Here is a 57,671-nt window from a genome sequence, read left to right on the forward strand (position 1 = left end):
GACTGGATCGCGGAGTTGATGCCGATCACGTTGCCGGAGGCGTCCATGAGCGGCCCGCCGGAGTTGCCGGGGTTTATCGACGCGTCCGTCTGCAGCGCGGACATGTACGAGGCGTTCGTGCCGCCGCCGTCGCTGGACGCGACCGGGCGGTCCTTGGCGCTGATGATGCCGGTGGTGACCGTGCCGGACAGGCCGTACGGGGCACCGATGGCGATGGTCGCGTCGCCGACGGCCACGTTCGCCGACTTGCCCAGCGGGAGCGGGGTGAGCTTGGCGTCGGAGGCGTTCTTGAGCTTTATGACGGCGACGTCGTAACCCTGAGCCCGGCCCACGACCTCGGCGTCGTACTTCTTGCCGTTGGAGAACGTCACGGTCAGCTTGCCGCCGTCCGCCGCGCTCGCCACGACGTGGTTGTTGGTGAGGATGTGGCCCTGCTTGTCGTACACGAAGCCGGTACCCGTGCCGCCCTCGCCACCCGCGCCCTGCGCCTCTATGGTCACGACGCTGGGCAGCGCGCGCTGGGCGATCCCGGAGACCGAGGTCGGCTTGCGGTTCAGGGCCTGAGGATCACCCGAGGCGGAGACGGTCGTGGAGGACGTGTCGTTCTGGCCCGCGGCCCAGTAACCGATGCCGCCGCCGACGCCACCTGCCACCAGCGCGGCGACCAGTACGGCGGCGATCAGGCCGCCGCGGCGCCGCGGCTTGTCGGCGGGCGGGCCGGGAGGGGCTCCCCAGCCGCCGCCGTACGGGGGCGGTGGTGGGCCACCCCAGCCGCCGGCACCGCCACCGTGGGGAGCGCCGCCGCCGTACGGAGCTCCGCCCTGCGGGTTGCCGCCGTGGGGCGGGACGGCGGAGAAGGCCGCGGTGTGCTGCGGGTCCTGCGACCATCCGGAGTCGGAGGAGGGGCTGTGCGATCCCGGGTGATCGGGACCGGCGGCTCCCTGTACCCCCTGTGCTCCCTGTGTCCCCTGTGCTCCCGGAACTCCCGGAACTCCCGGGGCTCCCTGAGAGGCCGCGGGACGCTGCGCCTCAGGGGCGGCCATCTGCTGCGTCTCAGGGGCGGGCGATCGCTGTGCCTCGGGGGTGGACATCGGCTGCGCCTCGGGGGTGGACATCGGCTGCGCCTCGGGGGGCGCGGAAGGCTGTGTCCCGGGGGCGGGCATCGGCTGCGCCTCGGGGGCCGCGGGGGTGTGGCCTGTCTGAGGCTCGGCGGCGGTCGGGGGCTGCTGCGAGCCGCTCGTGGCGCCCACTGAGGGGGCGAAGGACGGGCGGGGCGGCGCGGGTTCGGAGGTCGTCGGAGCCTGCGCGCCGGACGCGGGCGCGGCCGACCCCTGGGCCCCGGCGGGTGCCTGCGGCTCCGCCTCCGGCGGGACGGCGGCGCCCTCGTTCTCGGTGCTCACAGCTCTCTCCTCAGCTTCCTGACCATGTCGGCCCGATGACGGGGCCGGCATGTTCGAGCGATGTGTGGCGTATCGGCTTGACGGTGACATGTCGGCGTGACGTTATACGGGAGTGTCCGGTTCAAGCCTTTCCCACGGGCCGTCAGAGCACCGTAAGCCGAGGCTGTGACCTTGCCTTCATCCTTTATCCCGGACATTTGCGGCGCATCCCCTGGTAATGCTTCAGGTATCGAGACCAGGTACCAAGACCTGGCTCTTGCTGAATGCCGGCCGCCGGCCGCCGGTCGTCGACCCGTGGGCCGTCGGCCGTCGGTCGTCGGTCGTCGGTCGTCAATGGTCCCGTACGCCTACGGCACAAGAGGTATCAGGAGGGGTGAGGATGAACGAGAGGCCGCCCACCGGATCGCTCGCCACCGCGCGGCAGGCCGCTGATCACCGAATCAGGGGCCGTCCGTCACCGCGCGATGGCACGATGACTCGGTGACCACTGCGCGCCCGGCACCAGGTTTCCGACCCGAACCACCCGCCATTTCCGTCGTAGCGCACCGCGGGGCCTCCGAGGACGCCCCCGAGCACACTCTGGCCGCGTACCGGAAGGCCATCGAGGACGGCGCGGACGCCTTGGAGTGCGACGTTCGGCTGACCGCCGACGGCCACCTCGTGTGCGTGCACGACCGCCGGATCAATCGGACCTCCAACGGGCGCGGCGCCGTCTCCAACCTGGAGCTGTCGGATCTGGCCACGCTGGACTTCGGCTCATGGAAGGACGATGCGGCCGGCGAGGCGCCCGACGGCCGCCACCCCGAGCTGGGCAGCGTCCACGAGACGGCGGCCGACACCGAACGTACGTCCGTACTGACCCTGGAACGGCTGCTGGAGCTGGTCGCGGACGCGGACCGCCGGGTGGAACTGGCCATCGAGACCAAGCACCCGACCCGGTGGGCGGGGCAGGTCGAGCAGCGCCTGGTGGAGCTGCTGGAACGCTTCGGCCACACCAAGCCGCCGCCCGGCAAGCCGTCCGCCGTACGCGTCATGAGCTTCTCGGCCCGCTCGCTGCAGCGCGTACGGGCCGCGGCGCCGACCGTGCCCGCCGTGTACCTCATGCAGTTCATCACCCCGCGGCACCGGGAAGGGCGCCTGCCGCGGGGCGTACGGATCGCCGGGCCGAGCGTCCGGATACTGCGCGCGCATCCGGACTACGTGGCCAAGGCGCACCATGCGGGGCACGAGGTCCACGTGTGGACCGTGAACGAAGAGGCGGACGTGGAGCTCTGTCGCGAGCTGGGCGTGGACGCAATCATCACGAATCGCCCTAAGCAGGTAAGGAACCAGCTCAAGCTCACTTAGAACCCGTAAAGCCGCAGAGCGCAGGCGAAAAGCAGCCGGATGACCACAGCGGACCCCATTTCCTCACGGGGAGTGCACCGGCGCATTCAGCCCGTATCTGATCGATCCGAGTGCGTCACCGTATACGGATTGGCCGGTTTCCGGTCCATCGCAATGGGGCATTCATCCCGTGGCGTGGGGCAAAGGAGGTCTCGGGGGTGGCGTTGGTGGTGGCACAGGAGGTGCCGACGTCGTCGACCATGGCCGTACCCCATGGTCCTGCGGGCGTGGGTTCAGCCAGGCGGCGAATGCGCGATGAGCTGCTGACAAGTGGAGTTCAGGACACGGTCGTCGATGACGCCGTACTCATTCTTTCCGAATTGCTCAGCAATTCCTGCAGACACGCACGTCCGTTGTGCGCGGAGGGGCCGACGGACGGCGACGCCGAATCGGTACGGGCCGCCTGGCGCATTGACGCGCGTGGGCAGCTGACCGTTTCGGTCACCGACGGCGGGGGTCCGACCCGACCACTTCCAGCCACTCCATCGGTCACCGCACGCGGCGGCCGGGGACTGGCCATCATCCGCTCGCTCGCCAAGGACTGGGGCGTACGGGACGGGCACGGCGAGGTCACGGTCTGGGCGACGCTCTCGCTGCACGAAGCGTTCGCCACCCGCATGGAGCTGGCGTCCGGCCTCCCGGCCGAGCTGAGGGAGGCCCTGGCGGACCTGGACGAACCGGCGTAGCCGACACGACCAGGCGTGGCCGACACGAGCAGGCCTGACCGAAGGGGCGGAGCGCCGAACGGCCGGAGAGTCGAGGAGTCGGAGAGGCGAGGGGTCGGAGAGGCGAAGAGCTGGAAGGCCGAGGGGCGGAGAGCCGAAGGCCTCGTCGTCGATTGCCGCTGGTTCGGCGTCGATTGCTGCTGACTCGGCGTCGGTTCCACCGGTTCGGCGTCGGTTCTCCGGCGATTCTCCGGTGGTTCTCCGGTGGTTCTCCGGCTCGCCGCCGGTTCCGGCTCACCGGCAACTCCTCGGAGCCGCTGCCGGAGTACCGCTCTCGCGCCCGGTACGGCTCCAGCTACTGAAAGGGCGGCCACAAAGGGCGGCCGCGCCCGGCCCGCTCCAGCCGGCGGCGTAGCGCCCGCTCCCGGCCCGGCTCCGGCCACCGGAGGAGCCGTCACGCCCGGTGCGCCTCCGACCGCCGGAAAGGCGCTCACACCCGGCACGGTTGCGGAGGCGGGGCGTTGGTGCGGCACATGCCCTAGGCTCGCGCCGACACGCGTCGGAACGACTCGGAACGACCAGGAGAACCCCTCGCATGGGCAAGAAGCGCCGTCCTCAGACCAAGGCCGTCACCCCGCAGATCACGGACGGCGAGGTGCCGGTCGTCGGCGCCCGCGAGCCCTGCCCGTGCGGGTCGGGCCGCCGTTACAAGGCCTGTCACGGGCGAGCCGCGGCGCACGCCGTGACCGAGCTGGTGCAGCGGCCCTTCGAGGGCCTGCCGGGCGAGTGCGACTGGGTGGCGCTGCGCGAGCTGGTGCCCGCCGCCACCGCCGAGCTGTCCCTCAAGGGCGGCCTGCCCGAGGGCGTGCCCTCGGTGACGCTGGCGACCGTCCTGCCGATGGCCTGGCCGGCGCTGCGCCGCGACGACGGTTCGATCCTGCTCGGCCTGCAGAACGACACCGCCTCCGGCGACCTCAGCCGCGACCTCGCCGACACCCTGCAGCGTGCGTTGGTCGCCGACCCGGGCGCCCCGGTCGCCGCGGGCCGGGCGCCCGCCGACGGTCCGCGCCTGCAGGATCTGCTGGATCCGACCGCGTCCTTCGAGCCCACGGTGCACAGCGGCTTCGAGTTCTGGATCGAGGACGCCGAGAACGCCACCGGCGAGGTCGCCGCCTCTCTGGAGCGGGCCAACGCGGCCGCCATCCCGACCGCCCGCCTGGCCGGCCTCTCCGGCGCGTACTGGTGCGACGCGGGTGAGAAGAACCACCTCCGCTGGGTGATGGACCACCCCGAGGAAAAGCTGCTGGACGCGCTCGCCCGACTGCACGCCGCCGACGCCTCCTCGCTCGGCGAGGGCACCCGGTTGGTCGGGTCGTTCCGGGCGCACGGCCTGGTCGTACCGGTCTGGGACCTGCCGACGGATCTGACGGCCGAGGAGATCACCAAGCCGGCCACGGAGTTCGGCGAGCGGCTGGCGGAGGCGCTCGCCTCGGACGAGCCGCTCACGCCGGCGGAGCGCCGGGCGCGCGGCGGGCTCACCAACCGTCAGGTGACGCTGAGCTGACAGTAACCGCCGCGGAAACGTTTGCCGTGACTCCCGTCACACCGGGTGTACCCACCGGTAAATAAGCGTCCGGAATTCCGCGATCGAATTTGCGAACGGCCGATCTCTTGTTACCGTTCTAGGAGCCCGGTCGCTGGTGCATCCCCCGTCGCCAGCGACCGGGCGCTTCCATGCCCGGACGCGCTCAGCGGTCCGAAACTGCCCCGGGCGGCGCGGAGTTGCTCCCCGCCCTCAGCAGCAGCCGGTCATCCCGTACGTCCGCGATCTCCGCGACCGCCGAGTACGGCACGCCTCCCCGTACGGTCGGCCCGGACGGCGTCCCGCAGCTCCCCGGCTCGCCCGTCGCCGGCAGCGTGCAGTGCGTCTGTACGGTCCGGCCGTCGGGTCGCATCAGGGTCAGCACGGCGCGCAACGGGGCGCCCGAGGTGTTGCGGTAGTACAGGACGGCTTTGGTGCGCTCCTCAGCGCGTCCGCCGACGCCCTCCCCGGCGACGCCATCGCCACCGACACCATCACCACCGGTGCCCTCACCGCCGGCGCCCTTCGTGTGGCCCGTGGCAGTCCTCTTCGTGTAGCCGTTGGCGGCGCCCTTCGTGTGCCCCTTGGCGGCGCTCTTCGTGTGGTCCTTGTCGTCGCCTCCCTCGGACAGGACGCACGTCTGTGCCTTGATGCCGTGCGGCGAGCTCACCACGGGCCCGCAGAAGGCCGTACGGCCGCCGCCGTGGTCCACTCCCTCGCCGAGGCCGAGGCCCGCGAGCAGGTCGCCGGGGCGACCACCGCCCGGAGTACCGGACCGACCGCCGTCCCCGGCCCTGTCCCCGTCCCGTACGCCGAAGCTTCCGGGAGAACCGGGGTGGCCGGGCAGCGGGGCGTCCTGGGCGGAGCCGCGCGGGGTGCCGGGCGGCCGGTCGCCTTTCTCGGTGGCGGTGGCCCGCTCGGCGGCGTTGCCGCGAGGCTGCGGCGACACGGACGGTTTCGCGGCGGGCGCCGGGTCGCCGGGGCCGGACGGGCCGGCGATGGCGGCGGCCAGCGGCAGGGTGAGGGCGAGCGCGATGGTGCTCGCGAGCGCGATCATGCGGACGTTCGACTCGCGAACCATGAGGACCACCTGCGGTTGAGAGTCCGTGGCGGTCGCCGCGACCGGCGTGCGAGGCCCCGGGAAGGGGGCCGGGGTACGAGGGCCGGGTGCGGTCCGCTCACGGGCTCTGGCTAGGCCTTCGGGGTGCCCGGTGGGCCTCCGCCACGAGTGCGGAGAGCCGCCGGGCACCCCGAACGGCTGGACGGTGGGCCGAACATATCGGGGAAAAGGCGCCCTCTTCGGGGGCTGCGCACCCGTTTCCCATGGATGGACGCTTGCCTCACACCCGTACGAGTGAATCTCCGCCGCGCCGTGTCACTGGTGGGGGGTAACCGAGACGCAGCCGTCGCGGTGCCTGTCGGGCGGAATCCGCAGGGTCGCGGTGCCTGTTCGGTCGACGGACAACGGGTCGATGGAGAGGTCAACGGACGACAGAGCGGAGGGACAGGCCAACGGGCGACAGGTCGACGGGCGACAGGTCGACGGGCGTCAGGTCGGACAGACAGGTCGACGGAGGTGGACGGACAGGGCGGTGGTCGGGCGTACTGGGTGGGTGGTGCGCGCAGTTCGGGGAGCCGAGGAGGTCAGTACGCGAGTCGGCTGCCGCCGCCCGGAGCGCCGGCGCTCGCTTCGACGAGCGCATCCACCAGCGTGGCGACGTCCGGAAGCCAGGGCGCGCCGGAGCGCTTCGCGGAGGCGCGCGTGGCCGGCGGGCGCTCCCAGCGCACCTTGCCCGCGCCGGTCTCCGACGGCGGCAGTACGACGTAACCGCCCTCGCCGTGGAACCGCAGCGAGCTGGGCACCAGGTCCTGCGCGTACAGCAATTCGCCCAGCTCGGGCAGGGAGTACGGCGCGACCAGCAGCGTCCAGCGGGTGGGGGTGGCCACGACCGGGCCGACCGCCACGCCCGCGCGGTCCAGCTCGGCGAGCGCCCGGGCACCCGCCACGGCCGGCAGGCTCACCGCGCACGGCGCCTTGCCGCCCGTGGCCAGCACGACCGGCGCGTCCGGGCGCTTCGTCCACCACCAGCGCACCATCCGGGCGTCGGTCGTGGCGGCCAGCAGGCCGGGGTCGAAGGGGTGCGCACCGGGTACCGCGCAGTCCGGGTCGGGGCAGCCGCAGGGCCGCGTCCGCTGCGCCCCCCTGGCGGCGGGCTGTGCTCCCTTGGCGGTCCTGCCGCCCGAGCGGAGGCCGACGCCGGGGAGGACGGGCCAGCGCCACTCGGTGGCGCACTGGAGCGCCGCGCCGAGCAGTGCCGACCTTCCACCGCGCCGGAGCTGGAACTTGCGTCGCCTTCCGAGGATCTCGCGCATGAGCGCTCGTTCCTTTCCGTAAACGCCGAGGGCCATGTCCATCGCACTACATGCCGGTTCATGTCGCTGTGCGGTGCGTGCCGCCGCGCCGGGCGCGGATCACACCACGTGGATCATTCGTCACTGCGCGTACAAGGCAGCGCATCACGCCGTACGCCGAGCGTGGAACATGGCGGGGGGTGGCGCGCGCATGGCGCTTGCTGTCCTGTGGTGCAATCCCGCCACGTGGGGGTGCGGCCCGGTCGTCAACGCGTAAGACGCCCGCGCCCTTCGGAGAGTTCCGGTACGGCCCCAACTGGCCCCGCACCTATCCGAGTACGTACCCCCATGGTGGAGATGACGCGCTGTTGATCGCGGTCAGTCGACCGCAAATTGACCTTCAAGGGGCTATTTTTCAGCCAATCTCTTGGCCACACTGACACCATAATCCTCACCAGGACAGTGCTGGACACGCAACATCGCTGCGTGTACATGTGGACCCATTGATAGCGGAGCAGCATGACATGGGGGTTTGCGATGCTATTGAGTGCAACCAACTGGCGGGCAAATACGACACACGCCCGCATTCCACTACCGCGAACTCCCCTGGCCGACGGCCTCGCCTGGGATGACGCCCAGGCCGACGTAAGCCGCAGGTCATGACAGCCCCCCACGTCCCGAAAGTGGCTGGAATCGAGCCCACGTTTACCGGACCGGCGCACACTGCGGCCCCTGCCGCCCCGGAAACTCCTCCCGCCACTCAACCTGCCGCTGGTCACGACCGCCTGGCCGCCTGGCTCTCCGACCTCACCACCCTTCACTGCCTCACCGAGCGGCTGGCCCGTACGGACACCCTCGACGGTGCGCTCGATGAACTCCTCCGGGCCGGCGCCTTCCTCGTCGGCGCGCGCCGGGGCCTGATCACCCTCGAACCCCCCGACGGCCTCGGACCCGACACCACCGTCGGCCTGGGTCTCGGCCCCGCGGACCTCGGACACCTGGAGACGGTCCCGCGCCGGGCCACACCGGTGGGCCGCCTCCTCGACGGCCTCTATGCGGTGACTCCGGGGGCCGGGGCGAAGACCGGAGCGGGAGCCGGAGTGGGCGCCGGGACCGGAGCGGAGGCCGGAGTGGGTGCCGGGACCGGAACGGGGGCCGGGAGCGGGGTAGGGGCCGGGAGCGGGGTGGGGATCGGGAACGGGGTGGGTGCCCGGAGCGCGGAGTCGGTCGCAGCGACTTCCCCTGAGGCGAGACCGACCGGGGCGACCGCCCACGGAACGGGAACGGCCGGGGAGGGCGCCCCCGGAGGAACGGTGGCCGCCCCCCACACCCTCGGGCCGCCCGGCTCCTCGGCGGAAGCCCGCACGGACCGCTCCTCGTCGGATGCCCGCACGGACTCCTCCTCGACCGGCGCCCGTACGGACTCGGCGGGCTCGCGCATGGATACGGCCCATGGGGCGTCCGACGGCCCTTCTCTCGGCCCCTCTCTCGGCCCTTCCCTTGGCTCTCCCACGCCCCTCCCCTTCGAGCTCTACGAGCTCTCGCAGCCCGACATCGTCGCCGAGCCCGGCCTCGACCCCCGACTGGGGGAGGTCGCCGCCCGCCTCGGTTACGCGGCGAGCTACGCCGTACCTCTGATCGCCGCACCGCCCTCCGAGGAGGGCCCGACAGGCGCTCCCCCCGTAGGCACCTCCGACCGCGGCACCTCCGACCGCCTCCCCGGAAGCCCTCCGGACGGCGGCTCTTCGAAGTCCGGCGGAGCGCACCCCTTCGACACCGGCGAACCGCAGTCCCCCCAAGTGCGCGGAACGCAGTCCCCCGGAGTGCGCGGAACGCAGTCCTTCGAAACGGGCGGGACGCAGGACTACGAAGCCAGCGCAACGCGGCCCTACGGGGTGGGGCCTGACAGGGCGGCGGCTCGCGGAGCCCCCTCCGGAGTCGATGCTCCGCACGTCCGTCCTCTGGGCGTCGCCGTCTGGCTCTACGACGAGCCCGCCGAGCCCACCGAACGCGGCCGCCGCCTCCTCTCCCTGTACCGCGCGTACGCCGCCGCGCACCTCTCCCACCTGATCGAGCTGGACCGCCGACGGCGTTCGGAGCGGGCCCTGCGTGCCGAATTGCTGCCCGCCCGGCTCCCCCGAGTGCCCGGCGTACGGCTCGCCGTACGGCACGCGACGGGCCCGAAGGGTGGCGGCTCCTGGTACGACGCCCTGCCGCTCCCGGACAGCGCGCTGAGCCTCTCCATCGGCTCCGTCACCGGCTCCGGGACGGGCGCCGTGGGTGCCATGGGGCGCATGCGGGCCGCCCTGCGCGCGTACGCCGTCATGGAGGGCGAGGATCCTGTCGCGGTCCTCTCCGACCTCGAACTCCTGCTACGGCTGACCGAGCCGGCGCGCAGCGCGACCGCACTGTTCGTGTTCGCCGAGCCGCCGGTGACCGATCCGCTCGGCGGGCCGCCGGCCCGGAAGATCGTGCTGGCCGGCGCCGGCCACTGCCCGCCGCTGATCGTCGGCGAGCACCGTACGGAGTTCGTGGAGACCACGCTGTCCGCGCCACTGGGCATGCTGTCGTGCTGGGAGGCGCCGAGCGTGGAGCTGGAGCCGGCGCCCGGAGAGACCCTTCTCCTCTACAGCGACGGTCTGCTGCACCGCTCCGGCGAGCCCGTGGACCGGGCCTTCGCGCGGCTGCACGCCGCGGCGGCCGGCCTGCCCCGTTCCGTACGGGAGGACCCGGAAGCGCTCGTCGACCACATCGTGCGCGCGATGCTGCCCCAGGGCCTCGCGGACGAGACCTCACCCGAGGACGTCGTCCTGCTGGCAGCCCGCTTCGAATGCTGACCTGTCTCCGCGATCGCCCCCAGCACGATCGAACAGCTCACTGTCGAGAAGCCACAAGCCACCAGGACCAACCCAAACCGATCCACCGGTCCAGGCCGTTCCAGGCCGTTCCAGACCGGTCCAGGCCGTTCCAGACCGGGCCGGGCCGGTCCATGCCGACCTGAGCTGACCCGAGCCGACCTGAGCCGACCCGAGCCGACCTGAGCCGACGTGGGCCGACCTGGGCCGAAGGTCATCCGTCCCAAGGGCAGAGTGCCTGACAAGTCACAGCTTCCTCCCCCTGGACCGCTTTCCTTCCGCACATACGATGGAAAGCGTCCAATATCGACGAGGAGGCACCGTGGCCGACGAGCTCACTCCGGAGACCCCGGACGAGGCAGAGCAGCCGATCAAGCAGCGCAAGAACGGCCTGTACCCGGGCGTTTCCGACGAGCTCGCCGACAGCATGAAGTCCGGCTGGGCCGACACGGAACTGCGCGACCTCCAGCCCGTTGAGCAGGCCCCGAACGCCGCCGAACGGCGCGCCGCGCTGTCCCGCCGGTTCCCCGGCGAGCGCCTGGTGATTCCCGCGGGCAACCTCAAGACCCGCTCCAACGACACCGAGTACTCCTTCCGCGCCGCGACCGAGTACGTCTACCTCACCGGCGACCAGACCGACGACAGCGTCCTGGTCCTGGAGCCGCGCGGCGGTGGTGCCGAGGGGGCCGAGGGCCACGACGCGACGCTGTACCGCCTGCCCCGCTCCGACCGCGAGAACGGCGAGTTCTGGCTGGACGGCATGGGCGAGCTGTGGGTCGGCCGCCGGCACAGCCTCACCGAGGCCGAGGTGCTGTACGGCCTGCCCTGCAAGGACGTGCGGGAGCTGGCCGACGCGCTGAAGGAGGCCACCGGGCCGGTCCGCGTCGTACGCGGCCACGACGCCGGCATCGAGGCGGCGCTGACCGACAAGGTCACCGCCGAGCGCGACGAAGAGCTGCGCGTGTACCTCTCCGAGGCCCGCCTGGTGAAGGACGCCTTCGAGGTCGCCGAGCTGCAGAAGGCCGTCGACTCGACGGTGCGCGGCTTCGAGGACGTGGTGAAGGTCCTGGACAAGGCCGAGGCGACGTCCGAGCGCTACATCGAAGGAACGTTCTTCCTCCGGGCCCGCGTCGAGGGCAACGACGTCGGCTACGGCTCGATCTGCGCCGCCGGACCGCACGCCTGCACGCTGCACTGGGTCCGCAACAACGGCGAGGTCCGCTCCGGCGACCTGCTCCTGCTGGACGCGGGCGTGGAGACGAACTCCCTCTACACCGCGGACGTCACCCGTACGCTGCCGATCAACGGCCGGTACTCCGACCTCCAGCGCAAGATCTACGACGCGGTGTACGCGGCGCAGGAGGCGGGCATCGCGGCGGTGAAGCCGGGCGCCGGCTTCCGCGACTTCCACGACGCGGCGCAGCGCGTGCTCACCGAGCACCTGGTGGAGTGGGGCCTGGTCGAGGGGCCGGTCGAGCGCGTACTGGAGCTGGGCCTGCAGCGCCGCTGGACGCTGCACGGCACGGGCCACATGCTCGGCTTGGACGTCCACGACTGCGCGGCCGCGCGTACCGAGTCGTACGTGAACGGCACGCTGGAGCCGGGCATGGTCCTCACCGTCGAGCCGGGCCTGTACTTCCAGGCCGACGACCTGACGGTGCCGGAGGAGTACCGGGGCATCGGCGTCCGCATCGAGGACGACATCCTCGTCACGTCCGACGGCAACCGGAACCTTTCGGCGGGCCTGCCGCGCCGGTCCGACGAGGTCGAGGAGTGGATGGCCCGCCTGAAGGGCTGACCCCGCTGCCCCTCCGGCAGTCACGATGCGCGAACGCTCATCCGGCAACGGCCGGCGCCCCCTCTTGGCGGGGCGCCGGCCGTCCGGTTTCTCATGAACACGACGCTCGGAACGGCCGGCCGCGCTCACCGCCAACCCCTCAGCCGTCCCCCGAGATCTCCGTCCCTCCCGAGATCTGGGTCCCTGCCGAGATCTGGGTCCCTCCTGGGGCCTCCGTCCCCCCTGAGGTCTCCGTCCACCTCGAGGCGTCCGAGACCGCCGGGTGGGCCACCGGCACGTCGCGCAGTCCCTCCGCGCGGACGTACGCGCCCGCCTTGGCCGCCGTGTACGTGGCGATCGTGGCGGACTCCACGAGCTCCAGATCCACCGGGCGGCGCACCACCAGCATCCGGTAGTAGAACGGTGCGCCCAGGGCGCCGACCACCGCCTGCGCATCCGTGCCCGGAGGCAGCTCGCCGCGGTCGATCGCCAGCCGTACCAGTTTGCCCGCCACGCCCAGCCGGTCCTCGAAGAACTCGCGCAGCACCTCTTCGGCGCGCGGATCGCGGGCGGCCGCCGACACGACGGCTTCGATCATCGCCCGGTTGCGCCGGTCCTCGTAGAACGCGCCGATGGCGCGGGCCAGCGCGCGCAGGTCGCCGCAGAGCGAGCCGGAGTCGGGGATGGGGATGACGTCGGCGCTGCGCTGGGTCAGCAGTCCGCACACCAGGCCCTCCACGGTGCGCCAGCGGCGGTAGATCGTCGCCTGGTGCACGCCCGACCGCTGCGCGACCCGCTCCATGGACAGCCCGGCGAACCCCACCTCACCGAGCTCGTCGAAGACGGCGGCGAACACCGCGTCCCGCGTACGGGCGGTACGGCCACCGGGGCGGGTTCTGCCCGGGGGGTGCTGCGTGGTGCTCATGAAGGCACTCCGGATTGCCAGCGATCGATCACACGAAGTATTGTCCAATCCGCTAACGCGAGTCACTTCGCGTTAGCGCGTTGCGCCCTGGGGCGCACCCACCGGGGGACGCCGAGCACGGGGGACTCGGCATGGGGGTGCGTCTCGGGGCGAGTAACGCTATTCGTCCCTGAGCCGGGCCAGTCGCTCTGCCGACTCCAGTGTCCAGGGGTGCTGCGATCCGAGCGACTGCTCCTGTCCCGCGACCACTGCCTCGGCCTGTTCCCTCGCCTCCGCCCGCTCACCGAGTGCGGCCAGGACCCGGCTCAGCAGCGTCCGCGCCGACAGGGTGATCTGGTACGTGGGTTCGAACGCGCTGTCGTAGGCAGCGAAGATCTCGCGGGCGAGCGGGAGAGCTTCGGCCGGCCTTCCCGCGTAGAACAGCACGAGGGCGTAGGCCTGCTTGGCGAACAACGAGACCTGGTGACTTCGCCCGAGGGCACGGTCGCAGTCCTCGATGAGGATCGCTCCGGAGGCGAGGTCTTCTTCCAACCGTGTGTCGAGATGGACCTCGATCAGGTCCGTCCGTGCCCTCAAGGTCAGCGGATGTGTCGGGCCCAGCACCTCCGTACGCCCCTCCACGGCCCGCTGGACCAGCACCTCGCCTTCTGCCAGCTTCCCCTGTGGCCAGAGCACCCGAGCCAGCCCCAGACAGCTTTCCCACGTGTCCAGAGAGAGCTCTCGGCGCTCGCAGTCGGCCAAGGCCGCCCGATGCACCTCTTCGGCCTCTTCGAAGCGGCCGAGGCGGTACAGGGCTCGCCCCATCCGCTGGCGCAGCCGCAGAACCGCCGGGTCGTCCGTGCCCAGTCGCTGTCCTGCCAGCTCCACCGACTTCGCCGCCACGGCCAGCGCCGGGGCGTAGTCGCCGGCCCGGTGCAGGGCGATCACCAGCCGCAGCAGCGACCCGGCGACCCCTTCCACGGCTGCTCGCCCCACGTCCGCCCTGTCGACCACCCGGCGCAGCAGCCTGACCGCATGGGGGACGAGCAGGCTCGTAAGGGGGTCCACCGCACCGCGCTGCGGCGCCTCCGGCAGCACGGCCATCAGCTGCCGAACCGCTACGGTGACCAGTTCTTCGCACAGCTCCGCCGGAATGCGCCGCCAGACGCTGTCCAGCACCACGGAGTGGGTGCGCAGGCTCCGTACCCCTCCTGCGACCACTTCCGTCAGGGACTGGTCGAGCAGTCCGCGCAGAGCAGCCTCGACGCGGCGAGCGGGCAGCCCGGCGCCCACCTCGGCCCCCGTCAGCAAGGACAGCGGCAGGGGGTCGCCGGCCCAACAGGACAGCAGCCGCAACAGCGTGACCGACTCGGGCAGCCCTTGGGACGTCAGCGCGTTCAAGGAGAACTGCCACGTACTGCTCACCAGGTGCCGGGAATCGCCGCCGCCGGCGGCGAGCGCTCCCTGGTCCAGGAGGTCTATCGGATCCACGCCCTCCCCGCCGTCCAGGTTGGCGCCGTACTGGGCCATCGTCCAGGGGTCGATGACCTGGTGGGCGAGGAAGCCGCCGGCGAGGGTGAGGGCCAGGGGGAGGCGGCCCAGGCGTTCGGCGACGGCCTCGGCCTCTTCGAGGGTGCCGGCCTCGGGGGCGAGGTCGCAGAGGACGCGGGCGGCGTCGGCCTTCGGGAGGACGCCGAGCTGGAGGAGCTCCGCGCCGGGCCACCAGTGGCGGGCCGCCTGGCGGGTCGTCACCAGGACCGTGCCGCGGGGACTGGTGCGGAGCCAGCCGCCGTCCCTCAGCACCGCGGGGTCGTCGGCGTTGTCCAGGACCAGGAGCCAGGGGTGGTCGGAGCGGTCGAGGTGGTCCCAGACCAGGTCGGCGGCGGCGCGGAGGCCACTGCGGGCGGCGGTCAGTTCGCCGTCGCCCGCGCCGCGGTCGGCGGCCACGGCGAGCATGCCCGTACGGAGGGACGCGGTGTCCGAGGCGTTCACCCACAGGCCGACGCGGCCCGCCTGGGACGTCGCGTGCTGGAAGAGGGTGTACGCGACGGCCGTCTTGCCGCAGCCCCCGAGGCCGTGCAGGACGTACACCTGGCCTGCGGCACCCGGCGCGACCCCGGCGCGGAGGCGTTCCATCAGCTCGGTGCGGTCGCGCAGGACCGTGGGCGCGCGGCCCACTGAAGGCCAGCGGACGGAGTCCAGGCCGGACCACCCGCCGTCGGCGCCGCCGTCGGCCGGTCCGCCCCCGGGGCCGTGGTGATGGTGCTCGATGATGTGCTGGTCGCCGGATGCCTGGTAGACCCGGCCCTGGCCCATGGCCCGGGCGTCGTTGCCACCGGCACCGGGTTCGCCGCCGTTCAACCCGTTCCCCCTCCCGCCGTGCACAGCACGGGAGTTCAGCGTAGATCACGGTGGCGTGGCTGGTCAGGGCATTGGGGAAGGAAGTACGGGGGCCGCCTGACCTGGTGACGGCGGCCCGAAGAAACGTCACGGCATATGGAGCAGAGCGCCCTCGCGCCACTTCAGGACCTTGTCGAAGCTGACCACCGCGCCCCGGCGGCCGGTCCGGTTGCGGTAGCGGACCTGGTCGGTGAGGGCCTCGATCAAGAAGAGCCCCCGTCCGTGCTCGGCCTGAGCGGGGGCGGGGGCGTGCCGGCGGGGCGGTGCGGGTTCCGTGCGCGGGGAACGGTCGTGGGGCCCGGGTCCGCCGGCCCGGTCGTGGAACCCCGGCCCGGAGTCCGTGACCTCGATACGGCACGTGTCACCGTCGATGAACGCGGTGACGCGGTACTCCTCGGCCGTGCCGTCCCCGTGCTCGACGGCGTTCGCGCAAGCCTCGGTGAGGGCGAGCGAGAGGTCGTAACAGACGTCCGGGTCGACGCCCGCGGTCTCCATCGTCCCCAGCAGCAGCCGGCGCGCGAGCGGCACGCTCGCTGCCTCCCGCCGAAGATGGAGGGACCACCAGATGCTCATCGCTCCAGCCTCCTGGCCGCGGCTCGACATATCGATACGTATTGCCGCGCTCCATGGTCGGTAAGCGTGGGTTTGACGTGACTCCGCCCATTCGGTGGACGCGGCCATTGAGCGTACCGGTGTAAAAGGCCCACGGGCGCGCCCCTTCGTGCGCCCCTGCAATTGCGGTAGCGGTACTCCGGCCGATCTTCCGTGGATCTGCCGGGGCTCCGGGGTGGGTACGGATGGTCGGCGCTGGTCATGACGTGGGCGAGGCCCAGGTCGAGTGACCATTTGAAACCGCTTACTGTCCGTCTACGACCGTTTGCATCTTTCTACTGATTGTCGAAGTGCGAACGGTTGCGCATGTACGGATGAGAAGGGCGACGACTTCGGCCGTCTGCATATCTCTGGCCACCCTCGGAGCGCTCCTGGGCGGCCCGCCGGAATGTCCGGAATCGGCTACGGCCTCTGGACGGCGTCCCGCGCCTCCTCTGCCCGCGGCCTCTACCCGCCGCCTCTTTTCCCCTACCCACCTCCCCCTGTCCGGGACCGTTGTCCACAACCGTCCGCCCTGCCGTATGCGTCCGGTACGCGCAGTGGGATGATGGCGGCCGCCATGACTTCCCCCGACGGGCGCGCCGCGGCCGATCTGCGGTTGCTGAGGGCCGCGGTGTTCACCGCGGCCTGCGTCGTGCTGGCCGCCGCGGGGCACATGATCGGCTCCTGCGCCACCGTTCCGCTGTGGACGCTGGGCGCGGGATGCCTCGGCGTACTGGCCGTCACCGTTCCCCTCGCGGGCCGCGAACGCTCGCTGCCCGGGATCGCCGTGGCGCTCGCCTTCGGGCAACTCGTCCTGCACGCCCTCTTCATGCTGGGTCAGCGCGGCCTGGCGGTACGGCTGCCCGCCGGCGGCGTGAACGGGTTGAGCGATCGCGCGGCGATCGGGCTCGCCCGCCAGGTGACCTGCGGGTTCGGGTCCGGACGGATCACCGGCGCGCAGGCCAGGGACATGCTCACGGCGGCCGGCATCGACCCCGCGGGAGGCCTCACGGGCGGAGCCACCGGAGGCACCACGGGCGGGGCCGCAGGCGCCCACGCCGCGCAGGACGCGATGGCGCAGGGCACGATGGTGCACGCCTCCATGGCGCACGGCGCCGCCGGGCAGGGCATGGCCGTACACGACATGGCCGCGCACGGTGCGGCCGGTACCGGCGGCTCCGGGCTGTCCGGGACGGCCCAGCACCTCGGCCTCGATCTGCCGGCCGGGCTGCTGCCGTCGCTGCCCATGCTGCTCGGGCACCTGCTCGCGGCGCTGATCGCGGGCTGGCTGCTGCGCCGCGGCGAGGCCGCGCTGTGGCGGCTGGTGCGGCTGTCCGCGCCTGCCGCGCGGGAGGCCACGGCCGCCGCGTCCATGGGCGCGCTGCGTACCGCACTGCGCCTCGTGCACGCGCTGTGCGCCGGGCTGCTGGGCGCTGCGGACCCTACTCCGCACGCCCCCGTTTCGTACGAGCATGACAAAGCCGGGCCCGAAGAGCTCGCGCTCCAGCACAGTGTCGTCAGGCGGGGACCGCCCCACTTCGCCCTCGCGGCCTGACGCACACGCAGCTCACGCACGCCCGCAGGACGGGTCCCCGGACACGGTCCGGAAGGGCTGACGTGCCGTCGCCGCACGCGCGCCACCATCAGCCTTCCTTCTCTCCTGTCTGAGGAGTGTTCCGTCATGTCGGACACCACGCTGTCGAGCACCGCCCCGGTCGCCACCCCGGCCACCACTCCCTCGCGCCGCCGTAAGGCGCTGCGCCGCGCACCCCTGGTCGGCGGTGCCGCCGCGGGCGCCGTGCTGCTGGTCGCCGGTCCCGCCTTCGCGCACGTCACCGTGCAGCCGGGGCAGGCCGCCAAGGGCGACTACGCGACCGTCGACTTCAAGGTCCCCAATGAGCGGGACGACGCTTCGACCGTGAAGCTGGAGGTCGACCTGCCCGCCGACCACCCGCTGGCGTCCGCGATGCCGCAGCCGGTGCCCGGCTGGGACGTGAAGATCACCAAGGAGAAGCTGGACAAGCCGATCGAGTCGCACGGCGAGAAGCTCACCGAGGCGGTCACGAAGATCACCTGGTCCGGCGGCAAGATCGAGCCCGGCCAGTTCCAGCAGTTCCCCGTCTCGATCGGCGCCCTCCCCGAGAACACCGACCAGCTGGTCTTCAAGGCGCTGCAGACGTACGACAACAAGGAGGTCGTGCGCTGGATCGAGCCGGCCAAGGAAGGCGCGCCGGAGCCGGACAACCCCGCGCCGGTCCTGAAGCTCGTCGATGCCGAGGACGCGGAGCAGGGCGCCGGTACGGACACCGCGGGCGCCCAGGACGGCAAGGGCGGCGCGGACGCCGGCAAGAGCACGACGGCCGCGGCCGACGGCGCCACCGACAACACCGCCCGCATCCTGGGCGTGATCGGCATCGTGGTCGGCGTGGTCGGCGTCGGCTTCGGCGTCCTCGCCGGACGCCGCCGCACCAGCTGAACCGGACGCCGCACCACCGGGGCGGCCGGTCCACGATCCGTCCCCCGGCACACCACCGGTCCGGCCCACCCGGCCGGCCGGTGGTGCACCCGGTCGGCACCACCAACGGACATACGGGATATCACTCAGTAATGCGCAGAACACCCAAGCTCGCGGCCGCCGCCCTCGTGGCCGCCGCGGCCCTCACCCTCACGGCCTGCGGCAGCGACAGCGGGGGCGGCGACGCCCCCGCGGCCAGCGTCTCCGGCACCCAGTCCAAGCCGGTCGTCACGCTCGACCAGCCGATGGAGAAGCCGGACCTGGTCCTCACGGACAGCGACGGCAAGAAGTACGACCTGATCAAGGAGACCAAGGGGCGGCCGACGCTGATCTACTTCGGCTACACCCACTGCCCCGACGCCTGCCCGGCCGTGATGGGCAACATCGACGTGGCCCGCAAGCAGCTGCCGAAGGCGGAGCAGAAGAAGCTGCGGATCGTCTTCGTCACGACCGACCCGGAGCGGGACACCCCGAAGCGGCTGAAGTCCTGGCTGAACGGTTTCGGCGCCGACATCGTCGGCCTGACCGGGGACTTCGACACCATCCAGGGCGCCGCGTCGGCCGTGAACGTCGGCGTCTCCAAGCCGGTCAAGAAGAAGAACGGTGACGTCGTCGTCGACCACGGGCTGCAGGTGCTGATGGCCTCCCCCAAGGACGACCGAATCCACTGGCTGGGCATGAAGGACGCGGGGGCCGAGGACTACGCCCACGCCCTTCCCAAGATCATCAAGGGGCAGAACCCGTGAACCGCCGTACCGCATCCATGAAGCGCCGTACCGCCCCCATGAAGCGCCGCACCGCTGTCGCCGCCGCGCTCGCCGCCACCGCTGCCCTCACCCTCGCCGGGTGCGGCGGGGACGGCGCACCCGAGCTGAAGGTCTCGGGCGCGTACATGCCGCAGCCCGTCATGAAGGACATGGCGGGCGGCTTCCTCGTCATCAAGAACACCGGCGACACGGCCGACAAGCTGACCTCGGTGACCAGCGACCTCTCCGACGACGTGACGATCCACCGGACCGTCGGCGCCAAGATGGAGCAGGTCAAGTCCCTGGACATCCCCGCGAACGGTGAGCTGAAGCTCTCCCGCGGCGGCAACCACCTGATGTTCATGACGCTGAAGAAGAAGCCCGAGAACGGCGACAAGGTCTCCGTCGAGCTGCACTTCGAGAAGGCGAAGCCGATCAAGGCCGAGATGCCGGTCAAGGCCACCAACTACAGCCCGCAGCACGCCGGGCACCAGTAGGGGGAGAACCGCCATGACGCTCACCGTTCCCCGCGCCGCGGTCGGAGCCCGTCGGCCCGGTCCGGGTGCCGTACCGCGCGGCGGCCGGTCCGGCGCGGCGCTGCGCCTGCTGGTCCTCGCCGCCGCGCTGCTCGGCGTGCTGCTGGGCGGCGCCGCGCCGGCGTCCGCGCACGCCGCGCTGACGGACAGTTCCCCGGCGCAGGGAGCGGTGCTGCAGAAGGCGCCGGCGCAGGTCGCGCTCTCCTTCTCCGAAGGCGTCTCGATGGGGGACGACTCCATCCGGGTGCTGGACCCCAAGGGCAAGCGCATCGACCGCGGCAAGCTGCTCGATCTGTGCAGCGGCTCCACCGTCAAGTACGGCACGGGGCTGCCGCCCGGCCTCCCCGACGGCACGTACACGGTGGCCTGGCAGGCCGTCTCCGCCGACAGCCACCCGGTCTCCGGCGCGTTCACCTTCTCCGTCGGCGCGCCCTCCGAGTCCGCCGCCGTGGTGCCCCAGCAGGACGCCGGCGGCGGGCTGGTGGGCGCGCTGTACGGCATCGCGCGGTACGTGGCGTACGCGGCGTTCGCGCTCCTCGTGGGCGGCGCGTGCTTCGTGCTGGCCTGCCGGCCGTCGGCGGCGCTCGGCCGGCCCGTCCAGCGGCTGGTGGTGTGGAGCTGGGCGACGCTCACGGCCGCCACGATCGTGCTGCTCCTGCTGCGCACCCCGTACACCGGGTCCGGCGATCTCGCCGACGTCTTCGATCTCGGCGGGCTGAAGGCGGTGCTGACCACGAAGCCCGGCGCCGCGCTGGTCTCCCGGGTGCTGCTGCTCGCCGCTGCCGCGCTCTTCATGGCGGTGCTCTTCGGCGCGTACGCGCGTGCCGAGGAGGAGGGCGACACGAAGCGCCGAAAGGACCTCACCTTCGGGCTCGGGGTCGGCGGCGCGGTCGTCGCGGCGGGGCTCGCCGCGACCTGGGCGATGGCCGAGCACGCCTCGACCGGTCTGCAGACCGCTGTCGCGATGCCGGTGGACGTGGTGCATCTGCTGGCGGTGGCCGTCTGGCTCGGCGGGCTGGCCGCGCTGCTGGTCTCCCTCTACCGGGGCCCGGCCATCGAGCGCGCGGCCGTCCAGCGCTTCTCCCGTCTGGCCTTCGCCGCCGTCCTCGTCCTCGTCGTCACCGGCGTCTACCAGTCCTGGCGCCAGGTGGGCACCTGGCGGGCGCTCACGGACACCTCGTACGGGCAGCTGCTGCTGGTCAAGGTCGGGTTGGTCGTGGTGCTCGTCGGGGTCGCGTGGTTCTCCCGGCGGTGGACGGGGCGGCTGGCCGATGCCACGGACGGCGCCGGGGCCGCGCAGGGCGCGGCGGCGGGCGGGTTCCCCGCGCAGCAGTCCGTACCGGAGACGGTGGCGGCCACGGCGGAGTCCAGGGCTGCGCAGGCCGGCCCCGAGAGCGCCGCGAACGCTTCCTCCGAAGGCGCGGCGAACACCGCACCCGGGAGCACGACGAACGCTCGCTCCGAAGACACAGCGAACACCACACCCAGGGGCACGATGAACGCCGCCTCCAAAGGCACGGCGAACGCCGCCCTGGAAGGCACAGCGAGCGCCCCCTCCGAGGACACCGCGGACGCTTCCCCCGAGCGCGCCGCGCAGCTCGCGCGGCAGCGGGCCGCCGTCGCCGACGCGCGGCGCAAGCGGGTACGGGACGCCGACCCCGTGCGGTACGGGCTGCGCCGCTCCGTGCTCGCCGAGACCGGCGTCGCCGTGGTCCTGCTGGCCGTGACCACCGTCCTCACCACCACCGAACCGGCCCGCACGGAGCAGGCCGTACGCGATTCGGGCCAGTTCGCCGAGGCCGCCCGGCCGGTCTCGCTGACCGTCCCGTTCGACACGCTGGGCCCGAAGGGCAAGGGCACCGCACGGCTCGACCTGGACCCGGCGCGCGCCGGCCAGGCCAACGTCCTGCACCTGCGGATCTCCGACCCGGACGGCGCCGCGCGGGACGTCCCCGAGGTACGGGTCTCCTTCACCTCGAAGGCCAAGAACCTCGGACCGCTGCCGGCCGCGCTCAAGCGCACCGGTACCGGACACTGGACGGCGCGGGGCGTGCAGCTGCCGACGGCCGGCACCTGGCAGCTCTCCCTCGTCGTCCGCACCTCCGATATCGATCAGGTGACCGAGACCAGGAACGTGAAGATCAGCTCATGACCGAGAACTCCACCAAGACGGCCGGGACCGCCGCCGAGGCCACCGGTGACTCCGCCGCGTCCGAGGCGGACGCCCCAGCCGTCTCGCTCTCCCGCCGCCGCCTCCTCGGTACCGTCGGCGCCGCCGGGGCCGCCGGCCTCGTCGTCGGCGGCGCGGGCGGCGCGTTCGGCGCCGTGGCGGCCCAGGACGACGCGCCGAAACTCAGCACGGTCGGCGCGTCCGAGGTCGCGTTCCGCGCCGACCGCCGTACGCCGCAGGCAGGCATCACCACCCCGATGCAGGCCCGCTGCCACCTGGTCGCGTTCGACCTGGCCCCGGGTGCGGGCCGCAAGGGCGCGGCGGCCCTGATGCGCCGCTGGTCGGCGCTTGCCGAGAAGCTGATGGCCGGGAAGGCGCCCGCCGACGACAGCGGTGTGGCGCTGGACGCGGGACCCGCCTCCCTCACCGTCACCTTCGGTTTCGGCCACAGTTTCTTCGGCCGTACGGAGCTGACCGCGCGCCGCCCGATGCAGCTCGACCCGCTGCCCTCCTTCTCGGCCGACGCGCTGGACCCGAAGCGCAGCAACGGCGACCTGTGGATCCAGATCGGCGCCGACGACGCGCTGGTCGCCTTCCATGCGCTGCGCGCGCTGCAGAAGGAGGCGGGGGACACCGCTCGGCTGCGCTGGCAGATGAACGGGTTCAACCGCAGCCCCGGGGCCACCGCGCAACCGATGACCACCCGCAACCTGATGGGTCAGGTCGACGGCACGAACAACCCCAAGCCGTCGGACGAGGACTTCGAGGAACGGATCTTCGTCGGGCGCGACGCGGACCAGCAGTGGATGCGCGGCGGCTCCTATGTGGTGCTGCGCCGCATCCGGATGCTGCTGGACACGTGGGAGAAGAAGTCGCGTGCCGAGCAGGAGCGGGTGATCGGTCGCCGTAAGGCCGACGGCGCGCCGCTGACCGGCGGCGACGAGCACACCGCGATGGATTTGAACAAGCTCGGTCCGGACGGCTCCCCCGTGATCCCTGCGGACGCGCACGCCCGTATCGCGGCGCCCGAGTCCAACCAAGGCGCCGCGATGCTGCGCCGCCCGTTCTCGTACCACGACGGCTTCCGCGACGACGGCGCCCCGGACGCCGGCCTGCTCTTCATGGCCTGGCAGGCCGACCCTCTCCGGGCCTTCACCCAGATCCAGCGGAAGCTGGACCGTGGGGACGCACTCTCGCCGTTCCTGCGGCACGAGGCGAGCGGGCTGTACGCGGTCCCGGCGGTGGAGCCCTCGGGGTACGTCGGCCAGCCGCTGCTGGAGGGCTGAGCGGCGCCCTGCGGGGCGCGCCGCCGGCCACCGATGGCGGGCGGCGCATCAGTGGCGGCGGGCGGCCTCCGGCGGGCGAGTACGGTAAGGGATCCGGGACAGAAGCGAGCCCCGGAGAAGGAGTGAAACGGATGTCGGCCAGCCGCTACACGTATCTCGGGCCCGCGGGCACCTTCACCGAGGCAGCCCTGCGCACCCTGCCCGAGGCGGCGACGCGCGAGCTGGTGCCGATGGTGTCCGTGCCCGCCGCGCTGGATGCGGTCCGCGCGGGCGAGGCGGCCGGCGCGCTGGTGCCGATCGAGAACTCCGTCGAGGGCGGTATCACCACCACCCTCGACGAACTGGCCGCCGGCGGGCACCTGATGATCTACCGCGAGGTGCTGCTGCCGATCGCCTTCGCGCTGCTGGCCCGCCCCGGGACCGAGCTGTCCGACGTGAAGACCGTGACCGGTCATCCGGCGGCCCAGGCGCAGGTCCGCAAGTGGCTCGGCGAGCACCTGCCGGAGGCGGTGTGGGAGTCGGCGGCGTCCAACGCGGACGGCGCGCGGCTGGTGCAGGAGGGCCGGTACGACGCGGCGTTCGCCGGCGAGTTCGCGGCCGCCACGTACGGCCTGACGCCGCTGGTCACCGACATCCACGACGCGCAGAACGCGGCGACCCGGTTCGTCCTGGTGGGCAAGCCGGCGCGGCCCGCGGCCCGGACGGGCGCCGACAAGACCTCGGTCGTGCTGTGGCTGCGCGAGAACCATCCCGGTGCGCTGCTGGAGCTGCTGCAGGAGTTCGCGGGGCGCGGGGTCAGCATGATGCGGATCGAGTCCCGGCCGACCGGCGAGGGCATCGGCCAGTACTGCTTCTCCGTGGACTGCGAGGGGCACATCACCGACCGGCGGGTGGGCGAGGTGCTGATGGGGCTGAAGCGGATCTGCCGGGACGTGCGGTTCCTCGGTTCCTACCCGCGTGCGGACGAGGTCGTGGCGGAGGTCCGCCCGGAGACCGACGACGACGCCTTCCTGGCGGCGTCGGACTGGCTGACCCGCTGCCTGGACGGGCGGGCCTGACCCGACCGCGCTCCGTTGTCCCCAGGTTGCCCACAGGCCTGTCCACAGAGTTATCCACAGGCCCGGTTCTCGACCTGGGGACAAGTCGATTTCCCACGTGCCACACAGTCGACAAATCACCCTACCGACCCCACACCCGTCCACAGGCGGCCACAGCCGCCCACCGGGGGGCGCGTCAGCATAATTCCCGGGAACAATCCTTTAGGGCGAGGAAATCCCACACGAAAGAGTACCCGCAGCGGGTTTCGGCAAGGATTTCGTCGCCCGGCATTCAGGAAACGGACTCGCCCTTTCTGACTTCCACAGCAACCACACACAGCCTGTGGATAACTTTTCCGGAGTCCCTGAAGCTGTGGACAACCAACTGTGCACAGCCCGCCAACTCCCCGCTCACGCAGGCCCGGACGCCCCGGCGGAATGCCTGCCCGACACGTCGCGGCAACCTCCCGACCGCTCCCGCGCCACTCTCCCGACAGTCGCCCCGGAGGCGCACGGACGACTCCCGCCGGGAATTCCTCCCCGGAATTCCCGGCCTTCTCAGAACACCACAGAAACAACTCCAAACCGGACAAATTGCCCCACCGGCGAATATCGCGTCGATGGCCTGGGCCGCGCCCCGGTAGCCTGGTGGGGTGATTGACCTTCGCCTGCTCCGTGAGGACCCCGACCGTGTGCGCGCGTCCCAGCGCGCCCGTGGAGAGGACGTCGCGCTCGTCGACGCGCTGCTCTCCGCCGACGAGCGGCGCAGGTCCTCCAGCGTCCGCTTCGACGAGCTGCGTGCCGAGCAGAAGTCGCTCGGCAAGCTCATTCCCAAGGCCTCCGGCGACGAGAAGGCCGAGCTGCTGAAGAGGGCCGGCGAGCTGTCCGCCGCCGTCAAGGCCGCCGACGCCGAGCAGGACCAGGCCAAGGAGGAGACCCAGTCCCTCCTGCTGAAGCTGGGCAACCTCGTCCACCCCGACGTGCCCGTCGGCGGCGAGGAGGACTTCACGGTCCTGGAGACGCACGGCACGATCCGCGACTTCGGTGCCGAGGGTTTCGAGCCCAAGGACCACCTGGAGATCGGCCAGGCGCTGGCCGCGATCGACGTCGAGCGCGGCGCGAAGGTCTCCGGCTCGCGCTTCTACTACCTGACCGGCATCGGCGCGCTCCTGGAGCTCGCGCTGGTCAACGCCGCCATCGCGCAGGCCACCGAGGCCGGCTTCACGCCGATGCTGACCCCGGCCCTGGTGCGTCCGCACGCCATGGAGGGCACCGGCTTCCTCGGCCAGGCCGCGGAGAACGTGTACCACCTGGAGAAGGACGACTACTACCTCGTCGGCACTTCCGAGGTCCCGCTCGCCGCGTACCACATGGACGAGATCATCGACGCGGACAGGCTGCCGCTGCGGTACGCCGGCTTCTCGCCGTGCTTCCGCCGCGAGGCCGGTACGTACGGCAAGGACACCCGCGGCATCTTCCGGGTGCACCAGTTCGACAAGGTCGAGATGTTCTCGTACGTCGCGCCCGAGGACGCGGAGAACGAGCACAAGCGCCTCCTGGACTGGGAGAAGCAGTGGCTGACCGGCCTGGAGCTGCCCTTCCAGGTGATCGACGTCGCCACGGGTGACCTGGGCGCCTCCGCCTCCCGCAAGTACGACTGCGAGGCGTGGATCCCCACCCAGGGCAAGTACCGCGAGCTGACCTCCGCGTCGAACTGCGACGAGTTCCAGGCCCGCCGGCTCTCGGTCCGGATGCGCGACAACGTCGACGGCAAGCAGAAGGTCCAGCCGCTGGCGACGCTGAACGGCACGCTGTGCGCGGTGCCGCGCACCATCGTGGCGCTCTTCGAGAACCACCAGCTCGCGGACGGCTCCGTGCGCGTCCCCGAGATGCTGCGCCCGTACCTGGGCGGCCGGGAAGTCCTGGAGCCCGTCGCCAAGTGACCCGGCCCGCCACCGCCTTCCCGTACAAGCTCGTCGCGACGGACCTCGACGGCACGCTGCTGCGTCCCGACGACACCGTTTCGGAGCGCACCCGCGAGGCGCTCGCCGCGGCCACCGCGGCGGGCGCCGCGCACATCGTCGTCACCGGCCGCGCGGCGCCCTGGACCAGGCACATACTCGACGACCTGGGCTACAACGGCCTGGCGGTGTGCGCGCAGGGCGGGCAGGTCTACCACGCGGGCGAGCACCGGCTGCTGACGTCGGTGACGCTGGACCGGCAGCTGGCCGGGCTGGCGATCGCCAAGATCGAGGCCGAGGTGGGCCCGCTCCTCCTGGCCGCCAGCCGGGACGGGCTGGAGGGCGCCGTCGTGGTCGCCCCCGGTTACCGCGTCCATGAGGGACCGCTGCCGAACGTCCTGGTCGACAACCCGGCAGACCTGTGGACCGACCCGATCAACAAGGTCTACATCCAGCACCCGGAGCTCTCGGACGACGCGCTCGCCGCGGCCGCCCGCGAGGTGGCCGGCGACCTGGTCGGCGTGACCATGGCCGGGCCCGGCATCGTCGAGCTGCTGCCGCTCGGGCTGAGCAAGGCCACCGGCCTCTCCCTCGCGGCCCGCAGGCTGGGCGCCAAGGCCGCCGACACCCTCGCCTTCGGTGACATGCCGAACGACATCCCGATGTTCGGCTGGGCCGCGCACGGTGTGGCCATGGCCAACGCGCACGACGAGCTGAAGGCCGTCGCCGACGAGATCACCACCTCGAACGAGGACGACGGCATCGCGGTGGTGCTGGAGCGGCTCCTCCAAGTCTGACCGACGAACGGCCCGGCCCGCAGTTTTCCACAACTCCCTGTGGACAACTGCAGCCGCGCGCAGTCAGTTGTAGGATGACTGGGCAACCGGGTGAATGCGGACGACCGGGCGAGGAGCGGGAATGACGTTGCAGGCCGCCGGGCGGCAGTCACTGGTGGACACCGTCGTCGACGCGCTACGGGCGCAGCTGAGCGCCGGCGAGTGGCGCATCGGCGACCGGATCCCCACCGAGCACGCGCTCGCCGAGCAGCTCCAGGTGGGCCGGAACACCGTCCGCGAAGCGGTACGGGTCCTCGTGCACGCCGGGATGCTCCGCTCCCGCCAGGGTGAGGGGACGTTCGTGGTCTCCGCCGCCGATCCCGCCGCGATCATGCGCGGCGTACAGAGGTCGGGCGTCCGTGACGTCCTCGAAGTGCGTATCGCGCTGGAGACCGAGGCCGCCCGGCTGGCGGCGCTGCGCCACGAGCCGACGGACCTGGAACGGATGCGGGCAGCGCTGGACGCACAGCGCGGCCTGGAGGACGCCGAGGGCCGCGTTCCGGCCGGCAGCCTGGAGTTGTACGCGGACCACGACATCGCGTTCCACCAGGCCGTCGTGGGCGCCGCGCACAACGCCGCGCTGAGCGCCACGTACGAGTGGTTCAGCAGCTCCGTGCGCGAGGCGCTGGTCTCCGGACTCGGCGACCGGGAGATGCCGCAGCTGCTGCACGGTGATCACCACGCGGTCCTGGAGGCGATCGCCTCGGGCGACCCGGACGCCGCCGAATCGGCCGCCCGCACGCTGCTGGACCGGCCGAAACGCGCGGTGGAGGCGCTGCTCACCGAACGGTGACGCGGCGCGGCCGTACGCCCCGCCACCGGCCGTTCGGCCGCCCTCGCCCCTTGCCGCACGCCGTGTACGGAATTCCCCGCACCGACAGGAGAGTCACCGCACCATGCCCGGGACCCGACCCGAATCCCCGCCGGCCGCCGGTACGCCGTCCCGCGACGACACGCCGCTGATCGACGCCGAGGAGGACCTGACGCCGGCGCCGCCGCTCGCCACGGCCCGCCGCCGGCTGCGGACGCACCCCGCCCTGCTGCTCCTCGGGATCGTCCTCGCGTCCCTCAACATGCGGGCGGCGCTCGCCGGGGTGTCGCCGCTGCTCGGCGAGATCGGCGACCACTTCGGGCTGAACGCCACCGCCAGCAGCCTGGTCACCGTGATCCCACTGGTCTTCATGGGCCTGGGCTCCTACGTGGCGCCGAAGCTGGCCCGGCGTTGGGGTACCGAGACCGTCCTGTTCAGCGCGCTGGTCCTGCTGTGCTCGGGCATCGTCGTCCGCGTCGCGCCGCCGCTGGTGGCGCTCTTCGTGGGCTGCGCGCTGGTCGGCGGGTCCATAGCCCTGCTCAACGTCCTGATGCCCGGCCTGATCAAGCGCGACTTCCCCGACCGGGCCGCGCCCATGACCGCGCTGTACACCACGGCGATGGTCCTCGGCGCGACCATCTCCGCCGCCACCTCCGTGCCGCTGGAGAACGCGCTCGGCGGCTGGCAGGGCTCGCTGGTCTCGTGGGGGCTGCTGGCCGCGATCGCCGCGCTCGTCTGGCTCCCTCAGGTGGTCATCGCCCGGTGCGGCGCGCGGCACGGGGAGGCCGCTGCCACCCCGAAGCACACCGTCGAGACCGGCCCGAAGCTCAACCGTTCGCCGCTGGCCTGGCAGGTCACGCTCTTCATGGGATCGCAGTCGCTGATCGCCTACGTGGCCATCGCCTGGCTGCCGACGGTCTTCACCGACCACGGGATGGCCAAGGCGCAGGCCGGGCTGGTCTTCGCGTTCAGCACGCTGCTGCAGATGGCCGGCTCCTTCGTGGTGCCGGTACTGGCCGGCCGGATGCGGCGGCAACGGCTGCTGGCGGCCGGCGTCGCCGCCTTGATGGCGCTCGCCTGCGTGGGCCTGCTCGTCGCGCCGGTGGCCGGGGCCTGGGTGTGGGCCACGCTCCTCGGCATCGGGCAGGGCGGTGCGCTGGGCCTGGCGCTGACCATGATGGTGCTGCGGGCCGGCGATCCGCACACCGCCGCACGACTGTCGGGCATGGCGCAGACCTGGGGCTATCTGCTGGCCGCCGTCGGCCCGTTGGCGCTGGGCGCGGTGCACCAGGTGACGGACGGCTGGACGCTGCCGATCGTGCTGCTGCTCGTGGTCTGTGCGGGGCTGGTACTGCTGGGGCTGGGGGCCGGCCGGGACCGCCGGATCGGCGACTGACCTTCTCGTGGCAGCGCGGCGGTCTCCTCTTCGGGGCCGCCGCGCTCCTGTTGCAGCGCGCGGAGCGTCGCTTCGTGCACGGCGCGTGCCAGTCGCGCGCCCCAGAGGGAGCGAGGCCCGGCGAACTCCTCCACGGGCCCGCCGGGTCGCGGTACTCGTGCGGCGACGCACACCGCGTCCGTAGGTGTGCCGGAGGCGTCCAGGCCGTGGTCGAGCAGCGCCTGCACCTTCGCCTCGGTGACCGTCATCACGGAGTTGACCAGGGCGGCGTCCCCGAGGGCCACGGGCAGCGCGACGAGGATGTTGATCGTGCCGGGGCGATACGGGGCGTCCGCCGCGTCCGGCGCCGCGTCCTCCGTGGCGGCCCACCCGCGCACGCCGGTACCCGCCGTGACGACCGCCTGTGCGCCCTCGTCGTACGCCGACGCGCGGGTGGTCAGGATGTCCGCGGCCGTCATCATGCCGACGCCGGGCCCCGCCGCGCCGGCCGCCGCGGCGATCTCCGCCAGGTGCGCCTGCGGGTCGCGGCGCGTGTAGCCGTGCGCGACCTGGGCGTTGAGCACCCAGGAGCGAGGTCCGATGCCGCCGCCGAGCACCGCGCTGGAGATCATCCGGTGCCCCGGTCCCGGTCGCCACAGCAGCGCCGGGAGGTCCTGCCCGTCGGTGGTGTCGCGGTGCCGAAAGGCGCGCACCGGGAGCGGCGATATGTGCGTGGTCACTCACGCACCCTACGGTCTGCCCTACCTTGCCCACATGAGCGATGTGCACGATACGCAGCACTCCGGTGGCCGGCGCCGCGCACGCATCACCCGGCGGGGACGGCTCCTCCTGACCGCGGGCGCCACCGTCCTCGTCGTCGGCGTCGTCCTCCTGCTGATCCTCGTCCCGGGGGACGAGGGGACGGGCCGGGCCGAGAAGCTCACCCTCCCTGAGGGTCGGCGGGCCTCCCAGGTGTACGCCGCCGTCGACAAGGCGCTCCGCGTCGCCCCAGGGGCCACCGAGAAGGCCGCCGAGAAGGCCGCCGGAGCCCGGAATCCGGCCGCGCGGCTGCGGCTGCCCGCCGAGGCGAAGGGCAACCCCGAGGGGTACCTCTACCCGGCGACGTATCCGATCGACGACGACACCACCCCGAGGAGCCTGCTGTCCTTCATGGTGAACACCGCGCGCCAGAAGTACGCGGCGGACGGTCTGCCGCCGACGGCGCGGCCCGGCGGCCTGAGCGCGTACGAGACGGTCGTGGTGGCCTCTGTCGTGCAGGCCGAGGCGGACACCCCGAAGGACATGGGCAAGGTCGCCCGCGTCGTCCGCAACCGGCTCGACCGCGGGATGCCGCTCCAGATGGACTCCACCCTGAACTACGGCCTGGGCCGGTCCACCCTCGACACCACCCACGCCGACACCCGTACGGACAGCCCGTACAACACCTACCGGCACAAGGGGCTGCCGCCGACGCCGATCGGCAATCCGGGGCAGGACGCGACGCGGGCCGCGATCTCGCCCCCGAAGGGCGACTGGCTGTACTTCGTCACCGTCCGGCCCGGCGACACCCGCTTCACCGCCGACTACGAGGAACACCGCAGGAACGTCCGGGAGTTCAACGACGCCCGGAAGGGGAGCGGATAGTCACCGCTGCCCCCGAGGGGCGGCGGTGGCTACTCCTCCCCCGCCAGCGTCAGCGACTTGAGGCGACGGGCCGCGTACCAGGTCGCCCCGCCGGTGACGACGACGAGCAGCACGATGGCGGGCGTGAGGCCCACGTCCGAGGTGATCGCGCCGTCGGCGCCCGCCTTCTGGGCCAGCGCGAGTGCCCACTGCTGGACGCTGAGGGTGCGCGCTCCGGGGACGAGGTTGCCGAAGACCGCCTCCCAGACCAGCTCGTAGACCAGGCCGACGACGACGGCGTGCCGGGTGACGGTGCCGAGGAACAGGAAGAGGGCGCTGTAGGCCACGGAGGCGACCGCGGCGGCGAGCGCGTAGGCGACCGCGATCTGCTGGCTGTTGCCGTTCAGTACGAAGCCGGCGATCAGTACGGGGACGGCGGAGAAGGCGACCGTCACGCCGATCGCGACGAGCAGCTTGGTGACGATGACCGTCGACCGCCGTACGGGCTTGGCCAGCAGGTACACCACCGAGCCGTCGTCGATCTCCGGGCCGATCGCGCCGGTGCCGGCGATCACACCGATCAGCGGCACCATCGTGGCCAGCGCGAAGCCGCTCAGGACGGTGTTGGCGGTGGCGTCGTCGGCACCGGTCAGGGCCCGCACCGCGACGGCGATGATGAGCAGCATGACGGGCAGCGCGAAGAGGATCGCGGCGCGGCGGCGGCCGAGCAGCGCCCGGTAGGTCAGCCGGGCGACGGTGGGGTGGAAGAGCGATGACATCGCGTCAGGGCTCCTTTCAGGTCGTATGCGACCGCTTCGGTACGGCTTCAGGCCGCTACGAGGTAGGAGAAGACCGATTCCAGCGACTCGTCCGAGGGCGAGACGGCGAGGAGCCGGATGCCGTGGTCGCGGGCGACGCGCGGCAGCAGGGTGGTGAAGCGGCCGAAGTCGACGGCCTGGATGCGCAGCGCGCCCTCTTCGAGGTCGACCTCGATGCCGGACGTGGAGGGGTCGGCGATCAGCGCGGCGGCCAGCGCCCGGTCGTCGTCGGACCGTACGAGGTAGCGGTGCGGCCGGTCCGTCATCAGGCGCCGGATGCGGCGGAAGTCCCCGGAGGCGGCGTGCCGCCCGGCCACGATGACCTCGATGTGGGAGGCGAGCTGCTCGACCTCTTCGAGGATGTGCGAGGAGAACAGCACGGTGCGCCCCTCCTCGCCCATCTGCCGCAGCAACTCCATGAGCTGCATCCGCTGCCGCGGGTCCATGCCGTTGAACGGCTCGTCGAGCAGCAGCACGGACGGGTCGTGCACCAGCGCGGACGCCATCTTCACGCGCTGCCGCATGCCCTTGCTGTACGTGGAGACGCGCCGGTCCTGCGCGTGCTCCATGTCGACGGTGGCGAGCGCGCGAGCCGCCTCCTTGCGGCCCAGGCCGTGCAGTTCGGCGTTGGCGAGCACGAACTCGCGCCCGGTGAGGAAGTCGTACATCGCCTCGCGCTCCGGCACGATGCCGATGTCGCGGTAGATGGCCTCGTTCCGCCAGGTCGGGCGGCCGTCGAGAGTGACGCTGCCGTTGGAGGGCGCCAGGAAGCCGCCCATCATGTTGAGGAGGGTGGACTTGCCGGCGCCGTTGGGGCCGAGCAGCCCGGTCACCCCGGGGCCGATGGTCATCGTGATGTCGTTCACGGCCACGACGTTCCCGAACCAGCGGGAGACGTTGCGGATGTCGATCGTGGTCACAGTCCGGCCTTCCGGTAGCGGCGCATCAGGAGGGCGAGCGAGCCGGCGATGAGGCCCAGCACGACGAGGAGGTGGACGACTCCCGCGGCCGTGGACGGGCCGATGCCGTCGGGGGCCGAGGTGGTGGCGCCCAGGAAGGTGCTCTGCACCCCGTCGATCAGCGTGATCGGGGAGAACAGCCCCAACCACCCGATGATGTCGGTGTTTCCCTGGAGGTAGGCGATGCCCTGTACGGCGCTCACCGCGGCGTACGGGATGGTCAGTACGGCGATGACGGCGGCGACCCCGAAGCCGCGGCGCGGCGTCAGCGCGGCGATGACCAGGCCGATCGCGGCGTACAGCAGCGAGAGCAAGGCTACCGAGACCAGGCCCTGCGCGAAGTTCCCGGTCTGGTCGGCGAAGTCGAGCTTGGCCAGCAGCGCGCCCACGTACAGGATCAGCAGCGGCAGCGCCGTGAGGAGGAACAGCGCGCAGCTCATCGCGGCGTACTTGGCGGCCACGTAGTCGGCCCGCTCGATCGGCCGGGAGAAGTACAGCGGCACGGTCTTGAAGCGCAGGTCGCGGGAGACGGACTGGGGCGCCTGCGCGGCCAGGAAGAGGCCGATGACGGCCTGCAGGTATATCGCGTACCGGGTGGGCTCCAGCGGGAGGTCGTGCGCCTTGGTGAAGACGGTGACCGCCACGACGATCGCGGCCGGTACGCACATGACGGCGAGCAGGATCATCGGCAGCACCTTCGTGCGCGCCGAACGGCCCAACCCGTAGGCGCCGCGCAGGCTCTGCACGAAGAGCGAGCGGCGGGCGTACGCGCGGCCCAGCCGGGCGCCGTCGTAGTGGCGGTAGCCGATGTCGTGGATCGAGGCGGCGGGGCCCGGGCCGCCCGTGGGGGCGGTGGTGGACTCAGGCATCGGGTGCTCCTGCGGGGGCTGCTTCGGGGGCTGCGGGGCGCTCGTCCCTGGGGGCCGGGGCGGTGCTGCTGTCGTCGGCGCGGTCGCGGAAGACCTCCGCGATGCGGTGCCGGCGCTGTTCCATGCGGACCAGGCCGAGGCCGAGCTCGGCGACGGTGTCCCGGACCAGGTCGTAGGTCTCCTCGCCGGTGGCCTCGACGTACAGCAGACGGCCGGTCGCGGCCGGGTTCCCTTCGCCGGGGCCGGCCGCGGGACCGGTCACCGCGCCCGCGGCGGTCAGCGCCTCGCGCAGGGCGCGCAGCCCGTCCGGGTGCGCGTCGGAGTCGGTGACCTCGACGGCGAGCGAGGTGGTGGCCTGGGTGAACTCGTCCGTGGCGGAGGAGCGCAGCAGCTTGCCGCCGTCGATGACGACGACGTGGTCGCAGGTGCGCTCCAGCTCACCGAGGAGGTGCGAGGTGACGAGCACCGAGATACCGAAGTCGCGGTGCACCCGGCGGATCAGGCCGAGCATCTCGTCGCGGCCCGCCGGGTCCAGGCCGTTGGTGGGCTCGTCCAGGAAGACCAGCTGGGGGTCGTGGACGAGCGCCTGCGCGAGCTTCACGCGCTGCTTCATGCCCGTGGAGTAGCCGCCGATGGGGCGGTAGCGCTCCTCGTAGAGGCCGACGTGGCGCAGGGTGTCGGCGGTGCGCTCCCGGGCGGCGGTCGGCGGCAGTCCCGACATCCGCGCCATGTGCACGACGAACTCGGTCGCCGAGACGTCCGGCGGCAGGCAGTCGTGCTCGGGCATGTAGCCGACCCGCTCGCGAATGGCGCCGCCCTCGGTGGCCACGTCCAGGCCGAGGACCGCGGCGGTGCCTTCACTGGCGGGCGACAGGCCCAGCAGGATCTTGATCAGGGTGGACTTTCCGGCGCCGTTGGCACCCACCAGGCCGGTCACCCCGGGGGCGATGTCTACGGAGAGCCGGTCCAGGGCGGTCACCCGCGGGTACCGCTTGCTGAGGCTTTCGGTCGCGATCACAGTCACACGTCGACGGTAGTGTCGCGCGCCATACCCGACGTCACCCCAGACGGCTGGATGTCCCTCCGACTCCAGGCGTAGCTGCCCGTAGGGGGTCGTGCGGAGAGCTGAGGCGCGCGCGACCGGTGGCGGGTGCCGCGGTGATCGCCCATGGTGCGCGGGGAAGTTTTCCACAGGCCGGTGACGGACTCTTGACGCAGCCGCCGACCATTGTCACATTCATCAGTGTCAAGTTACGCGCACGTACCGCGACGGAACGGTTGGCGATGACCACAGCAGCGACCGCGAGCACAGCAGCGACCAGAAGCAGGCGTGACTTCTCGGCGACGAGCGCGGATCTCCGAGGGTTCAGGGAGGTCCAGCGGCTGGCGTACGCCTGTGCCGAGGCGGTCGCCGGCCAGCTGAAGCCGGGGGTGACCGAGCGGGAGGCGGCCCGCATGCAGCGCCGCTGGCTGCGGGAGCGCGGCGTGACGGACTGGTTCCACCTGCCCTTCGCCTGGTTCGGCGACCGTACGGCCTTCGTGAACTTCCGCATCCCGCTGCAGTTCTTCCCCACCGACCGGGCGCTGGAGCCGGGAATGCCCTTCATCCTCGACATGGCCCCCGTGTATCAGGGCTACACCGCCGACATCGGATACTCCGGCTGTCTGGGCCTCAGCCCGCTGCACGACCGGCTGCTGGCCGACCTGGAGGCGCACCGCGAGTTGCTCCTGCGCGAGGTCCGCGAGCGCCGGCCACTGCGGGAGATCTACGAGGACGTCGAACGGCTCATGGTCCGCCAGGGATACGCGAACCGGCACCGCGCCTACCCCTTCGGCGTGATCGCCCACAAGGTCGACCGGGTGCGCCAACGCCGCTGGTCTCCCACGCTGTTCGGGTTCGGCACCCAGTCGCTGAAGGGCCTCGCGTCCGACGCGCTGCACGGCCACCGCGAAGGCTGGTCCCCGCTGTGGAGCCCGTACCGCTTCTCCGACCACCCGCCGCAGCCCGGCCTGTGGGCGGTCGAGCCACACCTCGGATTCCGGGGCGTGGGCGCGAAGTTCGAGGAGATCCTGGTCGTCACCGACTCACGGGACCCCGAGGAGAGCGCGTTCTGGCTGGATGACGATCTGCCGCACGTGCGGCGCTGGCAGGAGGAGAAGGCGGCGTGAGCGAGGCAGTCGGCGAGAGCGGGGAGACGAGCGTGAGCACGGCACTGGAAGGCGCGCGGGAGCGCCGGATCGCCACGGGCGGCATCGAGTTGAGCGTCGCGGAGCTGGGCGATCCGGCCCGCCCCACGGTGCTGCTGGTGCACGGCTATCCGGACAGCAAGGAGGTCTGGTCCCGGGTCGCACCACTGCTCGCCGAGCGCTTCCACGTGGTGCTGTACGACGTCCGGGGCTGCGGTCGGTCCACGGCGCCGCAACCGCTGCGCGGCGGGTACACCCTGGAGAAGCTGACCGACGACTTCCTGGCGGTGGCCGACGCCGTCAGCCCGGACCGGCCCGTCCACCTGGTGGGACACGACTGGGGCTCGGTGCAGTCGTGGGAGTTCGTGACCGTCCCGCGCACGCAGGGCCGGATCGCCTCCTTCACCTCGATGTCCGGCCCGTCCCTGGACCACTTCGGGCACTGGATCAAGAAGCGCATGACCCGGCCCACCCCGCGCCGCGCGGCCCAACTGCTCAACCAGGCCGCCAAGTCCTGGTACGTCTACATGCTGCACACCCCCGCACTGCCCGAGCTGGCGTGGAAGGGCCCGCTGGGGAAGCGCTGGCCGAAGATCCTGGAGCGCGTCGAGAAAATCCCGGCCGGGGACTACCCCACCGCCTCGCTGCCCACCGACGCGGCGCACGGCGCCTGGCTGTACCGGGACAACGTCCGGACCCGCCTGCGCCACCCGCGTACGGACGCGTACGCGCACTGCCCGGTCCAGCTGATCACCCCGACCGGTGACGCCTTCCTCTCGGAGCGGCTCTACGACGAGCTGGAGCAGTGGGTACCGCAGCTGACCCGCCGCACACTGCCGGCCAAGCACTGGGTACCGCGCACCCGACCCGATCAACTCGCCGCCTGGATCGAGGAGTTCGTCACCGCCAAGGACGAAGGCGACCCGGCCAAGGAAGTGGCCGCGCGTGGCCGGTACGCGGACCGGTTCGGCGGCCGGCTGGTGCTGGTGACCGGGGCGGCGAGCGGCATCGGGCGGGCGACGGCGTTCGCGTTCGCCGAGGCCGGCGCGCGAGTGGTCGTGGTGGACCGGGACGCCGAGGGAGCGGCCCGTACCGCCGACATGGCCCGGCTGATCGGGGCCGGCGCCGCCTGGGCGGAGGCGGTGGACGTCGCCGACGAGGCGGCGATGGAGAAGCTCGCCGAGAAGGTCGCCGCCGAGTACGGCATCGTCGACGTCCTGGTGAACAACGCTGGCATCGGCCTGTCCGGCTCCTTCCTGGAGACCACCTCCGAGGACTGGAAGAAGGTCCTGGACGTGAACCTGTGGGGCGTCATCCACGGCTGCCGGATCTTCGGCCGGCAGATGGCCGAGCGCGGCCAGGGCGGCCACATCGTCAACACCGCCTCGGCCGCCGCCTACCAGCCCTCCAAAACGCTGCCGGCCTACAGCACCTCCAAGGCGGCGGTACTGATGCTCAGCGAGTGCCTGCGCGCGGAGCTGGCCGGCCAGGGCATCGGAGTCACCGCCGTCTGCCCCGGCCTGGTCAACACCAGCATCACCACGACCTCGCACGTCGCCGGGGTCTCGCCCGAGGAGGAGAAGCGCCGCCAGTCCAAGGCCGCCCGGCTGTACGGCATACGCAACTACCCGCCCGAGAAGGTCGCGGACGCCATCCTGCGCGCGGTGGTGCGCAATCAGGCGGTGGTGCCCGTCACCCCGGAGGCCCGCGGCTCCCGCGCCCTCTCCCGTTTCGCGCCGCGTGCCCTGCGCGCGATAGCCAGGATCGAGCCGCTGTAGGGGAGCGGGCGCTCCCTCGGGGCGGTCCGGGCGGACCGGGGCAGCCGGGTGGGGCGGCCCGTGCCGGTCGGGAGGCGGGGCGGCGGGGTGGTGCAGGCGTTACCGCGTCGGCACGGGCGGCCGTACCATCCCTCGCAGAACAGGGCCCCGCGCAGGACCGGCCTGTACCTCGCGCGCTCCCCGGCCGCCCGGGCCGCCGAGGGCACGGGCGAGGCGGCGCGGGCCATCTCATGAGGAGTACCGCAGTGACCGAGCAGCACCGACGCGCGGCCGAGTACCGCATCGAGGAGCTGGCGCACCGGAGCGGCACCACGGTCCGTACGATCCGCGCGTACCAGGACCGCGGACTGCTGCCCAAGCCGGAGCGGCGGGGCCGGGCGAACGTCTACGGCGACACGCACCTCGCCCGGCTGCGGCAGATCTCGGACCTGCTGGACCGCGGGTACACGCTGGCCAGCATCAAGGACCTGCTGGAGGCCTGGGACTCGGGACGCGGGCTGGGCGGGGTGCTGGGGCTGGTCGCCGAGATCGACGGGCCCTGGACGGACGAGGAGACCGGCCGGATCACCCGTCAGGAGCTGGACGCCTCCTTCGGCGGCAGCCCGGATGAGGCAGCGGTGGCGGATGCCGTGGAGCTGGGGGTGCTGGAACCGGTGCCGGGCAACCCGGAGGAGTACCTGGTGCCCAGCCCGCAGGAGCTCGCGGTCGCCGCCGAGCTGCACTCCGCGGGGGTGCCGCTGCCCGCCATCTCCGGGCACCTGCGGGAGCTGCGGGTACAGGTGGAGCACATAGCCGCCCGCTTCCTGGACTTCACCACCGAGCACGTCTTCCAGCAGTACCTCGGCCATCCGCCGAGCGATGCCGAGGCGGAGGAGGCGGCCGGTCTCGTCCGCCGGCTGCGGCCACTGGCCCAGCAGACCGTCGACGCCGAACTGGCGCGCGCCATGCGGTCGTTGGCGAGCCGGTACCTCCGCCACCACTTGCACAGTGAGCCCCCCGAGCGGCCCTCGGTCGAGCATGTGCCGCTGCCGGCCGCCACCGTGCAGTCCGTCCGCGACCTGGTCGGCCCGGCGGGCGTCGCGGCGTTCGTCACCGCGGCCACCGATCACGAGGTCAGTGCCCGCCGGATGGATGCGCTGGTCGCGCATGCCGTCCCCGCGGCGTCCGGCCCCGACGACGACCGCCACCCGGGCCATGCCGGGTGACATCATCACCTCATGGACCGTCCGCAGCTACCCAGCACCGAAGCCGTCATCGACGCCGTTCGCGAGGTGGCTCGCGCGTACGGCCGCGACATCGAAGTGACCCACGACATCGGGGCTGACCGCTCCGGCCGCCGACTGTCCGCCGGCGCTTTCGCCGTCACGGACCCGGACGGCTCGCTGCCGCACGAGGCATGCATCGAACTGTCCGACGGTGCCCCGCGCATCTCGATCGAGGTGTTCTCAGAGGACGACGCCCACATCACCGTCGAAGGCATCCCCTTCCAGGACCTGCCCCGCGATGTCGTCCCGGCGTTTCTGCACTCCGTGCTGGGCGACCTCGCTCACGTCAAGGGCCGCTTCTTCCCGCCCGGCTGGCGGCTGGTGGTGCCGCTTCCCGGCGATGAGACGTACAAGGAGCTGATCACCGGGACCGGCCTGACGCCGTGGCTCAGCTCCCGGGTGAGGTGACGGCCGCGCCACGCGGCGCATGTTTCACGTGAAACAGGACATCGATTCCATTCACCACATCCGAACACATCACGTTTCACGTGAAACCAAACCCCTCTCTCGCGCCATCCCTCACAGCCCCGGCGCGCCCCACACCGGGAACCAGCGGCTCAGGTCCTTCTCCACGGTCAGGTCGTCGGTGAGCAGGGACCGCACCTGGAGTTCGAGCGGGTTGTCGCGCTTCTCTCCACCACCCGGGAGCGGCGCGAAGGGGTAGAACGTGCCGCGTTTGTAGAGGTACACGAGGGCGAGCGAGCGATCGTGGGCGTCGCGGAAGCCGATGAGCGAGCAGAGCAGCTGGGGGCCGAAGCCGCTTTCCTGAAGCGAGGTGTTGACCGCGTGCAGGTCGTTCACCAGGCCCGCGGTGTCCTCGGGAGCGTGCTGGGCGAGGAGCCAGGTGTAGCCGTACTGGTCCTGGCTGTACTCCACCGGCGGGCCGAGCAGCTCTCGCACATCGGCCTGGATACGGGCGAACGCCCCGCCTTCGACGCTCGCGAAGCAGACCGAGCCCCGGCCCGTCGGCGTGAACCCCGTCGCCGCCTGCAGGGTGATCGCGGCGGACGGCAGCGCGAAGAGCTGGTCGAGATGGGGGCGCACCGGCTTGCTACGGCCGAGGATCACATCCAGAAAACCCATCGAGTGGCTCCTAGGCGTGGAAGGAATGCGGACCGGCGGTACGGGCGGTGTCGATGACCGCGACTCGGTTCACGGGCGGCCCAGCTGGGCGGAGAGGCGGCCGAGCTGGTCCAGACGCTGTTCCAGCGTCGGGTGCGAGGACAGCAGCTGGACGGCGTTCTCCCGCGAGAAGGCCGGGGCGAAGTAGAACGCGTTGAACGGCTCGGCCCGGCGCAGGTCACGGGTGGGGATGCGGGCCATCTGCCCGGTGACCTTGGTGAGCGCGGCGGCCAGCGCCGACGGCCGTCCGGTGAGCAGCGCGGCGGCCCGGTCGGCGGACAGTTCCCGATATCGGGACAACAGCCGGGTGAGCAGGAAGCTGATGACGTAGACCACCGCGCTGACGGCCGTGACGATCAGGACGGCGATGGCCGCGTTGTTGTCCCGGTTGCTGCGTCCCACCCCGCTCCAGAGCGCCGCCCGCGTGATGATCCCGGCCAGCACGCCCAGGAACGAGGCGATGGTCATCACCGCCACGTCGCGGTGCGCCACATGCGACAGCTCGTGCGCGAGTACCCCTTCCAGCTCCTCGGGCTCCAGCCGGCGCAGCAGCCCGGAGGTGGCGCAGATCAGCGAGTTCCGCTGGTTGCGCCCGGTGGCGAAGGCGTTCGGGATGTCGCTGTCGGCGATGCAGACCTTGGGCTTGGGCATGTCGGCGAGCGCGCACAGCCGGTCGACGGCACCGTGCAGCTCGGGTGCCTCCTCAGGGGTGACCTCGCGGGCGCCCATGCCGAACGCCGCGATCCGGTCGCTGAACCAGAACTGTGCGATGAAGAGGGCGCCCGAGATCACCAGCACGATCAGCCACGCACCCTTGAGCAGCACCACCAGCGCGCCGACGACCACGACGTACAGCAGGCCGATGAAGAACATCGTCATGACCATGCGCGAGGTCAGCCCGCGGTCCGGGGCGAATCGGGTCTGAGCCATGGGACCCTCCAGCCGGGCGGCCCAGCCGGCCGCCCGTACGACGACGCCTCTGCCCCGATTCTCCCTCTTGATTCCAGTTCGGTACCTCTCGACGCGGCAAAGGGACGGTGATCCCTTCGGCTCCTCGGCTCACCCGGTCCCGAGCTGGCCCGGTGCCTCCGTGGCGATCCGCTCGAACATCGACCGGTCGGCCTCGAAGAGCGTTCCGTCGATCGGCCAGTGCAGGACGATCTCGTCGATGCCCAGTTCGGCGTGGCGTCCGGCGAAGTCCACGAAGGCGTCGACCGACTCCAGCGGCCGGTCCGGCGTGAAGCCGGTCAGCAGGATCTTGGGCAGCTTCCCGGCGTCCCGGCCCTGTGCTTCGCAGGCCGCGCCCAGCCGCTCGATCTGGCCGGCGATCGCCGCCTGGGACTGCTCGGGGGTGCCCGAGGCGGACACCTTGGGATCGCCGGTGGTGACCCACGCCTGGCCGTACCGCGCCGCCAGTCGCAGGCCGCGCGGCCCGGTGGCGGCGACCGCGAACGGCAGCCGCGGCCGCTGCACGCATCCAGGGACGTTGCGCACCTCATGGGCGCGGTAGTGCTCTCCGTCGTAGGTGACGGCGTTCTCGGTGAGCAGCCGGTCCAGCAGGGCGACGAATTCGGCGAAGTGATCGGCGCGCTCGCGCGGCGTCCACGGCTCCTCGTCGCTGCCGAGCAGCGCGTGCGCGTCGAAGCCGTTGCCGCCGGCGCCGATGCCGAGCGTGATCCGGCCGTCGCTGATGTCGTCCAGCGAGATCAGCTCCTTCGCCAGGGTGACCGGGTGCCGGAAGTTGGGCGAGGTGACGAGGGTGCCCAGCCGGAGGCGGGAGGTCGCGGCGGCGGCCGCGGTCAGGGTGGGCACGGCGCCGAACCACGGGCCGTCCCGGAAGGGCACCCGCCAGGAGAGGTGGTCGTAGGTGTACCCGGCGTGGAAGCCCAGCTCCTCGGCGCGCTGCCACACCTCCCGCCCGCCTGCGGACCAGCGTCGTACGGGCAGAATCACGGTGCTCAGGTGCATGCTTCCGACCCTACGGCTGGACGCGCCGACCGGCGTTGTCAAGCTCATCCGCGCGACCCGGCGCCCGCCTGTGCGCGCATATGCGGGAAGATGGCCTCGTGACTGATGGCCCTGTGACAGACGATCCCTCCGCCGAGCCGCCGCTGTCATCCCCGCGGACCCCGGCCTCCGAGGCGCCGCCGCCATCCGCTCCACCCCGGCCGTCCGAGCCGCAGCCCGTACCGGAGCCGCCGCTGCCCGGCCGGCGTACCCGGCTGATCGCCACCGACCTCGACGGCACCCTGCTGCGCGACGACAAGACCGTCTCGGAGCGGACGATCGCCGCGCTCGCCGCCGCCGAGGAGGCCGGCATCGAGGTCTTCTTCGTCACCGGCCGGCCGGCCCGCTGGATGGACGTGGTCAGCGACCACGTGCACGGCCACGGCTTGGCGATCTGCGCCAACGGCGCCGCCGTCGTCGACCTGCACCGCGGCCGCCGCATCGTCGAGGTGCGCGCCCTGGAGCGGCACGCGGCGGTGGCCGTCGTGGAGGCGCTGCGCGCCGTCGCTCCGGACACGTCGTTCGCCGTCGAACGCACCGGTGGCATCCACTACGAGCCGCAGTACCCGCCGTTCCACCTCGACCCCGGCGCATTGATCGCCCCGGTGGAGAAGTTGCTCGGCGAGGAGTTCGAGAAGGCGGGCGAGCCTGTCCTGAAGGTCCTCGCGCACCACTCCGAACTGGACCCGGACGCGTTCCTCGCGCTGGCTCGCGAGGCCGCCGGCCACCTGGCGTCCTTCACCCGCTCCAGTCCCACCGCCCTCCTGGAGATCAGCGGCGCGGGCGTCAGCAAGGCCGGTACGCTCGCCCGCTGCTGCGCCGAACGGGGTATCGCCCCGGACGAGGTGGTGGCATTCGGGGACATGCCGAACGACCTCGAGATGCTGGCCTGGGCGGGCACGTCGTACGCCATGGCCAACGCGCATCCGGACGTGTTGGCCGCGACGGCCCACCGCACGGCGGGCAACAACGAGGACGGGGTCGCCGCCATCATCGAGCGTTTGATCAATCAGCTGCTGCGGGAGCGGACCCGCGGCTGACCGGTGCCCACAGGCCCCGGGCCCTCGGTCGTCACACTCGTACCCCGTACTTCCGCAGCCAGCGCAGCGGCTCGACGGCGGTCTCCACGCCGAGGCCGCGCCGCACTTCGAAGTGCAGGTGCGGCCCCGTGCTGTTGCCGGTGTTCCCGGACAGCGCGATGGGCTGCCCGGCACGTACCCGCTGGCCCGGCCGCACCAGCACCGCCGACAGGTGCGCGTACTGCGTGTACGTGTGCGCCTTGTGCCGCACCACCACGCTGGTCCCGAAAGCGCCGCCGCACTCCACCGCTGCCACCCGCCCCTGTCCCGCGGACCGCACCGGCGTGCCCACAGGCACCGCGAAATCCTGCCCCGTATGCCGGTGCGACCAGTGCGCGCCCGCGCCGCCGAAGGAGGCGGACAGCGCGTACCCGGTCACCGGCCGGGTCCAGCCGTGCGCCGGCCGGGCGGCGGTCGCGAGCGCCCCGGTGGCCGAGGACAGCTCGTGCGGCGGCCCGCCACAGCTGCCGGCCGCCGCCGTACGGGACTCCGCCGCACCGGCCACCAACCGCCACAGCCGCCCGCGCGCCCGGTCCAGGCTGCGCCCGACGCGCTCCCGTTCCCCGGCCAGCCGCTGCTGCCGGGCATCGAGGGCCTGCGCGCGGTCGGCCGCCGCCGCGCTCCCCGCCGCCAGCACCCGGCTCGTGCGCAGCGCCGTACGCGCCTCGGCCGCCAGGGCACGCTGCCGGTACTCGACCAGCCGGTGGGCCCGCAGCACCTCCTCCGGGGCGGTCGAGGTCAGCGTCCGCACGGCGAAGGACAACCCGCTGCCGATGCGGTACTGCTGGGCCGCGATCAGCCCGGCGGTGCGGCGCAGCGCGGCGGCGGTGCGCCGTTCCCTGCGCAGCCGCTCGGTCAGCAGCCGGGCACGGAGCCGTTCGGCCTTCGCGGCCCGCAGCCCGTCCTTGTACGTCCGCCCGACCTTGCCCGCCGCCACGCCGAGCCGCAGTACCTCCAGGCGCGCCCTGGCCAGCCGGCCGGCCCGCCCGTGTCCCACGGCACGGCCCGGCCCGCCGCTCGCGTACCGCGTCTCACCGCCCTGCCGCACCACTGCCCCGCGCCGCGCCACGCGCGCGTGGCGTGCCGCGCCGGCGGCCGGCGCCGTACTCGTCCGTTCCCCCGCGCCTTCCGGCCGCGCCGCACCTTCGTACACGGCGGCAGCGGCAGCCGAGTCGACGGCCGTGCTGCCCGGTGGCAACCCGCAGGGCAGCAGGCCGCCCAGCATGATCGTGAAGGCGCACACGACGGCACCGCGCCGGCGGGCCCGCGACCGGCCCTCCGATGCCCGTCGCGGCGCGCGTGCCTCCTGACCGCAGGACAGACGTGGATACATGGGCAGATAGTTGCGCGATCAGGACGCCTGACTGCGGAACGCGGTTCCGGCCCCGGACCGTAAGTCACCGAACGGAGCACAGCCGTCCGGCCACCTGGGGGAGGCCGCGCCTCAAAGGGGCGCCTCCCACATCACCGTCGTGCCCGCCCCCTCCTCGCCGAGCCCCGGCCCGTACGTACTGGACCCGCCCAGCGCCTCCGCCCGCCGGGCGAGGTTCTTCAGACCGCTGCGCCGGCCGCCCTCCGGGATGCCCACGCCGTCGTCGGCGACCGTCAGCCGCACCGCGTCCCGGCCGTCCGGCAGGGTGGCCGTGGCGTCCACGACGACCTCGATGCGGGAGGCGTGAGCGTGCCGGAAGGCGTTGGACAGCGCCTCCCGGCACGCGGCGACCAGGTTTTTGCCGGTCGACTCGCCGACCCTGGCGTCGACCGGGCCGACGAACTTCACCGACGGCTGGAAGCCCAGCGGCACCGCCGCCGTGCCGATCTCGCGCAGCACCCGCGTGCGCAGCCCCGAGGGCGCTTCGGCGGGCCCCTGCTGCAGGGCGAAGATGGCGGTACGGATCTCCTGGATCGTCACGTCCAGCTCGTCCACGGCCTTGCCCACGCCCTGCCGCACCTCGGGCACCACCGCCCTGCGGGCCGCGCTCTCCAGCATCATCCCGGTGGCGAACAGCCGTTGGATGACGAGGTCGTGCAGGTCCCGGGCGATCCGGTCGCGGTCCTGGTAGACGGCCAGCCGCTCGCGGTCGCGCCGCGCGTCCGCCAGGACCAGGGCCAGTGCGGCCTGCGCCGCGAACTGGGTGGCCAGGGTGCGTTCCGCCGGGGTGAACTGCCGGGCGCCGCGCGCTCTGGGGGTCGCCAAGGTGCCGAGGACCCGGCCGCCGCTCTTCAGGGGCAACATCATGCTGGGCCCGAAGTACGGCGCTACCTCCGTGACCATGCGCGGATCGGTGGCCGAGTCCTCGACGAACACCGGTTCGCCCGCGAGGAGGGTGGCGGTCACCGGGCTGTCGGGCGGGATCTGCGTGCCCTTGAGGCGGGACGGCTCGTCCGCCGCCGCCGCCACGATCTCCAGCCCGCCGTCCTCCAGCGGCAGCAGCACGATCCCGGCCGCGGAGTCCGCCAGCCGCCGGGCCTGTTCGGCGACGACCGCCAGCGACTCGTCCACGTCGCTCCCGGCGAGCAGCGCGGTGGTGACGGCGGCCGCACCGTCGATCCAGGCCTCGCGCTGCCGGCCCGCCGCGTACATCCGCGCGTTGCCGATCGCGAGGCCCGCCTCTGTGGCGAGGACCCGCAGCGTGTGCAGGTCGCCCTCGCTGAACTCGCCGCCGTCGCGCTTCTCCGTCAGATAGAGGTTGCCGAAGATCTCCCCCTGCACCCGGATCGGCACCCCGAGGAACGTGCGCATCGGCGGGTGCCCGGGCGGGAAGCCGGCCGCGCGGGGGTCCTGGGTGAGGTCGGCCAGGCGCAGCGGCCGGGGATCGTGGATGAGCGCGCCGAGCAGGCCCTTGTGGCCGTCGGGAAGCGCGCCGATGCGCCGGTGGTCCTCGGCCGTGACGCCGTACGTCACGAAGTCCGACAGGCCGTCGCGGGCCTGGTCGACAATGCCGATGGCCGCGTACCGGGCGTCGGCGAGCTCCGCCGCGGTCTCCACGATGCGATCCAGCGTGACGTGCAGGTCCAGCCCGGCGCCGACGGTGCGCATGGCCTCCAGCAGGCGCGGCAGCCGGGCGGTGATCTCGGGCGAGATCCCCTGGAGGCTGCGGGTGGCCTCCGTGGCCGCATCCATGGTGTCGGCGTCGGCCCCCGGGACGGAGTCCTCCGGCACGGGGCCGTCCGCCTGTCCGGGCCCGTTCGCTGGTCCTGCCGTGGCTGCCATACCCCGAGCCTAATAAGTGCCTTTTGCCCCGGAAAGTCGAATGGTGCGCTCCCTCGGCTCTGCCTACGGGCGCGGAGCTAGCGGCGGAGCGCCGTGCCGGCCCCCGTGGCGGCGTATCGCGCGTCCGCCGCCCGCTCCCGGTCACGCATCCTGCGGAACGGGCCGTCGGCCGCGGCCAGTTCCTCGTACGGTCCGCGCTGCACCACGCGTCCCTCGTCCAGGACGAGGATCTGGTCGACCGCCTCCAGGCCCGCGAGCCGGTGCGTGATCAGCACCGTGGTCCGGCCACTGGTCGCGTCCAGCAGGTCGGCGGTCAGCGCATCGGCGGTGGCCAGGTCCAGGTGCTCGGCAGGCTCGTCCAGCACGAGCACGGGGAAGTCGGCGAGCAGCGCGCGGGCCAGCGCCAGCCGCTGCCGCTGACCGCCGGAGAGCCGTGCGCCGTGCTCACCGACCAGGGTGTCCAGGCCGTCCGGCAGACCGCGCACCCAGTCGGCGAGCCGGGCCCGCTCCAGCGCGTCCCAGAGGTCGTCCTCTTCCGCCCCGGTACGGGCCAGCCGCAGGTTCTCGCGCACCGAGCTGTCGAAGAGGTGCGCATCCTGTGCGCACAACCCGACCAGCCGCCGTACGTCGTCGCCCGCCGCCTGCTGCGCGTCGACCCCGCCCAGCGTGTACGTACCGGCCTCGCGGTCCAGGAAGCGCAGCAGCGCCTGCGCCAGCGTCGTCTTGCCCGAACCGGACGGGCCGACCACCGCGATCCGGCGGCCGGGCGCGAGCGTGAAGCCCACGCCGTCGAGGGCCGGCCGGTGCTGTCCGGCGTGGCGAGCCGTCAGACCGCTCACGACCAGCGGGAACGGCGACTCCGGCAGCGCCTCGGGCGCGGCCGGCTCACGTACCGGCGCCGGTGCGTCCAGCACCTCGAAGACCCGCTCGGCGGCGCGGCGGGTGCGCTGCCGGTACTGCACCGCGAGCGGCAGTCCGGCCACCGCCTCGAACGCCGCGAGCGGCGTCAGCACGACCACCGCCAGGCTCACCCCGCTCAGCCGCCCGTCGTGCACGGCCTGCACGCCGACGACCGCGGCGGCCGCGACCGTCAGCCCGGTCAGCAGCGCGGTCAGTCCGGCGCCCGCACCGGCCGCGGCGGCCGACCGGGACGCCACCACCGTGAGGTCGCGGTCCGCCCGCCGGGTGCCGGCCAGCCGTTCCCGCAGGGCGCCCGCGACGGTCAGCTCTGCCGTACCGGTGAGGAGGTCCACGACACGTGCGGCGAGCGCGCCACGCGCCGGGGCCAGCCGCCGTTCGGCCCGCCGGGCCAGCGCGGCGGAGACCAGCGGCACGGCGACGCCCGCCAGCAGCAGTCCCGCGGCGAGCACTGCACCGGCTGCCGGCAGCAGCCAGGCGGTGAAGCCCGCCGAGGCCGCGCCGACCACGACGGCCGCGCCCACGGGCAGCAGCCAGCGCAGGAAGTAGTCCTGTCCGGCGTCCACGTCAGCGACCAGCCGGGACAGCAGGTCGCCCCGGCTGCGGTCGCGCAGCCCGGCGGGGGCGAGCTTCTCCAGCCGCCGGTAGACCGCCACCCGGACGTCCGCCAGCATCCGGAACACCGCGTCGTGCGCGACCAGCCGCTCGGCGTAGCGGAAGACGGCCCGGCCGATGCCGAATGCGCGGGTCGCGGTGACGGCGACCATCAGGTAGAGGACCGGGGGGTGCTGCGAGGCGCGGGAGATCAGCCAGCCGGAGGTGGCCATGAGGCCCACGGCGCTGCCGAGCGCGCAGCTGCCGAGCAGGAGCGCGAGGGCGAAGCGGCGGCGGTGGGCGCGGGCCGTTTCGCGGAGACGGGCCAACGCGGATGCTCCGCCTCGCTCCGTACCGTCGTGGTCGGTGCCGGGCCCGGGGCTCGGGAGGTGGGTGTCGGACTGCTTCGCTTCACGTCCGGCAGCCGCCCCCTGCATCCCGGTCCCGCCCGCCGTCGCGGCGAGTGCAGATGCGTGGCCCTGTCCGGCCAGGTGTATGACCCTGTCCGCCGCATCCAGCAGGGCCGGGCGGTGGGCTACGAGCAGGACCGTGCGGCCCTTGGCCAGGCGGCGTACCGCGGCGACGACCGATGCCTCTGTCCCGCCGTCCAGGTTGGCGGTGGGCTCGTCGAGCAGGAGGATCGGGCGGTCGGCCAGGAACGCTCGGGCGAGTGCCAGGCGCTGGCGCTGGCCCGCGGAGAGTCCGGCGCCGGATTCGCCGAGGCGGGTGTCCGGGCCTTCGGGGAGGGCGTCCACGAAGTCGAGGGCGCCGGCGTCGCGGAGAGCCGACCGTACGGCCGCGTCGTCAGCATCGGGACGGGCCAGCCGTACGTTCTCGGCGACCGTGCCGGCGAACAGGTAGGGGTGTTGCGGGACCCAGGCGATTCGGCGGCGCCAGTCGGCGGGGGAGAGCTCGGTGAGGTCCACGCCGTCGACCCGTACGCGGCCCGCGGTCGGCGTCGTGAAGCCGAGCAGGACGTTCAGCAGGGTGGTCTTGCCGGCGCCGGACGGGCCCGTGAGTGCCACCGTTTCCCCCGCAGCCACCTCGAACGAGGTCTCGGGGAGGGCGGGTTCGGTGCGGCCGGGGTGGCGTACGACCAGGCCGTCGACGACGATTCCGGTGCCTGCGGGTGCCTCGCGCGTACCGGTACGCCCGGCCTCCGCCTCGGTCTCCAGCACCGCGAAGATCTCCTCGGCGGCCGCCAGCCCCTCGGCAGCCGCGTGGTACTGCGCGCCCACCTGCCGCAGTGGCAGATACGCCTCGGGCGCCAGGACCAGCACCATCAGCCCGGTGTAGAGGTCGAGGTCGCCGTGGACGAGCCGCATGCCGATACCGACCGCGACCAGTGCGACCGAGATCGTGGAGAGCAACTCCAGGGCGAAGGAGGACAAGAAAGCGATGCGCAGGGTGCGCAGCGTGGCCCGGCGGTACTCGCCGGTGATGGTGCGGATGGCTGCCGCCTGGGCCTTGGCCCGGCCGAAGACCTTGAGAGTGGGCAGGCCGGCGACGACGTCGAGGAAGTGCCCGGACAGCCGGGTCAACAGCTTCCACTGACGGTCCATCCGCGACTGGGTGGCCCAGCCGATGAGGATCATGAACAGCGGGATGAGGGGGAGGGTGACGACGATGGTCGCGGCGGATATCCAGTCGCCGGTGACGATGCGGACGAGCACGGCGACGGGGACGACGACCGCCAGGCCGAGCTGCGGCAGGTAGCGGGCGAAGTAGTCGTCGAGTGCGTCGATGCCGCGGGTGGCGAGGGTCGCCAGCTCGCCGGTGCGCTGGGTGCCCAGCCAGGAGGGGCCGAGTCCGGTGGCCTTGTCCAGCAGGCGGGTGCGCAGCTCGGACTTGACCGCGGCGCTCGCCCGGTGCGCGGCCAGCTCGGTCAGCCAGGAGACGAGTCCCCGGCCGACCGAGACCAGCGCGAGCAGCAGGACCGGTGTGGTCAGGTCGTCGAGGCCGAGGTCGTGCTGGAACGCCCCGACGACGACCTCGGCGATGAGCATCGCCTGGCCGATGACCAGGCCGGCCCCGGCAAGCCCGAGCACCACCACCGCCGCGAGGAAGAAGCGGGTGGTGCGGGCGTACCGCAGCAGGCGCGGGTCGATCGGTTTCACGTGAAACATCCGTCCTGTCGTGCGTAACGGAAGGGGATCAGTGCGCGTCGGCGATGTGCTGGGTGCCGATGCGCTTGCGGAACACCCAGTACGTCCACGCCTGGTAGAGCATCACGAGCGGCGCCGCGAAGACCGTCAGCCACGTCATGATCTTCAGGGTGTACGGACTGGAGGAGGCGTTGGTGACCGTGAGGTTCCAGCTCTCGTTCAGCGAGGACGGCATGACGTTCGGGAAGAGCGTCAGGAACAGCATCACGACCAGGGCCGCGATGGTGAGGCCGGAGAAGGCGAAGGACCAGCCTTCCCGCCCCAGCATGTTCGCGACCAGCGCGACAGCCAGAGCCACGGCCGACACGACCAGCGCGACCAGGCTCTTGCCGTCGCCCTTGTCGATCTGCGTCCAGACCATGAAGACCAGCGCCAGCCCCGCGGCGATCATGCCGAGGAACGAGGCCATGACACGTGCCCGGTCCCGGATGGGGCCCACCGTCTTCAGCGACGCGAAGACCGCGCCGTGGAAGGTGAACAGCGCCAGCATGGCCAGACCGCCCAGGATCGCGTACGGGTTCAGCAGGTCCAGCAGGGAGCCGACGTAGTTCTTGTCGGCGTCGATCTTCACGCCTCGCACCATGTTGCCGAAGATCACGCCCCACAGCACCGGCGTGGCCAGCGAGGTCCAGAAGATCGCGCGCTCCCAGTTGGTCTGCCAGCGCTCCTCGTCCCGCTTGTGGCGGTACTCGAAGGCCACGCCGCGCACGATGAGGCAGAGCAGGATCAGCAGCATCGGCAGGTAGAAGCCCGAGAAGAGCGTGGCGTACCACTCGGGGAAGGCCGCGAACGTCGCGCCTGCCGCGGAGATCAGCCAGACCTCGTTGCCGTCCCAGACCGGGCCGATGGTGTTGATCAGGACTCGCCGCTCGCGCCGGTCACGGGCGAGCAGCTTGGTGAGGACGCCGATCCCGAAGTCGAACCCTTCGAGGAAGAAGTACCCGGTCCACAGGAAGGCGATGAGGACGAACCAGAAATCGTGAAGGTGCATGGCTGCCTCCTAGTACGAGAAGGCCATCGGCCGGTCGGCGTCGTCGCTGTCGCTGCCGCCGATCTTCGTGGGCGGGTTGAGGTCGGACTCCGACAGCTCCTGCGGTCCGGCCTTGACGTACTTCACGAGCAGCTTGACCTCGACCACCGCGAGGATCGCGTACAGCGCGGTGAAGACGGCCATCGAGGTGATCACCTCGCCCTGCGAGACACCGGGGGAGACCGCGTCGGAGGTGCGCAGCACGCCGTAGACCACCCAGGGCTGGCGGCCCATCTCGGTGAAGATCCAGCCCCAGGAGCTGGCGATCAGCGGGAAGCCGATGGTGACCACGGCGAGCCGCCAGGCCCACTTGGCCAGCCCGTCGCCGAGCGCCTTGTCCTTGGTGAGCGCGAGATGCGGCACCTCGTCGTCGCCCGTCCGCAGCCGTTGCGAGAGCCAGAACTTCTTGCGGGTGAGCCAGAGGCCGGCCACGCCCATGGCGAAGGAGGCCATGCCGAAGCCGATCATCCAGCGGAAGCCCCAGTAGGCGACCGGGATGTTGGGCCGATAGTCGCCGGGCCCGAACTTCTCCTGCTCGGCCTTGTTCACGTCGTTGATGCCGGGCACGTACGAGGAGAAGTCGTCGTGCGAGAGGAACGAGAGCAGGCCGGGGATCTCCACCTCGACGGTGTTGTGCCCCTTGGCCACGTCCCCGTAGGCGAAGACCGAGAACGGCGCGGGTGCCTGGCCGTCCCACAGCGCCTCGGCCGAGGCCATCTTCATCGGCTGCTGCTTGAACATGACCTTGCCCAGCAGGTCGCCGCTGACGGCGGTGAGCAGACCGGCGACGACCAGCGTCACCAGGCCGAGCCGCAGCGACGTCCGCATGACCTTGATGTGCTTCTTGCGCATCAGGTGGAAGGCGGCGATGCCGACCATGAAGGCGCCGCCCGCGAGGAACGCGGCCGTGAGCGTGTGGAAGACGACGACCAGGGTGGTGTCCTGCGTCAGCACCTTCCAGAAGTCGGTCAGCTCCGCGCGCCCGGTGACCTTGTCGAGCTTGTAGCCCGTGGGGTGCTGCATCCAGGAGTTGGCCGCGAGGATGAAGTACGTCGACAGGATCGTGCCGATCGAGACCATCCAGATGCAGAAGCAGTGGATCTTCTTGGGCAGCTTGTCCCAGCCGAAGATCCACAGGCCGATGAAGGTGGACTCGAAGAAGAACGCGATGAGGGCTTCGAACGCGAGCGGGGCGCCGAAGACATCACCGACGAAGCGCGAGTAGTCGGACCAGTTCATGCCGAACTGGAACTCCTGGACGATGCCGGTGACGACACCCATCGCGATGTTGATCAGAAAGAGCTTGCCCCAGAACTTGGTCGCCTTGAGGTAGCGCTCCTTGCCCGTGCGGACCCACGCCGTCTCCAGTCCTGCCACCAGGGCGGCGAGGGAGATCGTCAAGGGCACGAAGAGGAAGTGATAGACGGTCGTGATGCCGAATTGCCATCGCGCCAGAGTCTCTGGCGCCAACGCCAGTTCCACGTCGATGTCTCCTTACGGTCGCCGTTCTCGCCACGCCTCTACGCCTTTTGTCCTACATAAAGAGGGACATAAGGGGAGACGCTTGTGAACGCGTTCACATTCACAAGCAATTATCTCCCATGACTTTCAGCCGATCTGCCTGGGGGGTACGTGACCGTGGTCACGCGGTATTCCGTGGCGCGGAAAACCCCGGTACGGCCTGACCGGCCGGCGCCGTGCGAGTGGTTAGTGAACGTGTACACGCCGAAATTCGTCGCCCCCCTTCCGCTCTTCTTCAACATATTGTTGAATTCAGTGCCATGCAGATACGCATCTCATGGCCCGCGGGACAGCTGACCGCCACCCTGGCGGACACGCCGACCACCGCCGCCCTGGAAGGCGCCCTCCCCCTGACCTCCACCGCCCGCACCTGGGGTGAGGAGGTCTACTTCACGACCCCCGTCTCCCCCGCCCAGGAGGCCGACGCGCAGCAGGTCGTCGACCCCGGCACGGTGGCCTTCTGGACCGACGGCGACGCCCTCGCCCTGCCGTACGGCCCGACGCCGATCTCCCGCGGCGACGAGTGCCGGCTGGCCTCCCCCTGCAACGTCCTCGGCAGCATCGACGGCGACCCGCGCCGGCTGGCCACGGTCCGCGACGGCGACCCGATCCGCGTCGAGCGCGCATGAAAAAGCGGGTGGCCGCGGCCCTCGAAGGACCGCGGCCACCCGCCGTACGCGCCGACCGTCCGGCGCTCACAGCTCCTTGCGGAAGGCCTCCGCCGCCTTGAGGAAGATGTCGTTGGCCTCGGTCTCGCCGATCGAGACCCGCACGCCCTCGCCCGGGAACGGCCGGATCACGGCGCCCGCCTGCTCACAGGCGCGCGCGAAGTCCACCGTGCGCTCCCCCAGCCGCAGCCACACGAAGTTCGCCTGCGACTCGGGCACGGTCCAGCCCTGCGCGACCAGCGCCCCGGCGACCCGGGTCCGCTCGGCCACCAGCGCGTCCACCCGCTCCAGCAGCGCCTCCTCGCTGCGCAGCGAGGCCACCGCCGCCTCCTGCGCGAGCTGGCTCACGCCGAACGGCACCGCCGTCTTGCGCAGCGCCGCCGCGACCGGCTCGTGCGCGATGGCGAATCCGACCCGCAGCCCGGCGAGCCCGTACGCCTTCGAGAACGTCCGCAGCACGCAGACGTTCGGGCGGTCGCGGTAGAGGTCGACGCCGTCCGGCACCTCGGCGTCGCGGATGAACTCGCGGTACGCCTCGTCCAGCACGATCAGCACGTCCGAGGGCACCGCGTCGAGGAAGCGCTCCAGCTCCGCGCGGCGCACCACGGTGCCGGTGGGGTTGTTCGGGTTGCACACGAAGATCAGCCGGGTCCGCTCGGTGACCGCGGCGAGCATCGCGTCCAGGTCGTGCACCTCGTCCTCGTCCAGCGGGACCTGCACGGACGTGGCGCCGGAGACCTGGGTGATGATCGGGTACGCCTCGAAGGAGCGCCAGGCGTAGATCACCTCGTCGCCCGGGCCGGCCGTCGCCTGGATCAGCTGTTGGGCCACGCCCACCGAGCCGGTGCCGGTCGCCAGGTGCTCGGCGGGCACATCGAACCGCTCCGCCAGCTCCGCCATCAGGCCGGTGCAGGCCATGTCCGGGTACCGGTTGAAGGCCCCCGCCGCGGCCACCGCGCTCTCCAGAACGCCCGGCAGCGGCGGATAGGGGTTCTCGTTGGAGGACAGCTTGTACGCCACCGGGCCGCCCGCCGCGGCCGGCTTCCCGGGCTTGTAGGTGGGAACGCCGTCCAGCGCCGCACGCAGCTTCGGCATCTTCTCGCTCACCGCAGGTCCTCCTCGACCGTCCCGCTCGTCACCAATACTGCACACCTTATGAGGATTGGGCCGTGCGGCGTAGGGGCTTCCGCCCTCCGCATCTTCACGGGCATGCGCATGTCATATACCGGCGCCATGTCCCAGCTCACGGCGTAAGGCCTTTGCGGAGCGCCTCCCGCTCTGTCACGCGCCGGTGGCTCACGCCGTGGCGCGCATCACCCGTGAAGGTGACTTGAGACCTCTTCGATACCTGAAGCAATCTGCAGGTCAAGGGTGTCGATCAGGGAGCAGAGACATGCTCTGACCATCAACGTCCTTCCATTCCAAGGAGATTGACGGACTTTCGGCATGCAGAAACGTGCCTTTCGACTGCGTATAAGGAAGCCCCGCGATGGCCCCCTCCGAGCCCTACTATCGGCTCGCCATGACAGCAGCAGGGAAGCACCAGGTGAGCCGGTCGACCGGACGCCGGTTGGGGCGGGCAGGCATCCGGGACGTGGCCGCCGCAGCCGGTGTCTCCATCACGACTGTCTCCGACGCGCTCAACGGCAAGGGCCGGCTTCCGGACGCCACCCGTCGCCACGTTCGCGAGGTGGCCGACCGGTTGGGCTACCGCCCCTCCGCAGCCGCCCGCACGCTCCGTACCGGCAAGTCAGGGCTGATCGGCCTGACTGTCACCACGTACGGGGATGAACCTTTCACCTTCACCGAGTTCGCGTACTTCGCGGAGATGGCGCGCGCCGCCACCTCCGCCGCGCTGGCCCGTGGCTATGCCCTGGTCATCCTGCCCGCGACCTCTCGTCACGACGTCTGGTCCAACGTGGCCCTGGACGGCACGGTCGTCATCGACCCGGCCGACGGCGATCCGGTCGTCACCGAGCTGGTCCGGCACGGCATCCCCGTGGTCTCCGACGGCCGCCCGGGCGGCACCCTCCCCGTCACCGGGTGGGTCGACAACGATCACGAGGCGGCCGTGGTCGGCCTCCTGGAACATCTCGCCGAAGCCGGCGCCCGCCGCATCGGTCTCCTCACCGGAACCACCACCGACACCTACACGCGCCTGTCCACCACCGCCTACCTCCAGTGGTGCGAGCGGGTCGGCCAGGACCCGGTCTACGAGTCCTATCCCGCGCACGACCCGTGCGCGGGCGCCGTCGCCGCCGATCGCCTGCTGGCCCGTCCGGACCGCCCGGACGCGGTCTACGGCCTCTTCGACCCGAACGGCACCGACCTCCTCGCCGCCGCGCGCCGCTACGGCCTCCGGGTCCCGGACGACCTCCTGTTGGTGTGCTGCAGCGAATCGACGGTCTACGCCACGACCGAGCCGCCCATCACGACCCTCTCGCTCAAACCCCGGCGCATCGGCACCGCCGTCGTCCAGCTCCTCATCGACGCCATCGAAGGACTCGACAGCGGGCGGCCCGTCGAGCAGGTGATACCGACCGACCTGATCGTGCGCACCTCGTCCCAACGGAGGTCCCCCCGTACGACGGTCAGCCCACCGCGCGGCCCGTCCGGCGACTGAGCGTTCCGCCGGACGGCCACGGCCGCGAGGGGAAAAACAGGGCGAAGCCGGGAGAAAACAGCAGTGAACGCCGGGCTCAGAACGATTGACCACCCCCTGGTGCGTCACAACCCGCGAGCGGCGTTCCTATGATGGGCGCACGACACCACGGACCGCCGTCGACCAGGCAAGGTCCGCGAGGTGCACGGCGGCGCGACGGTGGAGGGGTCGATGACTCAGGGGGCCGGTCTGGGACCCATGGTGCGGACCATGGCAGCACAACCTCCTGCGCCCGTTCCTCCCGGAACGCCCGGAGCCGCACCGAGCGGTCACCCGCAGGACGCATACGCCCCCCACGACGCGTACTCCCCGCAGGAGGAGTTCGCGTCGCAGGAGCAGTACGCCGCCCCACAGGACGGCTACGTCCCGCACCCGCGCCAGGGCCCTCAGGACGGGTACGTGCCGCAGCACGCGCAGGCTCTCCAGGGCGAGCAGGTGGCCCCGCAGGAACGCCTCGACCCGGACGTCCGCGTACGCACCAGGGCCCGGCCGTACGCCCGCCTGACGTACGGCACCGGCGCCCAGGCGTCGCTGCCGCCGGACCAGCTGCCCGCTGACTACACCCCCACCGAGCGCGACCTCCCCGTGGTCGGCCCGGACGGCACCCCCGTCGCGTACACCGACACTCTCGTCGACCACCCCGTCGTCGACCTCCAGCAGGTCGGCGAGGGGGAGGCGGGCGGTCCGCTCTACGTCGTCGGTGACGTGCACGGCTACTACGACGAGCTGCGCGCCGCGCTGTTCGCCGAGGGACTGATCGACGCCGAGGGACACTGGGCGGCCGGCAACGCCCGGCTGTGGTTCCTCGGCGACTTCACCGACCGCGGCCCGGACGGCATCGGCGTGATCGACCTGGTCATGCAGCTGTCCGCCGAGGCAGCAGCGGCCGGCGGCTACTGCAAGGCCCTCATGGGCAACCACGAACTGCTGCTGCTCGGCGCCAAGCGGTTCGGGGACACCCCCGTGCAGTCCGGCGCCGGCACCGCCTCCTTCCAGGCCGCCTGGCTGCTCAACGGCGGCCAGAAGACGGACATGGACCGCCTCCAGGACCACCACCTGCAGTGGATGGCCCGGCTGGACGCCATGACGCAGGAGGACGGGCACCTCCTGGTGCACTCCGACACCACCGCCTACCTCGACTACGGCGACTCCATCGAGGCGGTCAACGACGCCGTGCACGACGTCCTGACCCGCAGCGACGCCAACGAGGTCTGGGACCTGTTCCGGAAGCTGACCAAGCGGTTCGCGTTCCGCGACGAGTCCGGCCCGCAGTCCGTGCGCGACCTGCTCGGCACGTACGGCGGCGAGCGCATCGTCCACGGGCACAGCCCCATCCCGTACCTCCTCGGCGAGGTCGGCACCGAGGACGGCGAGAGCGACGAGATCGCCGTCGAGGAGCCGCACGTGTACGCCGACGGACTCGCGGTCGCCATGGACGGTGGCGTCACGATGGCCGGAAAGCTGCTCGTCGTCCAACTCCCCCTGACTGCCTGACCCGTATGCGGGCATGGGTACCGAAGGCCGGCAACCGGCCGGGCGGGGGCGGAGCGTACCGAGGATAGGCGGGCCGGGGAGTGGCCGGGGAAGCCTTGTCACGAGCGGAGCGAATTTCCGAAATCCTCTGTCACGCCGGACAGGGCGCGCTCTACCATCGGTCTATCCGTAGCAGGCTCTCCTCCGTTTCCCGCCAACTACCGGTCCATTCCGGTCCGTACGGCCCTACGGAGCATCGGGGGATGCACATGAACAGCGCTCCGCACCTGCTGAACGAGGACCGCGAGGAATTCCGGCGGGCCCTCGACGAGGCTCTGCGCGCCGCGGCCGACCGCCCGGATCTCGCTGCGACAGGCATGCGCCTCAACACCGAGCAGCTGCGCACCATGGCGCTCAGCGCCACCACCGCCATCGCCGCGTGCGCGACGGCCGAGTACCAGCACTATGTCTCGCTGCGTGCGGAGTTGCGCTCGCCCGCATCCGCGCGCCCGGCCACGGCCGGCACCGAAT

At 72.0% G+C, this 57,671-nt stretch carries 45 protein-coding genes and 2 pseudogenes (2 of these 47 only partly in view); 27 read left to right on the forward strand and 20 right to left on the reverse strand.

Annotation, left to right across the window (positions count from 1 at the left end):
• A protein-coding gene (locus IF20_RS17770) for a S1C family serine protease (RefSeq protein ID WP_110944320.1) crosses the window boundary here: on the reverse strand, positions 1 to 1,115 show its 5' portion. The gene continues 433 nt to the left of window position 1, outside the view; the window shows 1,115 of its 1,548 coding nt (coding positions 1–1,115); its start codon is at positions 1,113 to 1,115; the stop codon falls past the left edge of the window.
• A 765-nt stretch (positions 1,116 to 1,880) separates the two neighbouring features.
• Here IF20_RS17770 and IF20_RS17775 point away from each other — a divergent pair.
• The 3 genes from IF20_RS17775 (at position 1,881) to IF20_RS17785 (ending at position 5,015) form a co-directional block, all read left to right on the forward strand.
• Positions 1,881 to 2,747, forward strand: coding sequence for a glycerophosphodiester phosphodiesterase (locus IF20_RS17775; RefSeq protein WP_052866155.1), 867 nt, complete (start codon positions 1,881 to 1,883; stop codon positions 2,745 to 2,747).
• Positions 2,748 to 3,034: 287 nt separating this feature from the next.
• Positions 3,035 to 3,472 (forward strand): ATP-binding protein, encoded by a 438-nt coding sequence (locus IF20_RS17780; protein ID WP_407702518.1) that lies wholly within the window; start codon positions 3,035 to 3,037, stop codon positions 3,470 to 3,472.
• Between the two features lie 574 nt (positions 3,473 to 4,046).
• Positions 4,047 to 5,015: a DUF5926 family protein gene (locus tag IF20_RS17785; protein ID WP_052866157.1), complete on the forward strand. Its 969-nt coding sequence runs from the start codon at positions 4,047 to 4,049 to the stop codon at positions 5,013 to 5,015.
• Positions 5,016 to 5,199: 184 nt separating this feature from the next.
• Here IF20_RS17785 and IF20_RS39995 read toward each other — a convergent pair whose 3' ends face one another.
• Positions 5,200 to 6,114 carry a hypothetical protein gene (locus IF20_RS39995; RefSeq protein WP_234426706.1) on the reverse strand — a complete coding sequence of 305 codons (915 nt, stop codon included), beginning with the start codon at positions 6,112 to 6,114 and terminating at the stop codon, positions 5,200 to 5,202.
• Between the two features lie 563 nt (positions 6,115 to 6,677).
• Entirely contained in the window at positions 6,678 to 7,406 is a 729-nt protein-coding gene (locus IF20_RS17795; protein ID WP_052866158.1) for a bifunctional DNA primase/polymerase, read from the reverse strand.
• Positions 7,407 to 8,044: 638 nt separating this feature from the next.
• Here IF20_RS17795 and IF20_RS40000 point away from each other — a divergent pair.
• The 3 genes and pseudogenes from IF20_RS40000 to IF20_RS17805 form a co-directional block, all read left to right on the forward strand.
• Positions 8,045 to 8,437, forward strand: a pseudogene (locus IF20_RS40000) (phosphatase); the annotation flags it as partial.
• 261 nt (positions 8,438 to 8,698) lie between these two features.
• Positions 8,699 to 10,222, forward strand: coding sequence for a PP2C family protein-serine/threonine phosphatase (locus IF20_RS37875; RefSeq protein ID WP_234426726.1), 1,524 nt, complete (start codon positions 8,699 to 8,701; stop codon positions 10,220 to 10,222).
• A 340-nt stretch (positions 10,223 to 10,562) separates the two neighbouring features.
• A complete protein-coding gene (locus IF20_RS17805; RefSeq protein ID WP_052866159.1) occupies positions 10,563 to 12,038 on the forward strand; it encodes an aminopeptidase P family protein in 1,476 nt (491 codons plus the stop codon).
• A gap of 139 nt (positions 12,039 to 12,177) precedes the next feature.
• Here the strand turns inward: IF20_RS17805 and IF20_RS17810 are convergent, their stop codons facing one another.
• The 3 genes from IF20_RS17810 to IF20_RS17820 all read right to left on the reverse strand — a co-directional run bounded on the left by IF20_RS17810 (position 12,178) and on the right by IF20_RS17820 (position 15,894).
• A complete protein-coding gene (locus IF20_RS17810; protein ID WP_052866160.1) occupies positions 12,178 to 12,942 on the reverse strand; it encodes a TetR-like C-terminal domain-containing protein in 765 nt (254 codons plus the stop codon).
• 159 nt (positions 12,943 to 13,101) lie between these two features.
• Positions 13,102 to 15,237, reverse strand: coding sequence for a tetratricopeptide repeat protein (locus tag IF20_RS17815; protein ID WP_052866449.1), 2,136 nt, complete (start codon positions 15,235 to 15,237; stop codon positions 13,102 to 13,104).
• A 171-nt stretch (positions 15,238 to 15,408) separates the two neighbouring features.
• Positions 15,409 to 15,894 carry an ATP-binding protein gene (locus tag IF20_RS17820; RefSeq protein ID WP_052866161.1) on the reverse strand — a complete coding sequence of 162 codons (486 nt, stop codon included), beginning with the start codon at positions 15,892 to 15,894 and terminating at the stop codon, positions 15,409 to 15,411.
• Positions 15,895 to 16,492: 598 nt separating this feature from the next.
• On the opposite strand from IF20_RS17820, the gene IF20_RS17825 reads away from it, so the two are divergent.
• The 11 genes from IF20_RS17825 (at position 16,493) to IF20_RS17875 (ending at position 29,209) form a co-directional block, all read left to right on the forward strand.
• Positions 16,493 to 17,470: a hypothetical protein gene (locus IF20_RS17825; RefSeq protein WP_052866450.1), complete on the forward strand. Its 978-nt coding sequence runs from the start codon at positions 16,493 to 16,495 to the stop codon at positions 17,468 to 17,470.
• A gap of 126 nt (positions 17,471 to 17,596) precedes the next feature.
• Positions 17,597 to 18,391: a YcnI family protein gene (locus tag IF20_RS17830; RefSeq protein ID WP_052866162.1), complete on the forward strand. Its 795-nt coding sequence runs from the start codon at positions 17,597 to 17,599 to the stop codon at positions 18,389 to 18,391.
• Between the two features lie 131 nt (positions 18,392 to 18,522).
• Complete coding sequence (locus IF20_RS17835; RefSeq protein ID WP_052866163.1) at positions 18,523 to 19,176, forward strand: SCO family protein; 654 nt, start codon at positions 18,523 to 18,525, stop codon at positions 19,174 to 19,176.
• A 38-nt stretch (positions 19,177 to 19,214) separates the two neighbouring features.
• A complete protein-coding gene (locus tag IF20_RS17840; protein WP_052866164.1) occupies positions 19,215 to 19,673 on the forward strand; it encodes a copper chaperone PCu(A)C in 459 nt (152 codons plus the stop codon).
• Between the two features lie 13 nt (positions 19,674 to 19,686).
• On the forward strand, positions 19,687 to 21,864 hold the full coding sequence (locus IF20_RS17845; RefSeq protein ID WP_110944275.1) for a copper resistance CopC/CopD family protein: 2,178 nt from the start codon (positions 19,687 to 19,689) through the stop codon (positions 21,862 to 21,864).
• Complete coding sequence (gene efeB, locus IF20_RS17850; protein WP_052866165.1) at positions 21,861 to 23,168, forward strand: iron uptake transporter deferrochelatase/peroxidase subunit; 1,308 nt, start codon at positions 21,861 to 21,863, stop codon at positions 23,166 to 23,168. The genes IF20_RS17845 and efeB overlap by 4 nt, the downstream gene beginning before the upstream one ends.
• 131 nt (positions 23,169 to 23,299) lie before the next feature.
• Entirely contained in the window at positions 23,300 to 24,226 is a 927-nt protein-coding gene (gene pheA / locus IF20_RS17855; protein WP_052866166.1) for a prephenate dehydratase, read from the forward strand.
• 632 nt (positions 24,227 to 24,858) lie between these two features.
• Positions 24,859 to 26,148 (forward strand): serine--tRNA ligase, encoded by a 1,290-nt coding sequence (serS, locus tag IF20_RS17860; protein ID WP_052866168.1) that lies wholly within the window; start codon positions 24,859 to 24,861, stop codon positions 26,146 to 26,148.
• Positions 26,145 to 26,963, forward strand: a complete 819-nt coding sequence (locus IF20_RS17865) for an HAD family hydrolase (RefSeq protein ID WP_052866170.1) — start codon at positions 26,145 to 26,147, stop codon at positions 26,961 to 26,963. Before serS ends, IF20_RS17865 begins: the two co-directional genes overlap by 4 nt.
• Before the next feature lie 121 nt (positions 26,964 to 27,084).
• Positions 27,085 to 27,795 (forward strand): FadR/GntR family transcriptional regulator, encoded by a 711-nt coding sequence (locus tag IF20_RS17870; protein ID WP_052866171.1) that lies wholly within the window; start codon positions 27,085 to 27,087, stop codon positions 27,793 to 27,795.
• A 103-nt stretch (positions 27,796 to 27,898) separates the two neighbouring features.
• Positions 27,899 to 29,209, forward strand: a complete 1,311-nt coding sequence (locus IF20_RS17875) for a CynX/NimT family MFS transporter (RefSeq protein ID WP_052866172.1) — start codon at positions 27,899 to 27,901, stop codon at positions 29,207 to 29,209.
• A 53-nt stretch (positions 29,210 to 29,262) separates the two neighbouring features.
• Here IF20_RS17875 and IF20_RS17880 read toward each other — a convergent pair.
• Positions 29,263 to 29,928, reverse strand: a pseudogene (locus IF20_RS17880) (adenosylcobinamide amidohydrolase); the annotation flags it as partial.
• Between the two features lie 34 nt (positions 29,929 to 29,962).
• On the opposite strand from IF20_RS17880, the gene mltG reads away from it, so the two are divergent.
• Positions 29,963 to 30,832: an endolytic transglycosylase MltG gene (gene mltG, locus IF20_RS17885; RefSeq protein WP_052866452.1), complete on the forward strand. Its 870-nt coding sequence runs from the start codon at positions 29,963 to 29,965 to the stop codon at positions 30,830 to 30,832.
• A 29-nt stretch (positions 30,833 to 30,861) separates the two neighbouring features.
• Here the strand turns inward: mltG and IF20_RS17890 are convergent, their stop codons facing one another.
• From IF20_RS17890 to IF20_RS17905, 4 genes are read right to left on the reverse strand one after another with little or no spacing between them, the layout of a single operon-like run.
• Positions 30,862 to 31,590, reverse strand: coding sequence for an ABC transporter permease subunit (locus IF20_RS17890; protein ID WP_052866174.1), 729 nt, complete (start codon positions 31,588 to 31,590; stop codon positions 30,862 to 30,864).
• A 47-nt stretch (positions 31,591 to 31,637) separates the two neighbouring features.
• A complete protein-coding gene (locus IF20_RS17895) occupies positions 31,638 to 32,549 on the reverse strand; it encodes an ABC transporter ATP-binding protein (protein WP_052866175.1) in 912 nt (303 codons plus the stop codon).
• A complete protein-coding gene (locus IF20_RS17900) occupies positions 32,546 to 33,457 on the reverse strand; it encodes an ABC transporter permease subunit (RefSeq protein WP_052866177.1) in 912 nt (303 codons plus the stop codon). The genes IF20_RS17895 and IF20_RS17900 overlap by 4 nt, the downstream gene beginning before the upstream one ends.
• The gene (locus tag IF20_RS17905) at positions 33,450 to 34,481 is read right to left on the reverse strand and encodes an ABC transporter ATP-binding protein (protein WP_110944276.1); all 1,032 of its coding nucleotides are present in this window, start codon (positions 34,479 to 34,481) and stop codon (positions 33,450 to 33,452) included. Before IF20_RS17905 ends, IF20_RS17900 begins: the two co-directional genes overlap by 8 nt.
• 260 nt (positions 34,482 to 34,741) lie before the next feature.
• Here IF20_RS17905 and IF20_RS17910 point away from each other — a divergent pair, with 260 nt between their 5' ends.
• The 4 genes from IF20_RS17910 to IF20_RS17925 all read left to right on the forward strand — a co-directional run bounded on the left by IF20_RS17910 (position 34,742) and on the right by IF20_RS17925 (position 39,095).
• Positions 34,742 to 35,626, forward strand: a complete 885-nt coding sequence (locus IF20_RS17910) for a M24 family metallopeptidase (RefSeq protein ID WP_110944277.1) — start codon at positions 34,742 to 34,744, stop codon at positions 35,624 to 35,626.
• Positions 35,623 to 37,422 carry an SDR family oxidoreductase gene (locus IF20_RS17915; RefSeq protein WP_234426707.1) on the forward strand — a complete coding sequence of 600 codons (1,800 nt, stop codon included), beginning with the start codon at positions 35,623 to 35,625 and terminating at the stop codon, positions 37,420 to 37,422. Before IF20_RS17910 ends, IF20_RS17915 begins: the two co-directional genes overlap by 4 nt.
• Positions 37,423 to 37,652: 230 nt before the next feature.
• Positions 37,653 to 38,627, forward strand: coding sequence for a MerR family transcriptional regulator (locus IF20_RS17920; protein ID WP_052866179.1), 975 nt, complete (start codon positions 37,653 to 37,655; stop codon positions 38,625 to 38,627).
• A gap of 12 nt (positions 38,628 to 38,639) precedes the next feature.
• Positions 38,640 to 39,095: a hypothetical protein gene (locus IF20_RS17925; protein ID WP_052866181.1), complete on the forward strand. Its 456-nt coding sequence runs from the start codon at positions 38,640 to 38,642 to the stop codon at positions 39,093 to 39,095.
• Between the two features lie 111 nt (positions 39,096 to 39,206).
• On the opposite strand, the gene pspAB is transcribed toward IF20_RS17925, so the two are convergent.
• From pspAB to IF20_RS17940, 3 genes are all read right to left on the reverse strand, one after another.
• Positions 39,207 to 39,770: a PspA-associated protein PspAB gene (gene pspAB / locus IF20_RS17930; protein ID WP_052866183.1), complete on the reverse strand. Its 564-nt coding sequence runs from the start codon at positions 39,768 to 39,770 to the stop codon at positions 39,207 to 39,209.
• 69 nt (positions 39,771 to 39,839) lie between these two features.
• Complete coding sequence (gene htpX / locus IF20_RS17935; protein WP_052866184.1) at positions 39,840 to 40,739, reverse strand: zinc metalloprotease HtpX; 900 nt, start codon at positions 40,737 to 40,739, stop codon at positions 39,840 to 39,842.
• A 129-nt stretch (positions 40,740 to 40,868) separates the two neighbouring features.
• Entirely contained in the window at positions 40,869 to 41,777 is a 909-nt protein-coding gene (locus IF20_RS17940; RefSeq protein ID WP_052866186.1) for an LLM class flavin-dependent oxidoreductase, read from the reverse strand.
• 113 nt (positions 41,778 to 41,890) lie between these two features.
• On the opposite strand from IF20_RS17940, the gene IF20_RS17945 reads away from it, so the two are divergent.
• Positions 41,891 to 42,856, forward strand: coding sequence for a Cof-type HAD-IIB family hydrolase (locus IF20_RS17945; protein ID WP_407702519.1), 966 nt, complete (start codon positions 41,891 to 41,893; stop codon positions 42,854 to 42,856).
• A gap of 31 nt (positions 42,857 to 42,887) precedes the next feature.
• Here the strand turns inward: IF20_RS17945 and IF20_RS17950 are convergent, their stop codons facing one another.
• From IF20_RS17950 to IF20_RS17970, 5 genes are all read right to left on the reverse strand, one after another.
• Positions 42,888 to 44,138 (reverse strand): M23 family metallopeptidase, encoded by a 1,251-nt coding sequence (locus tag IF20_RS17950; protein ID WP_052866187.1) that lies wholly within the window; start codon positions 44,136 to 44,138, stop codon positions 42,888 to 42,890.
• A 201-nt stretch (positions 44,139 to 44,339) separates the two neighbouring features.
• Positions 44,340 to 46,019, reverse strand: coding sequence for a sensor histidine kinase (locus tag IF20_RS17955; RefSeq protein ID WP_052866456.1), 1,680 nt, complete (start codon positions 46,017 to 46,019; stop codon positions 44,340 to 44,342).
• A gap of 167 nt (positions 46,020 to 46,186) precedes the next feature.
• Positions 46,187 to 49,747, reverse strand: a complete 3,561-nt coding sequence (cydD, locus tag IF20_RS17960) for a thiol reductant ABC exporter subunit CydD (protein ID WP_110944280.1) — start codon at positions 49,745 to 49,747, stop codon at positions 46,187 to 46,189.
• Positions 49,748 to 49,775: 28 nt separating this feature from the next.
• Entirely contained in the window at positions 49,776 to 50,777 is a 1,002-nt protein-coding gene (cydB, locus tag IF20_RS17965) for a cytochrome d ubiquinol oxidase subunit II (RefSeq protein ID WP_052866189.1), read from the reverse strand.
• Between the two features lie 9 nt (positions 50,778 to 50,786).
• A complete protein-coding gene (locus tag IF20_RS17970; RefSeq protein WP_052866191.1) occupies positions 50,787 to 52,298 on the reverse strand; it encodes a cytochrome ubiquinol oxidase subunit I in 1,512 nt (503 codons plus the stop codon).
• 299 nt (positions 52,299 to 52,597) lie between these two features.
• Between IF20_RS17970 and IF20_RS17975 the strand changes: the two genes are divergently transcribed.
• Positions 52,598 to 52,966 (forward strand): cyclophilin-like fold protein, encoded by a 369-nt coding sequence (locus tag IF20_RS17975; RefSeq protein ID WP_052866192.1) that lies wholly within the window; start codon positions 52,598 to 52,600, stop codon positions 52,964 to 52,966.
• A gap of 66 nt (positions 52,967 to 53,032) precedes the next feature.
• On the opposite strand, the gene hisC is transcribed toward IF20_RS17975, so the two are convergent.
• The gene (hisC, locus tag IF20_RS17980) at positions 53,033 to 54,112 is read right to left on the reverse strand and encodes a histidinol-phosphate transaminase (protein ID WP_052866193.1); all 1,080 of its coding nucleotides are present in this window, start codon (positions 54,110 to 54,112) and stop codon (positions 53,033 to 53,035) included.
• 415 nt (positions 54,113 to 54,527) lie between these two features.
• Here hisC and IF20_RS17985 point away from each other — a divergent pair, with 415 nt between their 5' ends.
• From IF20_RS17985 to IF20_RS17995, 3 genes are all read left to right on the forward strand, one after another.
• Positions 54,528 to 55,628, forward strand: a complete 1,101-nt coding sequence (locus IF20_RS17985) for a LacI family DNA-binding transcriptional regulator (RefSeq protein ID WP_052866457.1) — start codon at positions 54,528 to 54,530, stop codon at positions 55,626 to 55,628.
• A gap of 249 nt (positions 55,629 to 55,877) precedes the next feature.
• The gene (locus IF20_RS17990) at positions 55,878 to 57,161 is read left to right on the forward strand and encodes a metallophosphoesterase (protein WP_234426709.1); all 1,284 of its coding nucleotides are present in this window, start codon (positions 55,878 to 55,880) and stop codon (positions 57,159 to 57,161) included.
• 242 nt (positions 57,162 to 57,403) lie between these two features.
• A protein-coding gene (locus tag IF20_RS17995; RefSeq protein WP_052866195.1) for a hypothetical protein crosses the window boundary here: on the forward strand, positions 57,404 to 57,671 show its 5' end (the start). The gene runs 827 nt beyond the window's last position; only the first 268 of its 1,095 coding nucleotides appear in the window; the start codon lies at positions 57,404 to 57,406; the stop codon falls past the right edge of the window.

It is taken from the genome of Streptomyces niger (assembly GCF_000718305.1).
In the GTDB taxonomy this organism is placed as follows: Bacteria; Actinomycetota; Actinomycetes; order Streptomycetales; family Streptomycetaceae; genus Streptomyces; species Streptomyces niger.

Coding starts and splice junctions, on each gene's coding strand:
- IF20_RS17840 (WP_052866164.1), top strand. CDS start 19,215: ATGAAGCGCCGCACCGCTGTCGCCGCCGCGCTCGCCGCCACCGCTGCC.
- IF20_RS17795 (WP_052866158.1), bottom strand. CDS start 7,406: ATGCGCGAGATCCTCGGAAGGCGACGCAAGTTCCAGCTCCGGCGCGGT.
- IF20_RS17825 (WP_052866450.1), top strand. CDS start 16,493: ATGACTTCCCCCGACGGGCGCGCCGCGGCCGATCTGCGGTTGCTGAGG.
- IF20_RS39995 (WP_234426706.1), bottom strand. CDS start 6,114: ATGGTTCGCGAGTCGAACGTCCGCATGATCGCGCTCGCGAGCACCATC.
- IF20_RS17780 (WP_407702518.1), top strand. CDS start 3,035: ATGCGCGATGAGCTGCTGACAAGTGGAGTTCAGGACACGGTCGTCGAT.
- cydD (WP_110944280.1), bottom strand. CDS start 49,747: ATGTTTCACGTGAAACCGATCGACCCGCGCCTGCTGCGGTACGCCCGC.
- IF20_RS17940 (WP_052866186.1), bottom strand. CDS start 41,777: ATGCACCTGAGCACCGTGATTCTGCCCGTACGACGCTGGTCCGCAGGC.
- IF20_RS17910 (WP_110944277.1), top strand. CDS start 34,742: ATGACCACAGCAGCGACCGCGAGCACAGCAGCGACCAGAAGCAGGCGT.
- IF20_RS17820 (WP_052866161.1), bottom strand. CDS start 15,894: ATGAGCATCTGGTGGTCCCTCCATCTTCGGCGGGAGGCAGCGAGCGTG.
- IF20_RS17985 (WP_052866457.1), top strand. CDS start 54,528: ATGACAGCAGCAGGGAAGCACCAGGTGAGCCGGTCGACCGGACGCCGG.
- cydB (WP_052866189.1), bottom strand. CDS start 50,777: ATGCACCTTCACGATTTCTGGTTCGTCCTCATCGCCTTCCTGTGGACC.
- IF20_RS17835 (WP_052866163.1), top strand. CDS start 18,523: ATGCGCAGAACACCCAAGCTCGCGGCCGCCGCCCTCGTGGCCGCCGCG.
- IF20_RS17875 (WP_052866172.1), top strand. CDS start 27,899: ATGCCCGGGACCCGACCCGAATCCCCGCCGGCCGCCGGTACGCCGTCC.
- mltG (WP_052866452.1), top strand. CDS start 29,963: ATGAGCGATGTGCACGATACGCAGCACTCCGGTGGCCGGCGCCGCGCA.
- pheA (WP_052866166.1), top strand. CDS start 23,300: ATGTCGGCCAGCCGCTACACGTATCTCGGGCCCGCGGGCACCTTCACC.
- IF20_RS17815 (WP_052866449.1), bottom strand. CDS start 15,237: ATGGGCCAGGGCCGGGTCTACCAGGCATCCGGCGACCAGCACATCATC.
- IF20_RS17830 (WP_052866162.1), top strand. CDS start 17,597: ATGTCGGACACCACGCTGTCGAGCACCGCCCCGGTCGCCACCCCGGCC.
- efeB (WP_052866165.1), top strand. CDS start 21,861: ATGACCGAGAACTCCACCAAGACGGCCGGGACCGCCGCCGAGGCCACC.
- IF20_RS17955 (WP_052866456.1), bottom strand. CDS start 46,019: ATGGATGCGGCCACGGAGGCCACCCGCAGCCTCCAGGGGATCTCGCCC.
- IF20_RS17890 (WP_052866174.1), bottom strand. CDS start 31,590: ATGTCATCGCTCTTCCACCCCACCGTCGCCCGGCTGACCTACCGGGCG.
- IF20_RS17870 (WP_052866171.1), top strand. CDS start 27,085: ATGACGTTGCAGGCCGCCGGGCGGCAGTCACTGGTGGACACCGTCGTC.
- IF20_RS17975 (WP_052866192.1), top strand. CDS start 52,598: ATGCAGATACGCATCTCATGGCCCGCGGGACAGCTGACCGCCACCCTG.
- IF20_RS17810 (WP_052866160.1), bottom strand. CDS start 12,942: ATGAGCACCACGCAGCACCCCCCGGGCAGAACCCGCCCCGGTGGCCGT.
- pspAB (WP_052866183.1), bottom strand. CDS start 39,770: ATGGGTTTTCTGGATGTGATCCTCGGCCGTAGCAAGCCGGTGCGCCCC.
- IF20_RS17900 (WP_052866177.1), bottom strand. CDS start 33,457: ATGCCTGAGTCCACCACCGCCCCCACGGGCGGCCCGGGCCCCGCCGCC.
- IF20_RS17990 (WP_234426709.1), top strand. CDS start 55,878: ATGGCAGCACAACCTCCTGCGCCCGTTCCTCCCGGAACGCCCGGAGCC.
- IF20_RS17920 (WP_052866179.1), top strand. CDS start 37,653: ATGAGGAGTACCGCAGTGACCGAGCAGCACCGACGCGCGGCCGAGTAC.
- IF20_RS17845 (WP_110944275.1), top strand. CDS start 19,687: ATGACGCTCACCGTTCCCCGCGCCGCGGTCGGAGCCCGTCGGCCCGGT.
- IF20_RS17925 (WP_052866181.1), top strand. CDS start 38,640: ATGGACCGTCCGCAGCTACCCAGCACCGAAGCCGTCATCGACGCCGTT.
- IF20_RS17785 (WP_052866157.1), top strand. CDS start 4,047: ATGGGCAAGAAGCGCCGTCCTCAGACCAAGGCCGTCACCCCGCAGATC.
- htpX (WP_052866184.1), bottom strand. CDS start 40,739: ATGGCTCAGACCCGATTCGCCCCGGACCGCGGGCTGACCTCGCGCATG.